Raw genomic sequence first — 52,958 nt, 5'->3', positions numbered from 1 at the left:
GTCGGTGTGCAGGATGCCGGCGATCGGCAGATCGAAATCCCGGTGATTGTTCGGCAATCCGGTGAGGCTCGCCGAGGCGATCGTGACGCCGTGGTATGCCCGCTTCCGCGAGATGATCTTCTTCTTGTCGGGCCGGCCCAGCGCATTGTTGTAGTACCACGCGAGCTTGATCGCGGTGTCGTTGGCTTCCGAGCCGGAGTTGGCGAAGAAGACTTTCGACATCGGTGCCGGGGCCATCCCGATCAGCCGCTCGGCGAGGCGGATGGACGGCTCGGACGCCTTGTGCCCGAATGCGTGGTAGAAGGGCAGCTTGCGCATCTGCCTGTCCGCCGCATCCGCCAGGCGGTCATTGCTGAAACCGAGCGACGCGCAGAACAGGCCGGCAAGCCCCTCCAGATAGCGGTTTCCCTTGTCGTCGTACACATACACGCCTTCGCCGCGCGTGATGATCATGGGGCCAGTCGTTTCGTGCACCCCCAGGTTCGTGTAGGGATGCAGTTGATTGGCGATATCCGCCGATGAGAGATTCGTTGCCTGTTTCATTGTTCTACTCGCGTTTGGATTGCATGGCTACCGGCGGGGTCAGATGGGCTCCACCCCCGCCTCCTTCATGACATCGCGCAGCTTCGGGATGTCCGACTTGATCTGTTCGGCGAATGCCGCGGGGCCGATCTTTTCCGGCGGGAGTTCCTGGCCCACTTCGGACAGGCGTTCCCTGTATTCCTTCGACTTCAGGACCTTGGTCAGCGCCGCCTGCAGCTTGCCGACGATGTCCTTCGGGGTATTTTTCGGCGCGACGATGGAAGCCCACGACGACATGTCGAATCCGGGGAATCCCTGCTCTGCGATGGTGGGAACGTCCGGCAGCGCCGCCGTGCGCGCGGCGCTCGTGACGGCGAGGGGTTTCAGGTTGCCGTTCCGGATGTACGAGATGCTGCTCGAGATCGTGTCCGCATAGATCTGGACCTGGTTTCCGATCAATGCCGGAAGCGCCTCGGCGGCGCCCTTGTAGGGGACATGGGTCATCTTGATGCCGGCACGGGTGTCGAGCAGCTCCACGGCGAGATGGGAAAACGTCCCGGTTCCGAATGAGCCATAGCTGAGCGCGTCGGGGTGTTGCTTCGCCTGGCCGATCAGTCCCTTGACGTTCTTGAGCGGGAGCGTCTGGTTCGCCAGCAGGACCAGCGGCTGATACGAGACCAGCGACACCAGCTCGAACGCATCCGGGTCGTAGCGCAGCTTCTTGTACTGAAAGCGATTCGATACGAGCGACGACGTGGTGGCCACCAGCAGCGTATAGCCGTCGGGCGTGGCATTCGACACGGCCTCGGACGCGATCAGCGTCGCCGCGCCGGGGCGGTTCTCGACGACAAACGACTGGTTGAGCTCGGCCGACAGCTTCTCGCCCAGGTAGCGGCTCACGATGTCGACGCCGCCTCCGGCCGGGAACGGAACCACGAGGCGTACCGGCCTGGCCGGCCAGGAGCTGGTTTGCGCAAGGGCGGTGGTCCCGAGAGCCAGCAGGGTGAATCCACAGCAGATTCGTCGAAAGAGACTCATCATCACTCCGTAGAAAGGTCGTCTTGGCAGCGGAGGGGTTGCCTCCGTCCTGGAGCCGTCTGCCCGGGGCGCGAGAAGCCAATGATACGCAGGCGCCCCGGATTTTGAATCCGCGTATACACGAATACGTGTATCCAATTCCAGATAGCGAAATATAATGGAGCAAGAGTTGTGCCTGGGAGGGTGGGGCCCGCGCGCACCCTTGCAGTGCCGTTTGCGTGTCGCGGGCAACGATTCCGGCGTCTGCGCTGCACCGGAAGCGCACATCGGGATGGCGCGGATGTGCCGTGCCCGCGCATGTTCGTGTCACGAACATGCGCGGGGGAGCGCGCTCTCTATAATTGCTCCCCAAACATCAGGACACAGAATGCGTCAGTCACCGTTCGAGCCTCGCCCCGCAAGCGCGCAGGAAGAGGCGTACCAACACATCCTCCACGGGATCCGGATGGGGGAGATGCGGCCCGGCGATCGCCTCGTTCCCGAGGAAATCGCGGCTGCCATCGGCATGAGCCGCATGCCGGTCCGCGAGGCGTTCAGCCGGCTGGCGGGCGAGGGCCTGCTTGTCATCCGGCCGAACCGCGGTGTCGTGGTCCGGGGCCTGACCGAGAAGGAGGTCAGCGAGGTCTTCGAGATGCGCGCGGTGCTGGAGGGGCTGGCCGCGGCGATGGCGGCCGAGCGGGCCACGGAGGCGGATATCCAGGATCTGGAACAGCTGCTCGTGCGGATGGAAAGCTGTCAGCCCAGCCTCTCGGACTGGATCACCGTGCATCGGCAGTTCCACGAACGGCTGTGTTCCATCAGCGACGCGCCCAGGCTGATGCGCCAGATATCCTCACTGCATTCGGTGGTGGAGCCGCTGATGCGCATCTGGCTGGAGAACTCGCCTTCGCTGGACAGCATCCAGTCCGTCCACGAGGAATTGATGCAGGCGCTGAGGGACGGCGACCCCGCCGTCATGGAGGCATTGATGCGCGCTCACGTGCGGGAGACGACTTCGAGCATCACGGATGCGATGCGGCAGGGCGCTCAGGCCCCGTCGGGCGTGTAGCGCGCGGAAGCGGGCCGCGCCGCTCCCGGCGCAGACCTTCAGCCCGCCTTCTTCTTTTCACCGATCCGGCTTTCCTTGCCGGCCAGCAGGTTGCCGATGTTCGCCCGGTGCCGCACCACCAGCATCACGCTGATGACGAACACCGCGCCGGCGATCACGTCCACCCCCGACATCAGCACGTAGAAGAATGGCGCGAACACCGCCGCCACCAGCGCGGCCAGCGACGAGTAGCGGAAGAAGAAGGCCATGATGAGCCACGTGGCCAGCGTGCCCAGGCCCAGCAGCGGGTCGATGGCGAACAGGATGCCGGCCGCGGTCGCCACGCCCTTGCCGCCGGCGAAACCGAAGAACACCGGGAACAGGTGGCCGAGGAACACCGCCACCGCCGCCAGTGCCACGCCGCTGTCGCCGATGCCGTAGGCCGGGCCGAAATGCCGCGCCAGCCAGACCGCCAGCCAGCCCTTGAGGCCGTCGCCGATCAGCGTCAGCACCGCCGCCTTCTTGTTGCCGCTGCGCAGGACGTTGGTGGCGCCGGGGTTGCCGGAGCCGTAGGTGTGCGGATCGGGCAGGCCCATCGCCTTGCTGACCACGACGGCGAAGGAGAGGGAACCGATCAGGTAGGCGAGGATAGCGAGAATCAGGTTGGCCATGTGGGGAACGGGAATTTGAGGCTGGCCGGATTGTAGCGCGGGCCAGCCCGGCGCAGTGCCGCGGCTGCGCCGTGATTTCCCCGTGACTTCCCCAATACCGCGCCGCCGTTCTTGCGGGACGGCGCGCGCGGGCGCCGCTCAGTCGGGCAGCGCGCACTCCACCGCCACCGCGCCGACCAGCCCGGGCAGCACGCCCGGCGCGATGCTCACCAGGTAGCCGCGCCGGCCGCCGTTGATGTAGATCGTGTCCAGCGCCAGCACGCTCGCCTCCACGTAGACCGGCATGCGCTTGCGCGTGCCGAACGGCGAGGTGCCGCCGACCATGTAGCCGCTGTGGCGCTGCGCGACCTCGGGCTTGCACGGCTGCACGCTCTTGCGGCCGGTCTGGCGCGCGAGGTTCTTGGTGGAAACCGAGCAGTCGCCGTGCATCAGCACGATCAGCGGCTGCGCCTTCTCGTCTTCCATCACCAGCGTCTTGACCACGGCATGCTCGGGCACGCCGAGCTGGCGGGCCGATTCGCCGGTGCCGCCATGCTCGACGTACTCGTAGGCATGCTCGCCGTAGGCCACGCCGTGCTGCTTGAGGAACTGGGTGGCCGGGGTTTCGGAAACGTGTCTGGGCTTGCTCATGATGAATGCTGCTGTGACGGGTGCGCGCGGCGGGGCGCTCAGCCGCGCGGATGGTGGTGCTGGTGCAGTTCGCGCAGGCGCTCGCGCGCCACGTGGGTGTAGATCTGCGTGGTGGAGATGTCGGCGTGCCCGAGCAGCAGCTGCACCACGCGCAGGTCGGCGCCGTGGTTGAGCAGGTGCGTGGCGAAGGCATGCCGCAGCGTGTGCGGCGACAGCGGGGCGTGGATGCCGCCCTCGCGCGCGTGGCGCTTGATCAGGTGCCAGAAGGCCTGGCGCGTCATGCCCTCGCCGCGCTGCGTGACGAACAGCGCGTCGCAGGCGCGCTCGCCGAGCAGCGCGGGGCGGCCCTGCGCGAGGTAGCGGCGTAGCCAGTCGCCGGCTTCCGCGCCGAACGGCACCAGCCGCTCCTTGTTGCCCTTGCCGCCGACCACGCGCGCCACGCCCTCGTTGAGGCCGATCTCGATGGTCTTCATCTGCGTGAGCTCGGACACGCGCAGGCCGCTGGCGTACATCAGCTCCAGCATGGTGCGGTCGCGCAGGCCCAGCGCGGTGGCGGTGTCGGGCGCGGCGAGCAGGGCCTCGACCTGCGCCTCGCTCAGCGTCTTGGGAAAGCGCGGCGGCTGCTTGGCCGGGCGCAGCAGCAGGCAGGGGTCGGCGGTGATCATGCGCTCGCGCAGCGCCCACTGGAAGAAGCGCTTGAACACCGTGAGCCGCCGGTTGGCCGACGACGCGCGCGTCTCGGGGTGGCGCGCGGCGAAGTAGCCGTTGAGGGCGGCGTCGTCGACCTCGAGCAGCGCGCGCGGGGCATCGGCGTGCAGCCAGCGCGCGAGCAGCGTGAGGTCGCGCCGGTAGGCGTCGATGGTGTTCTGCGAGAGGCCGTCCTCGAGCCACAGCGCGTCGCAGAAGCGGCCGACCAGGTCCAGGTCGGCCAGCAGCGCGGCGCTGTCGGGCGCCGCGTCGGGGTCGGGGAGGGCGGCTGTGGCTGCGGCGCGGCTCATATCAGCATCACGCCTTCGTGGCGCAGCAGCCAGCGCTTGGTGTCGAGCAGGAAACCGTCCTCGCTGTGATGGGCGAAGCCGCCCAGGCCGCCCGCGCTCACCACGCGGTGGCACGGGATCACCAGCGGAAACGCGTTGGAGCCGCAGGCCTGCCCGACCGCGCGCGGCACGCTGGCGATCTCGCGCGCCATCGCGCCGTAGGTGGTGACCTTGCCGCGCGGCACGGCGGCGATGGCGCGCCACACGCGGCGCTGGAAGTCGGTGCCGGCCGGCGCCAGCGGCGCGTCCAGCGGCGCGTCGGGATCGGCGTAATAGGCCTCGAGCTGCCGCGCCAGCCGCCGCGCCACCGCGCTGGCGGGCGCGACGGGCGGCACGCTGCCGGGCAGGTAGACGATCTCGCGGATCATGTCGCCCCCGGTGCGCACGCCGACCTTGCCGAAGGGCGCGGGGAGGATGGCGTCGAAGCGGGAATGCATGGCGGGCGGAGTGCGGGAAACGGGCAGCGGTTGGCGCGAAAGGCCGGCGCAACGGCCGGGCCGGTAAATCCGGATTCTAGTGCATGGCGGCGCGGCGATCGAAAAAGGCCTCCCGCGGGAGGCCTTCCAGGGTACTGACGGAATCGGCTTGCCGCCGGTGTTTTCCCCTTTCCCATTTCATGGGAGAGGGGAGCAAACCTTCGGCGGCGCAGTTCCGCTCCGCGCTTACTGCTCGAGCTTGATGTTCTGCACCTTGACCAGGTTCTTCATCTTGTCGAACTCCTTCTTGATCTCCGCCGCGTGCTGCGCCGGCGAGTTGCCCGACGGCTCGGCGCCGGCGGTGCGCAGGCGCTGCTGGAAGTCCTTGTCCTGCAGGGCCTTGACGGCGGCCTCGTTGAGCTTCTTGATGACGTCGTCGGGCGTGCCGGCCGGCGCCACCAGGCCGTACCACGCCGGGTCGTTCGGCTCCTTCAGGCCCATCTCGCCGAAGGTCGGCACGTCGGGCAGCGAGTCCAGGCGCTTGTTCCACGCCACCACGATCGCGCGCAGCTTGCCGGCCTTGATGTAGGGCATCGACGACGGCAGGTTGTCCACCATGATCGGCACCTGGCCGGCCAGCACGTCGTTCAGCGCGGGGCCCGCGCCGCGGTACGGGATATGGACCATGAAGGTCTTGGTCGAGACCTTGAACTGCTCGCCCAGCATGTGGCCGAACGCGCAGGTGCCGGACGTGGCGAACGAGTACTTGCCCGGGTTGGCCTTGAGCACCGCGAGGAATTCCTGGTAGTTCTTGGCCGGGAAGTTCGGGTTGACCGCGATCACGTTGGCCACGTTGGCCAGGTTGGTGATGGGCTTGAAGTCCTTGATCGGGTCGTAGGACAGCTTGGGGTTGCAGGCGGGGTTGACCGCCATCGTCGACACCGTGGAGATGCCGATGGTGTAGCCGTCGGGCGCGGCCTTGGCGATGGCGTCGGCGCCGATCGAGCCGCCCCCGCCGGCGCGGTTTTCCACCACCACGGGCTGGCCCAGGATGCGGCTCATCTGGTCGGCCGCGCCGCGCCCGACGATGTCGGTGGTGCCGCCCGGGGCGAACGGGATGATCAGCCGGATCGGCTTGGTCGGAAAGCTTTGCGCCTGCGCGACCGACGCGGCGGCGGCCAGGCCGAGGGCCAGTGCAATCTTGCTCTTGTGCATGAGATCGTGTCTCCCATCAAAGACCGGGCGGGGATGTCCGCCCAAGGTGAAGAACGCCGGCCAGGCGCCCGCGGTGGCGGGCGCGGCGAGGCCGGCGGCGTGAGTTCTGGCGGGCGGGCCGTGCGCTGCGGCCCGCGTCTCGCCGGTCAGCCGCCCAGGAGGCCGCGCTTGAGGTCCCGGTCGACCGGATGGTCGCCCAGGAAGATGCGCAGCACCGCCTGGTAGAAATCCTCGCCCGGGATCGGCTTGCCGCGCGGGGTGCCGTTGATGGCCACCACGGTGCCGCCGTCGGGCGAGAAGTCGAAATCGATCACGTCGCCCTTGCGGGCGGTGCCCATCTGTTCCATCGTCCGGTGCAGCAGCAGCAGGCGTTCGGACAGCCGCCGCACCTGCATCTCGCTGTGATTCTCGCGGATGCCCTCGTCCAGCGCCTTGATGAAGCTGTCCGCGCCGACCTCGCGCAGCGGCCGGATCTGCAGGCGCTTGGGGCCCGGCGCGCCCAGCACCACGGTGGCGTTGCGGGCCTTCTCGGGCAGGTAGAGCGCGGCCACGTAGCCCTTGATGACGAACACCGAGCGCAGGCCCATGCCGTTGAGCTGCAGCTCCTTGCCGCCGACCCGGGTCGCGTCGTCGATGCGCATGCCCTCGATCTCGCCGGCGCGGGCGTGCCCGCCAGGCAGGGACAGGGCCGCGGCCGCGCTCGCGATGAGCGCCAGCTGGCAGGCGCGGCGCGGCAACGGCGCGCGCGCGGACGGGGTACGACGGGGCAGCATGAAGGACAGGCGGAACGACGGAACGTGTCATATTGAGGGATTTCTGCAACAATACCTATCGGTATCGGCCCTAGTCCGCACTTTGTTGCACTTTGCCGAAATTGCGCTACGCGAGGCAGTTTCCGCAGATAAGACAAATAAAACAAAGAAAGCAGTTAAAACAAACGAGACAATGTCTTTTGCCTTGCTGTTGGTGCCGGATTTCAGCCTGATCCTGATCGGCTGGCTGCTGGTGCGCTATACGCCGTTCGACCGCGCGTTCTGGGCCGGCGTCGAGCGCCTGGTGTATTTCGTCCTGTTCCCGGCGCTGCTGCTGCAGTCCACCAACAGCGCGAAGTTCGATTTTTCCTCCACCTCGGCCATGCTCGGCCTGGCCCTGGCGACCACCGCGTTCGGCATGGCCGGCGGCTACGCCGTCAAGTGGGTGCTGCGGCCCGCGCCGGTCGATTTCGCCTCCGGCCTGCAGACCGCCTTCCGCTTCAATTCCTACATCGCGCTGGCGCTGGCCGCGCGCCTGGGCGGCGGCGAGGGCCTCGCCATGATGGCGGTGATCGTCGGCTGCTCGGTGCCGCTGTGCAACGTGGTGGCGGTGTGGGCGCTGGCGCGCCACGGCGACGCGCGCGTGTGGCGCGAGCTGGCGCGCAACCCGCTGATCCTGGCCACCGCGGGCGGCCTGCTGACCAACCTGCTCGGCCTGCATCCGCCCGAGGTGCTGGCGATGACGCTGAACCGGCTCGGCTCGGCCTCGACCGCGCTGGGGCTGATGACCGTGGGCGCCGGCCTGCAGATGAGCGGCGCCACCGGCGCGGCCGGGCCGATGGCGTGGTGGAGCGCAGTCAAGCTGGTGGCGATGCCGTGCTTCGCGTGGCTGCTGGCGCGGCTGCTGCCGCTGACCGAGCTGCAGGCGCAGATCGTGGTGCTGTACGCCTCGCTGCCGACCGCCTCGAGCACCTACATCCTGGCCGTGCGCATGGGCGGCAACGGGCCGATGGTGGCGGCCACCATCTCGGTCATGACCGTGGTGGCCATCGTCACCACGCCGTTCTGGCTGGCCGTGGTCAGCTAGCGCGCGCGGCTAGCGTGGACGGCGCCGGCGCGGCCCGCCGGCGGCTTCGGTCCGATCCGGCATGCTCAAGCGGGTTTCAGTCCGCGGCGCAGGCCGGCGCCGCGGCGCCCACTTCCTGCGCCAGCGCCCAGTCGATGTGCTCGCGCACCAGCGGGCTGGCCGTGGCCTGGCGCGCGCCGAGCGCGGCGCGGATGCGCGCGGCCAGCGCCGCGTCGCCGCGCTCGCAGGCCGCGCGCAGGCCGTTGCCGAGCCCCACCGCGAGATTGCGCAGCCAGCGCTCGTGGCCGATGCGGCGGATCGGGCTGCCTTCCAGGCGCTGGCTGAATTCCGCCTCGGTCCAGCCGAACAGCGCCGCCATGTCGGGCGCGTCGAAGCCGTTGCGCACGTCGAAGTCCGGCAGCGTGGCGCGGTGGGCGAACTTGTTCCACGGGCACGCGAGCTGGCAGTCGTCGCAGCCGTACACGCGATTGCCCAGCGGCGCGCGCAGCGGCTCGGGGATGGCGCCCTTGTGCTCGATGGTCAGGTAGGAAATGCAGCGGCGCGCGTCGAGCCGGTAGGGCGCGAGGATGGCCTGCGTGGGGCAGATGTCGATGCAGCGTCGGCAGTTGCCGCAATGGGCTTCCGCGGGCGGGTCGGCCGGGAACGGCACGTCGACCAGGATCTCGCCGAGGAAGAACATCGAGCCGCCCTCGCGGTCGAGCAGCAGCGTGTGCTTGCCGCGCCAGCCCAGGCCGCCCTGCGTGGCCAGCGCGACCTCCATCACCGGCGCCGAATCGGTAAACACGCGGTAGCCGAACGGGCCGATGGCGGCCTCGATGCGGCTGGCCAGCTGCTGCAGGCGGCTGCGCAGCACCTTGTGATAGTCGCGTCCGCGCGCATAGAGCGAGACCACTGCGGTGGCGGGGTCGTCGAGCCGGGCCAGCTCGCGCGCGCGCCAGTCGTCGGCGCCGGCGGCCGGCAGGTAGGGCATGCGGGCCACGATTGCGCGCACGGTGCCGGGCACCAGTTCCGCGGGGCGGGCGCGCCGCGGGCCGTGGTTCGCCATATAATCCATGTCGCCGTGGTAGCCCTGCGCCAGCCACGCCATCAACCCCGCTTCCGCCCGGCTCAGGTCCACGTCGGCGATGCTGACCGCGTCGAAGCCCAGCTCCGCGCCCCACGCCCGGATCGAGCGCACCAGCGTAGCCAGGCCGGCGCCGCCGCTGGCAGGAAGGGGTGAGGTGGCGGGCGCGCCGGTGGCTCGGTCGATCATTCCCGAATTGTACGCAATGCCCCTGCTCGAAGAACGCACCCTGACCCTGCCCGACGAAGCCGCCACCGCGCGGCTCGGCGCGGCGCTGGCCGGCGCCGTGCGCGTGCTGCCGCCGCAAACCGTGCACGTGCAGCTCTCGGGCGATCTCGGCGCGGGCAAGACCACGCTGTCGCGCGCGATCCTGCGCGCGCTCGGCCACCCGGGCAAGGTCCGCAGCCCGACCTACACGCTGTGCGAGCCGTACCAGGTCGCGCGCGCCGACGGCTCGCCGCTGACCGTCTACCACTTCGACCTGTACCGCTTCGCCGACCCGGAGGAATGGGCCGATGCCGGTTTTCGCGACTGCTTTGCCGAACCCGCCCTCAACCTGGTCGAATGGCCGGAGAAGGCCGGCCGCCTGCTCGGGGAACCGGACCTTCATCTGTTGCTCCAATCGGACACGGGCGACGCCGACGATGCCGCGGAGCGCCGGACGGTCACGCTTCGTGCCTATACTCAGACTGGACTTACCCTGCTTTGCGCATGCTGATCAAGCGACTCGCCACCGACCGCCCCGATGAACTGCTGCTGGCCCGCCGCAAATGGCTGGCGCAGTGCCTCAAGGCCGGCGCCGGCACCGTGGTGCTGACGCTGGCGGGACCGCAGATCGCCTTCGGCGCCGGCATCGTCGCCGTGCGGGTCTGGCCCGCCGAGGAATACACCCGCGTCACCATCGAGTCCGACGCGCCGCTGGCCGCGGTGCACCAGATGGTGCACGGCCCCGACCGCCTCGTGGTGGACATCGACGGCCTCGACCTGTCGCCCACGCTGCGCGAGCTGGTGGCCAAGATCACCTCCAACGACCCGTACATCCAGACCGTGCGTGTGGGCCAGAACCGGCCGCGCGTGGTGCGGCTGGTGTTCGACCTGAAGGAAGACGTCTCGCCGCAGGTGTTCACGCTGGCGCCGATCGGCAACTACCGCAACCGCCTGGTGTTCGACCTCTACCCGGTCAACCCGCCCGACCCGCTGTGGAAGCTGGTGCGCGACACCGAGGACAAGCAGCGCCGCTTCGCCGCGGCGCAGCCGCCGGCCGGCGCGGACCGCGCCGACACCGTCTCCGGCGCGCCCGCCACCGGCGAGGAAGACGCCATCGGCGCGCTGGTGCGCCGGTTCGAGGACAAGGGCGCCAACCCGGTGCCGGCCATGCCGCCGATGGCCGCGATCCGGCCCCGGCCGCCCGCGCCCCAGGCCGCGCCGTCCGCCCAGTCCGCGCCGCCGCTGGCGCAGAACAGCGCGCCGCCGGCGCTGCCCGCCAACAATCCGCCCGTCGACCGCCCGTTCAAGATGCGCCGCCTGCTGACGGTGGCCATCGACCCGGGCCACGGTGGCGAGGACCCGGGCGCCACCGGCGCGGCCGGCTCGCGCGAGAAGGACGTGGTGCTGCAGATCGCCCACCGCCTGCGCGCCAAGATCGACGCCCAGCCCAACATGCGCGCCATGATGACGCGCGACGCGGACTTCTTCGTGCCGCTCAACGTGCGCGTGCAGAAGGCGCGCCGCGTGCAGGCCGACCTGTTCGTGTCGATCCACGCCGATGCCTTCCTGTCGCCGGAGGCCAAGGGCGCCTCGGTGTTCGCGCTGTCCGAGCGCGGCGCCTCGAGCAGCGCCGCGCGCTGGATGGCCAACAAGGAAAACGCCTCCGACCTGATCGGCGGCGCCAACATGGGCAACAAGGACGCCCAGGTCGCGCGCGTGCTGCTGGACCTGTCGACCACCGCGCAGATCAACGACAGCCTGCAGGTCGGCAAGGCCGTGCTGTCGGAGATCGGCGGCATCAACCGCCTGCACAAGGGCAGCGTGGAGCAGGCCGGCTTCGCCGTGCTGAAGGCGCCGGACATCCCCTCGATCCTGGTCGAGACCGCCTTCATCAGCAACCCGGAGGAAGAGCGCAAGCTCAACGACGAAGCCCACCAGGAGCAACTGGCCAACGCCATCCTGCGCGGCATCCGCAACTACTTCGCGCGCAATCCGCCGCTGTCGAAGAACCCGTCGGTGTAAGGCGGCGTCCCGCCGGAAAGCAGAACGGCCGGCAAATGCCGGCCGTTCTGCATCGAGCGCGGTGCTTACGCGCGCGCGGTGGCCGTGCCGGGCAGCGTGTCGCGGTTGGCGTAGCGCGAGGCGATCACCGAGCAGACGATCAGCTGCAACTGGTGGTAGACCATCAGCGGCAGCACCAGCAGGCCCAGCGCCGGGTGGCCGGCGAACAGGATCTTGGCCATCGGGATGCCGTTGGCCAGGCTCTTCTTGGAGCCGCAGAACACCGCCGTGATCTCGTCTTCCACCGAGAAGCCGAGGCGGCGCGCGGTGAAGGTGGTGGTGGCCAGGATCACCAGCAGCAGCACGGCGGCCAGCGCCATCACCGCGCCGATGGTCTCCCAGCTGTACTTGTGCCAGAGGCCGGCGGCGGTGGCGTCGCAGAACGAGGAATACACGATCAGCACGATCACGCCGCGGTCGATCTTGTTGGTGATCTGCTTGTTCTTGACCAGCCAGTTGCCGATCAGCGGGCGGGCCGCCTGGCCCAGCGCGAACGGCAGCAGCAGTTGCAGCGCCACGCCCATGAGCGCCTTGCCCAGCGGCATGGAGGCGCCGCTGGCGCTGATCACCAGCCCCATCAGCAGCGGCGTGGCGGCCATGCCGATCAGCCCGGAGATGGTGGCGTTGAAGATCGCGCCGGGCACGTTGCCGCGCGCCATCGAGGTCATGGCCACCGACGACGACACCGTGGACGGCAGCGCGCACAGGTAGAACACGCCCAGCAGCAGCTCGGCGGGCAGCATATGGCGCAGGCCGAACATCAGCGCCAGGCCGACCACCGGGAACACGATATAGGTGAAGCTCTGCACGAAGGCGTGCAGGCGCCAGTGGCGCGCGCCGGCCACCAGCCGGTCGCGCGACAGCGCCGCGCCGTGCAGGAAGAACACCAGCGCCACGCCCAGGTTGGTGACGATGCCGAGGTGCAGCGGACCGTCGCCGGCGCCGATCTGGGGCGCGAGCAGCGAGATGCCGATGGCGGAGAGCATGATGAGGACGAAGCCGTCGATCAAGTCGTAGAGTTTCTTGAACGGTGAGAGGATGGCGGACATGACAGCAGGTTGGATTAGGGTTTCGCCTAGTATTGGACGCTACGCCAGCCTAGAATGCAAATTCATTTATCGCATCCATTGATCTCATAGACGCATGAATTACACCTTGCGCCAGTTGCGCGTCTTTCTCGCCGTGGTCGGGCATGGCAGTTTCAGCCGCGCCGCCGATGCCGTGGGGCTGACCCAGCCCGCCGTGAGCCGCGGCGTGGCGGAGCTGGAAGAGGCACTTGGCGTGCGCCTGCTCGACCGCACCACGCGCGAGGTGCTCGTCACCGAGGCGGGGCAGGCGCTGGCGCCGGCCATCGAGCGGCTGCTCGGCCAGCTCGACGACACGCTGGAAGAGACGCGCCAGCTGGGCGAGCGCTATCGCGGCCGCGTTGTGATTGCCAGCGCACCCACGATCTCGGCGCGGCTGATGCCGCTCTACGTCTCCACCTGCGCGCGCCAGTATCCGGACATCCGCCTGAGCGTGCGCGACAACGTGCAGGCCGACGGGCTGGAGCAGATCCGCGCCGGCGCGGTGGATTTCGGCGTGCTGATCGACCCGCTCGCGCGCGAGGGGCTGACCATCGCGCCGCTGGCCACCGACCCGTTCTGCTTCGTGTGCCGGCGCGACCATCCGCTGGCCGGCGCCGAGTCGGTGCCGTGGCGCGCGCTGGACGGCATGCCGCTGGTGCTGCTGGATTTCGCCTCGGGCAGCCGGCCGCTGATCGACCGCATCTTCGCCAGCCACGGCGTGACGCCGAGCGTGGTGCAGGAGCTCGGCCACTCGGCCAGCGTGTTCGGCATGGTCGAGGCCGGCATCGGCGCCTCGGTGCTGCCGTCGTTCTCGCTGCCGCTGCCGGCCGCCTCGCCGCTGGTGTGGCGCCCGCTCACGCCGCGCGAGGAGCGGCGCATCGTCATGGTGTGCCGCGAGGACCGCTCGCTGTCGCCGTCGGCGGCGGCGGTCTGGCAGATGGTGCGCAGCCTGCCGCTGCCGGCCGAGCCGGCCATGCCGTAGGCGCCGCGGACGCTCAGGCGCGCGCCGCCGTCACCATCACCGCCTCCAGCGCGAAGCTGCCGTCGGCCTGCACCAGATAGTGGTCGCGGACTTCCGCCGGCGCCAGCTGCCACAGGTGGCGGATGGCGGCCACCGCCACCTCGGGCGTGCGCATGCGCTGCACCCAGGTGGCGAACTCCAGTTCGATGCGCCACACCGGCGACACACTGGCCGTGAAGCCGGCCGCCGCCAGCATCGCCAGCCACGCGCGGCCGGTGTAGTCGCGGATATGGGACGGATCGCGCAGCAACTCCACCGATTGCAGCCAGGTGTCGAGCAGCGGGTCCTCGGAGCCCGCGATGTCGATCAGCACCACCTTGCCGCCCGGCTTGAGCACGCGGCGCATTTCCGCCAGCGCGGCCGGCACGTTGCGCCAGTGGTGGGCGCTCATGCGCGAGATCACGGCGTCGAAGCCGGCATCGGCGAACGGCAGCACTTCCGCGGCGCCCTGGCGCGTGACGATGTTGCCGAGGCCCTTGTCGCGCGCGGCCGTCTCCACCACCGCCAGCATCTCGGCCGACAGATCGTAAGCCGTCACTTCGGCCGCGACCTTCGCCGCCGCGAAGCTGGCGTGGCCGGCGCCGCAGCCCAGGTCGAGCACGCGGGCGTCCGGGATGCCGGACAGCGCCTGCGCGAGCTGCTGGAGGTCGGCGCCCTGGGCGTGGACCGCGCTGGTGAGGTAGGCGCTGGCCGTCGCGCCGAACTGGGCGGCGACGAGTTCTTGTTGCTGCATATGGCTCTCCTGGCGGCACGCGCCGCCGGTGGGTTCTGGTGAGGGGACGGGGCGGCGGGGGACTTGCCCGCCCGCCGGCTTCGACGTACTGTAGCAGCCTGTTTTCCCGGTACAAGTCACCGTTTTATCCTGGTATAAAACGCACCAGTTTTCGCCGCTGGGCAGGCCGGGAGCCACCGCCCGCCCATTGCACATGACCGACGCCGCGCCCCTTGCCGCCACCGCTGCCCCGAACGACACCCCCAGTGAGCACGAACTGACCCGCGAAGCCGTGCTCGGCCGTTTTCTGCGCGCGCACCGCGAGCGGCTGGCGCCGGCCGAGGTCGGCCTCGCGCCGGGCCGCCGGCGGCGCACGCCGGGCCTGCGGCGCGAGGAACTGGCGCAACTGGCGGGGTTGAGCGCGACCTGGGTGACGTGGCTGGAGCAGGGCCGCCCGGTGGCGCTGTCCGCGCGCGCGCTGGCCGGGCTGGCCGGCGCGCTGCGGCTGTCGCGCGCCGAGCGCGCCTACCTGTTCGAGCTGGCGGGCCGGCGCGACCCGATGCAGGCGCAGGACGGCCACGTGCCGGCCACCGTGATGGCGAGCGTGGAAGCGATCGCCGGGCCGGCCTACCTGCTCGACCGGCAATGGAACGCGCTGGCGTGGAACGCGGCGGCGGCGGACCTGTTCGTGGGCTGGCTCGACGGCGCCAGCAGCGAGCGCAATCTGCTGCGCAGCATGTTCCTGTCGCCGGGCCTGCAGGCGCTGGTGGAAGACTGGCCGCACCGGGCGGCGCGGCTGGTGGCGGAATTCCGCGCGCACAGCATCCGCCATGCCGAGGACCCGCCCACGCGCGCGCTGGTCGAGGGTTTGCTGGCCGAGAGCCCGGCCTTCCGCGCCGACTGGCTGTCGCAGGACGTGGAGGAGCGCCAGGGCGGCCGGCGCGGCTTTCGCCATCCGCGGCGCGGGCTGCTGCATTTCGAGCAGCTCACGCTGGTGCCGGCGGCCGCGCCGGGGCTGACGCTGGTGATGCTGATGCCGGCGCAGCGCGCCGGCGGCTGAGCTTACTTGGGCTGCATGCGGATGGCGCCGTCCAGGCGGATCACCTCGCCGTTGAGCATGGTGTTGCCGATGATGGCGGCGACCATCTTGGCGTATTCGGCCGGGCGGCCCAGGCGCGGCGGGAACGGCACCATCCGGCCGAGCGCGTCCTGCACTTCCTGCGGCATGCCCAGCAGCATCGGCGTCTCGAAGATGCCCGGCGCGATGGTCATGCAGCGCACGCCGTCGCGCGACAGGTCGCGCGCGATGGCCAGGGTCATGGCCACCACGCCGCCCTTGGAGGCGGCGTAGGCGGCCTGGCCGATCTGCCCGTCGAAGGCCGCCACCGAGGCGGTGTTGACGATCACGCCGCGCTCGCCCTCGGCGTCGGGCGTGTTCTGCACCATCGCCGCGGCGGCCAGCCGGATCATGTTGAAGGTGCCGATCAGGTTGACGCGGATGGTCTTGTCGAACGCATCGAGCGGGTGCGGGCCGTTCTTGCCGACGGTCTTGCTGGCGGTGGCGATGCCGGCGCAGTTGACCAGCCCGGCCAGGCGGCCCAGCGCCGTGGCGGCGGCCACCACCGCCTGGCCGTCGGCCTCGCTGGTGACGTCGCAGCGCACGAAGCGCCCGCCCAGCTCGGCCGCCAGCGCCGCGCCGGCGGCCTCGTTGAGGTCGGCGATCACCACCTTGCCGCCCGCCGCGGCCAGCATGCGGGCGCTGCCTTCGCCCAGGCCCGACGCGCCGCCGGTGACGATGAATACGTTGTCGCGGATTTCCATCTTTGTCTCTCTCCTTTGATTTCGGGATGCTCGTTTCGGGATGCTTGCCCCGGGATGCGGGCATGCCGGACCGGCGCTGCCGTTGGATCGGCATGTTGGCATAACGTTTACGTAAACGTCAATCAGTGGCCGATCAGCGCGGGCGGCTTCCGCCCCGGTCCCAAAACGAAAAAAGCGGCCCGAAGGCCGCCTTTCGCGTGCGCCGCGCGGCGTTGCCGCCGCGGTCGCTGATTCAAATGCCGCTTACTTCAACGCGCCGAACACGCGCGCCGTGATGTCTTCCACGCTGCCCACGCCCGCGATCTTGCGGTACTGCGGCGGCGCGACCTTGGCGCTGGCGTCGCCCTCGATGGCCCACCTGGAGTAGTAGTCCACCAGCGGACGGGTCTGCTGGGAATAGACGTCCAGGCGCTTCTTGACGGTTTCTTCCTTGTCGTCCTCGCGCTGGATCAGCGCCTCGCCGGTGACGTCGTCCAGGCCTTCGGCCTTGGGCGGGTTGTACTTGACGTGGTAGGTGCGGCCCGACGCCACGTGCACGCGGCGTCCGCTCATGCGCTCGATGATGGCATCGAACGGCACGTCGATTTCCAGCACGAAATCGATCGCCACGCCCGCTTCCTTCATGGCCTCGGCCTGCGGGATGGTGCGCGGGAAGCCGTCGAACAGGTAGCCGCCCTTGCAGTCGGCCGCCTGCAGGCGGTCCTTGACCAGGCCGATGATGATGTCGTCCGACACCAGGCCGCCTGCGTCCATCACCTTCTTGGCCGCCACGCCGAGCGGCGTGCCCGCCTTCACCGCGGCGCGCAGCATGTCGCCGGTGGAGATTTGCGGAATGCCGAACTTCTCGCAGATGAACTGGGCTTGCGTGCCTTTGCCGGCGCCGGGCGCGCCCAACAGGATCAAACGCATTTACGGGTCCTCAGAGTTTTGAATCTGGTAAGGCGGGGGATGGAAGGAGGGTAACGCCGAAACTTGACGCGAGGCTTACCGCGCCGCGGGGGCGGCGCGCCTCGGATCGGAGTCTGGTCTGTCGACGGCCGGCATGCCGCGGCTCGCTGCCGATGGCGGCGACCCGGATACCGGACGGGCTCACTCTTTTCATCTCCCCACCGAGCCTTGGCCGGGCGTCTGAACGCCCGACGGCTCTGTATCGTCAAGCATTATGCCATGAGGCGGCGTAAAACCGGCTTGCCGGCACGGTGACAACTGTCATGACAGCCGTGCCGGTGATGCGCGCGCGCACCGCGGCACCGCGCGCCGGGGTGGCGTCAGGGGCCTTCCTGCGCCATGCCTTGTGCCCACAGCGCGCGCACGCGCTCCAGGTCGGCCGGCGTGTCGACGCCCGGCGCGGGCGCGGCGGTGGTCTGCAGCACGCCGATGCGCTCGCCGTGCCACATCGCGCGCAACTGCTCGAGCGCCTCGGTCTGTTCCAGCGGCGCCGCCGCCAGCGTGGGAAAGCGCCGCAGGAACGCCGCGCGGTAGGCGTACAGGCCGATGTGGCGCAGCACCGGCATGTCCGGCAGCGCCGCCTGCGCGTCGGCCGCGGGCCGGGCCGGCACGCCGGCCCAGGCGTCGCGCGCCCACGGGATCGGCGCGCGCGAGAAATACAGCGCGCGGCCGGCCGCGTCGCACACCACCTTCACCACGTTGGGGTTGAAGACCTCGGCGATCGCGCCGATCGGGTGGGCGGCGGTGGCGATGGCGCAGTCGGCGTGGCGCGCCAGGTGCAGCGCCACTTCGTCGATCAGGCCCGGCTCGATCAGCGGCTCGTCGCCCTGCACGTTGACCACGATGGCGTCGTCGGCCAGGCCCAGCAGCGTGGCCACCTCGGCCAGGCGGTCGGTGCCGGACGGGTGGTCGGCGCGCGTGAGCACCGCCTCGATGCCGTGCGCGGCGCAGGCCGCGGCGACCTCGGCGGCGTCGGTGGCGACCACCGTGCGCCGCGCCGAGCTGGCGTGGGCGCGCTCGGCCACGCGCACGATCATGGGCTTGCCGCCGATGTCGGCCAGCGGCTTGTCGGGCAGGCGGGTCGAGGCCAGGCGTGCCGGGATGACCACGGTAAAGGCGGGCAGGGACATGATGCGGGCTCGGTATGCGTGGGTCAGTCCGGCGAGACCAGGCGGCCCGGCACGGTCTGGCGGGCCTCGTCGGCCAGCATCACGGGGATGCCGTCGCGGATCGGGTAGGCCAGCTTGTCGACCTGGCAGATCAGTTCCTGGGCGGCGCGGTCGTATTCCAGCTTGCTCTTGCACAGCGGGCAGACCAGGATTTCAAGCAGCCGGTTGTCCATCTCGGGTTTCCTTGGTGTGGCCGGCCGCGGCCGCGGCGCCCGCCGCGCCGGGCGCGGACTGGGCGTGCGCGGCGACGGCGCGGCGAATCTTGTCGATCAGGCCCGCGTCGATCACGGGCAGGGTGGGGACGACCCAGATCCGCGGATCGAGCGGGTCGCTCAGGCGCTCGCATTTTACGGCATCCTTCTCGGTGATCAGGATGGCGTCGGCGGCGCGCGCGACGGGATCGTCGGCGAACGGGTCTTCGGCGAAGTCGTAGTGGTCCGGCAGCGGCATGGTGTCGGGCTGCAGGCCGGCGCCGCGCAGGCTGGCGAAGAAGCGCTCGGGGTTGCCGATGCCAGCCGCGGCCAGCACGCGCTGCCCGGCGAACGCCGACAGCGGCCTGGCCAGGGCAGGGTCGGCCAGTTGCCAGGCGTCCTGCAACTCCAGGCGCATGCCGTAGACGTCCGGCCGCGCGGGGCTGGCGCGGAAGTCCGGGTCGTTGATGAGGGTGGCGTCGCGCTGGCGCGAGAGCGGCTCGCGCAGCGGGCCGGCCGGCAGCAGGAAGCCGTTGCCGCCCATGCGCGTGTCGAACATCACGATCTCGAAGTCGCGCTGGAGCTTGTAGTGCTGCAGGCCGTCGTCGAGCAGCAGCACGTTGACGCCGGGGTGCGACACCAGCATGGTCTGCGCGCACAGCGCGCGGTCGGGGAAGACCCACACCGGCACGTCGGCCGCGCGCGCGATCAGCAGCGGCTCGTCGCCGACGTCGCGCGCCTCCGAGGTCGGCTTGACCCGGCGCGGGTGCTTCAGCGTGACGCCATAGCCGCGCGAGACCACGCCCGGGCGCAGGCCGGCCTCGGCCAGCGCGTGCGCGAGCGCGATCACGGCCGGCGTCTTGCCGGTGCCGCCCACGGTCACGTTGCCCACCACCACCACCGGCATCGGCAGGCGCGTGGACTTGTACCAGCCGCGCCGGTAGGCCAGCCGGCGCCAGCCGCTGACCAGGCCGAAGAGCCACGAAAGCGGCAGCATCAGCCAGGCGAACCAGCCGCGGCGCTGCCACTGGGCGGTCACGAAGTCGGCGAGGGCGTGGCGGGGAGCGGGCATGGGCGTCGGGGGGAGGGGTCTGGGGAAGCGTCGGGGGGCGTCAGGAAAGCGTCAGGAAAGCGGCGGACGGTGGCGAAGGATACGGGAACGCGCCGGGAACGGCGCGCAACGAGCGGGGCAACTGCGGCAGCCGGCCGGTGTGGGGCCGGGCGCGGCAAGGCCGCCTTATCTGACCATTATGGGCACCTTCCGGCGCCCGCGGCAAGCCGGGGCTTGCCGTGCGCCGCGGCGAGCTCCGGCGTCGCCTCAGCGCGCCTGCGAGCTCTGCGTGGCGAAGGTCAGGCGCGGCAGGCCGGCCAGGCGCGCCGCTTCCATCACGTTGATGACCGACTGGTGGCTGGCCTGCGCGTCGGCGTTGACGATCAGCACGGGCGGCTGGCCCTCGCCGCCGCCGGCCACCTCGCGCAGGCGCGCGGCCAGGCTGGTCACGTCCTGCTGCTCCATGACCTGCTTGTTGACGGCGTAGACGCCCTTGGCCGAGACCGACACCACGATCTCGCCCGGGCGCTGCTGGGCCTTCTCGGCGTCGGCGGTCGGCAACTGGATCTGCAGCTCGGTGTAGCGCGAATACGTGGTCGTGATCATCAGGAAGATGAGGATCACGAGCAGCACGTCGATCAGCGGGATCAGGTTGATCTCCGGCTCTTCGCGCCGCTGGCGGGAACGGAAGTGCATGGCGGGCGTCAGGCGCGGCGCTGCGGCAGGATGGCGTCGAGGAACGCCGTGGCGCGGAATTCCAGCTCGGCCACGTAGTCGTCCACGCGGCGGCGGAAATAGCGCCAGAAGATCAGCGCCGGAATCGCGATGATCAGGCCGAAGGCGGTGTTGTACAGCGCCACCGAGATGCCGTGCGCGAGCTGCTCGGGGCTGGCGCCGGCGCCGCCCTGGCTGCCGAAGATCTCGATCATGCCGATCACCGTGCCCAGCAGGCCCATCAGCGGCGCCACCGAGGCGATGGTGCCGAGCGCGTTGAGATAGCGCTCCAGCTCGTGCGCCACCGCGCGGCCGGCTTCTTCGACCACTTCCTTGGCGGCGTCGCGCGAGGTGTGGGGCTGCAGCACGACGTGGCGCAGGCCGGCCGCCAGCACGCGGCCCAGCGGCGAGTTCTGCTCCAGGGTGCTCACCACCTCGGGCGTGGCGCGGCGCTGGTGCGCCACCGTCAGCGCTTCCTCGTACAGCTTGGGCGGCAGCACCTTGCTGCGCTTGAGGCTCAGGAAGCGCTCGACGATCAGCGCCAGGGCGATGACCGAGGCGATCAGCAAGGGCCAGATCGGCCAGCCGGCCGCTTGAATGATGGAAAACACGTGGAACCCCGAAATTCGACGGCTTGTCTGCACGCCAGCCGCCGCAGCCGCACGCGCGCTGGCTCTGTATTGAAAAATCAGGCGCCACTCTAACCCGCGGCATGGCGGCGCGGCAAGACGCCATGCCGCGGTGTCTCGGCGGCGCATCGCCGCGCCGCGCGGGATGTCCACACAGGACAGGGACAGCGTTGTGGATGGATTGTGGACAGCTATCTGACAAGCCGCTCAACGTCTTGATTCGAAAGGGAAAACAATCGCCAGCCTAAAAAACGGGCAGCGCGCCTGTGACGCCGGCGGCGCGCCGGCACGCGCGGCCAGGTTTCCGGCTGTCCACATAAAGGCAGGACAGTGTTGTGGAGCGGTTGTGGACAGTTGCCTGAAAACACAGCTAAGTCATTGATTCGGCAGCGGCTTCCCGTGGCTGCTCAAAAAACGGGCAGAGAGAGCCCGGCAGCACTTGGGCGCGCCGTCAGGGGGAGGAATCCGAAAAACTTCCGCCATGTCGACCGCTTTCCACATTCGTCCGGGACAGTCTTGTGGACGGGTTGTGGACAACCGCCGGAGAAGCGGGCTAAGCCATTGATAACAAAGGCCGGAATCCGGCGTGCCCAAAAAACGGGCAGCAGCCGGGCAGGCCGGTTTCCAGGGTGCCCGGCGCGATTCCGAGTGAATATGGTTTATGCACCACTTTTGATGGTCTTTACATCGTGTTTACGGTTTACCCACAGCCGGCGGACGGGCGGCCGCCAATCTATCCACAGGCACGGGCCGTCCGGCAAGGTTGTCCAGAGTTCCTGTGGATAACTTTGTGAACAAGCCGGGGGCGCAGCCGGTAAGTCGTTGACGCATAAGGGGTTTGCTTACATTGCTCAAAAAATAAGACAGCAGAAACCACATAAGAATCAAAGGCTTGTGTCAAGTCATGCGGCTTTGCGGGTCGACGGGCCGCCCCCCGCCAAGAGACTTGACAGAGCGGTTATGCTGTGGACATGTCAATTCCACGCCGCATGCCCGGCTGCGCCCATGTCTGAATCGCTGAACTTTTCGCGTGAATCCCAGCCTGCGGCGCCCGCGGGCGGCCGCGAAGCCATCCCCGTCGGCGAGCTCAACCACGCCATTTCCCAGGTGCTCGAACGCAATTTCCCGCTGCTCTGGGTAAGGGGAGAAATCTCCAATTTCACCCGCGCCGCCAGCGGGCACTGGTACTTTTCGCTCAAGGACGCGCGCGCGCAGATCCGCTGCGTGATGTTCCGCGGGCGCAACCAGCATGTCGGGTTCGTGCCGCGCGAGGGCGAGGCGGTGGAAGTCCGGGCGCTGGTGTCGATGTACGAGGCGCGCGGCGAGTTGCAGCTCGGCGTGGAAGCCATGCGCCGCGCGGGCCTCGGCAATCTCTACGAAGCCTTTCTGCGCCTGAAGGAGAAACTCGCGCAGGCCGGCCTGTTCGCGCCCGAGCGCAAGCGCCCGGTGCCGGCCCATCCGCGTGCCATCGGCGTGGTGACGTCGCTGCAGGCAGCCGCGCTGCGCGACGTGCTCAGCACCCTGCGCCGGCGCGCGCCGCACGTGCCGGTGGTGGTCTATCCGGTGCCGGTGCAGGGCGCGGGCGCCGCCGAGAAGATCGCCGCGATGATCGATACCGCCAGCGCGCGCAACGAATGCGACGTGCTGATCCTGTGCCGCGGCGGCGGCAGCATCGAAGACCTGTGGTCGTTCAACGAGGAATGCGTGGCGCAGGCCATCGCGCGCTGCGCCGTGCCGCTGGTGTCGGGCGTGGGCCACGAGACCGATTTCACCATCGCCGATTTTGTCGCCGACGTGCGCGCGCCCACCCCCACCGGCGCCGCCGAGCTGGTCAGCCCCGACCGCGCCCACATGCTGATGCAGGCCCTGCGCGCGCGCAACGCGCTGGCGCAGTGCATGCGGCGCCAGCTCGACCGCCGCGCCCAGGGCCTGGACTGGCTGGCGCGCCGCCTGCGCAGCCCGCAGGCGCAGTTGCAGGAGCGCCGCCTGCAGGTCGACAACCTAATGCGGCACCTGCGCAGCGCGCTGCGCGACACCGTGGCCGCGCGCCGCCACCAGCAGCAGGTGCTGGCCATGCGCTGGGCCGCCGGCCGCCCCGACCTGGCGGCGGCCCAGGCTGAGCTGCGCCGCGTCGCGCTGCGCATGGGCGACGCCGCGCGCCGCCAGCACGAGCGCGCCGGGCAGCGCTGGCAGCGCGCCGCCGGCGCGCTGGAACTGCTGGCGCCGCAGCGCACGCTCGAGCGCGGCTACGCCGTGCTGCTCGACCAGCGCGGTCACGCGCTGCGCTCGCCGGCCGAGCTGCGCGCCGGCACCACCATCGAGATCCACCTGGCCGAAGGCGTGGCCGACGCCGGCATCGCCAGCGTCCAGCCGCGCCTGGGCGAGGTGTAGCGCGGGCGGGCCGCGGCGGCCTTCGCGGGCGTCGGCGGCCCACCGACAGCGAACGCATATCGATGAACCTAATATGTTCGAGGGGGCTTTGTTTCCCGCGTTTGCGCGGGTCTGGCAAGTCCCCTACAATCGACATCTCCCGTCCTTCAACCCCACAGAGACAAAACAATGGAACATACTCTCCCCCCGCTGCCCTACGCGCATGATGCGCTCGCTCCGCACATCTCCAAGGAGACCCTGGAGTTCCATCACGACAAGCACCACCAGACCTACGTCACCAACCTGAACAACCTGATCAAGGGCACCGAGTTCGAGAACTCGACCCTCGAGGAAATCGTCAAGAAGTCCTCCGGCGGCATCTTCAACAACGCCGCCCAGGTGTGGAACCACACCTTCTACTGGGACTCGCTCAAGCCCAACGGCGGCGGCCAGCCGACCGGCGCGCTGGCGGCTGCCATCAACGCCAAGTGGGGCTCGTTCGACAAGTTCAAGGAAGAATTCACCAAGACCGCGGTCGGCACCTTCGGCTCGGGCTGGGCCTGGCTGGTCAAGAAGGCCGACGGCTCGCTGGACCTGGTCTCGACCTCCAACGCCGCCACCCCGCTGACCACCGACGCCAAGCCGCTGCTGACCTGCGACGTGTGGGAACACGCCTACTACATCGACTACCGCAATGCCCGCCCAAAGTACGTCGAGGCATTCTGGAACGTGGTGAACTGGGACTTCGCCGGCAAGAACTTCGCGGGCTGAGCGCCTGCCGTGGCGTGAATCCGGACAGCGGCGCCGCGCCGGGAAAGCCCGGCCGCGCCGCCCGAAGCCCGGGCGCCGCCATGCTTCGAAAGAAAGCCCTCCAGTCGTGAGGGCTTTCTTTTTGCCTGCGCGCCGGGGACAAAAAAGGCCCTCGATTCCGAGGGCCTTGCATCCGCGCGCATCGCCGCCCTACTGCGCCGTCCAGCCCCCGTCGGCCACCCAGGCCGCGCCGCGGATCTCGCTGCCGAACGGCGAGCACAGCATCAGCGCGAGGTTGCCGAGCTGCGCGGGCGTGACGAACTGGCCCGACGGCTGCTTTTCATCGAGCAGGCGCGCCTGCGCCGCGGCCGGCGTCAGGCCCTCGCGCGCGGCGAGGTCGTCGATCTGCTTCTGCACCAGCGGCGTCAGCACGAAGCCCGGGCAGATCGCGTTGCAGGTCACGCCGGTGCGCGCGGTCTCGAGCGCGGTGACCTTGGTCAGGCCGACCAGGCCGTGCTTGGCCGCCACGTAGGCGGACTTGCCGGCCGAGCCGACCAGGCCGTGCACCGAGGCGATGTTGATGATGCGGCCCCAGTCGCGCGCGCGCATGCCGGGCAGCGCGCAGCGCGTGGTGTGGAAGCCCGAGGTCAGGTTGATGGCGATGATGTCGTCCCACTTCTGCGGCGGGAAGGCCTCGACCGGCGCGACGTGCTGGATGCCGGCGTTGTTGACGAGAATGTCCACGGCGCCGAAGCGCGCGCCGGCCGCGGCGAACATCGCCTCGATCTCGTCGGCCTTGCGCATGTCGGCCGGGTGGTGCTCGGCCTGCGCGCCGGTGGCGCGGATGGCGGCCAGGGCCGCGTCGATGTCGCCGAAGCCGTTGAGCATGATGTTGGCGCCGGCCTGCGCCAGCACCTCGGCAATGCCCAGGCCGATGCCGCTCGTCGAGCCGGTGATCAGCGCCGTCTTTCCTTTCAGGTCTGTCATGGGATTTGCGTGTATGCGTGGGGATTTCGCCCGCGCGTCATGTCCGCGCGGGCGGCTTTCGTGCCGGACTCAGACCAGGCCCGTGAGATAAAAGACCGCGATGACGAAGAATACCGCGAGCGTCTTGATGACGGTGACGGCGAAGATGTCGCGGTACGACTCGCGGTGGGTCAGTCCGGTCACGGCCAGCAGGGTGATGACGGCGCCGTTGTGCGGCAGCGTGTCCATGCCGCCGCTGGCCATCGCCACCACGCGGTGCAGCACGTCGAGCGGAATTCCGGCGGCCTGCGCGCCCTGGATGAAGGTGTCCGACATGGCGGCCAGCGCGATGCTCATGCCGCCCGAGGCCGAGCCGGTGATGCCGGCCAGCGTGCTGACCGAGACCGCGGCGTTGACCAGCGGGTTGGGGATGCTCTTGAGCGCGTCGCTGACCACCAGGAAGCCCGGCAGCGCGGCGATCACGCCGCCGAAGCCGTATTCCGAGGCGGTGTTGAGCGAGGCCAGCAGCGCGCCGGCGACGGCGGCCTTGCTGCCTTCGGCGAAGCGCTGGCGCACGGTGCCGAACGCGGTCAGCACCACGACCACGATGCCCAGCAGCAGGGCGCCTTCGACGGCCCAGATGGCCGTGACCGAGGCGGTCGGGATCGAGACCGGCTTGGCCAGCCCCGGCAGCGAGAGCGAGCTGGTGGCGCCGTACCATTGCGGGATCAGGCGGGTCAGCGCGAAGTTCGCCACGCCCACCAGCACCAGCGGCGCGATGGCCAGCACGGGGTTGGGCAGGTGCGTGGTGGCCACCGGCTCCGGCTCGTTCACCAGCGAGGTGCCGTAGCCTTCGCCGCGCGCCACCGCCGCGCGGCGGCGCCATTCGAGGTACGCCAGGCCCACCGCGATGATGAACAGCGCGCCGAGCACGCCGAGCGCGGGCGCGGCCCACGCGGTGGTCTTGAAGAACGTGGTCGGGATGATGTTCTGGATCTGCGGCGTGCCCGGCAGCGAATCCATCGTGAACGAGAACGCGCCGAGCGCGATCGCGCCGGGCATCAGCCGCTTGGGAATGTTGCTCTGGCGATAGAGTTCGGCGGCGAACGGATAGACCGCGAACACCACCACGAACAGCGACACCCCGCCGTAGGTCAGCAGCGCGCACACCGCCACGATCACGGCGTTGGCGCGCGCGCTGCCGATGTAGCGGATCGCGGCGGCGACGATCGAGCGCGAGTATCCGGACAGCTCGATGACCTTGCCGAACACCGCGCCGAGCAGGAACACGGGGAAGTACAGCTTGACGAAGCCCACCATCTTTTCCATGAAGATGCCGGTGAAGGCGGGCGCGACCGCGGACGGATCGGTGAGCAGCACGGCGCCGAGGGCGGCCAGCGGCGCGAACAGGATGACGCTGTAGCCCCGGTAAGCGGCGAACATCAGGAATGCAAGGGCTGCAATGACTACGACAAACGACATGAGGTCTCCGCGAGGATCTTATTGATTTGAGCGCACGCCCACGGCCGGGAAACCGGGCGCGCGCACGGCGACGGTCCCGCCCGCGGCAAGGGCCGCGCGGCGGGCGCCGCATGCCTTTGCACGGACCATGCCAGTGCTGGAAGTGGCTGATGAGCCATAAATCCGCGAAGAAGGTGGACGGAAAGGCATAACGAAGTCTCGAATCGTGGAATCCGGGGGGCGGATGTCCGCGCCACGCCGCGCCACAGTCTCGAATATGAGAAACTTTGTCTCAATGTGGAGACAAAAAGCAAAGACGATGGCAACGACGGAGACGATGGAAACACTGAGCGAGATCGGCGACAGCGCGCTGGGCAACTACGATTCCGTGGCCCGCCGCGCGATGGAGTCGCTGTTCCGCACCTTCGAGAATTTCAGCGAAGGCACGATCGTGGTGGACGCGCAGGGCCGCGTGGTGTGGATCAACAAGCGCTACGCCGCGCGTTTCGGTTTCGCCGACCCGCGCGACGCCATCGGCCTGGATTGCGAGCGCGTCATCCCCAACAGCCTGATGCGCGAGGTGGTGGCGACCGGCAAGCCGATCCTGCTCGACATCCTCGAGACCGGGCGCGAGCCGATGATCGTGATGCGCCTGCCGATCAAGGACGGCGACGGCAACACCGTGGGCGCGGTCGGCTTCGCGCTGTTCGACGAGCTCAAGTCGCTCACGCCGCTGTTCCTGCACTACTCGCGCGTGCGCGAGGAGCTGGTCGCCACGCGCCGCACGCTGGAACAGGCGCGCCGCGCCAAGTACACCTTCGCCAGCTTCGTCGGCACCTGCGCGGCCACGCTGGAGGTCAAGCGGCAGGCGCGCCGCGCCGCGCTGGCCGACGCGCCGGTGCTGCTGCTGGGCGAGACCGGCACCGGCAAGGAACTGCTGGCGCATGCCATCCACGCCGCCTCGGCGCGCGCCGAGCGGCCGCTGGTCACGGTCAACGTGGCGGCCATCCCGGAAGCGCTGCTGGAAGTGGAGTTCTTCGGCGCCGCGCCGGGCGCCTATACCGGCGTCGACCGCAAGGGCCGCATGGGCAAGTTCGAGCTGGCCGACGGCGGCACGCTGCTGCTCGACGAGGTCGGGGACATGCCGCTGATGCTGCAGAGCAAGCTGCTGCGCGCGCTGCAGGACAAGGAGTTCGAGCCGCTCGGCTCCAACCGCATCATCCGCTCCGACGTGCGCATCATCGCCGCCACCTCGGCCGACCTGTCGGCGCTGGTGGCCGCGGGCAAGTTCCGCGCGGACCTGTATTACCGGCTCAACGTGCTGCCGGTCTACCTGCCGCCGCTGCGCCGGCGCCAGCCGGACCTGGTGCCGCTGACCTACGCGCTGCTCGAGGAAATCTGCGCGCGCGCCGGGCGCGACGCGCCCGTGCTGTCCGACGCGGCGCTGGCGCTGCTGGCCGGGCATGACTGGCCGGGCAACGTGCGCGAGCTGCGCAACGCGCTGGAGCGGCTGGTGATGATGCACGACGCCGACGATGCCGACGCGCAGGTGCTCGCCTCGCTGCTCGGCCGCGAGCCGGCGCCGCCCGCCGCGCCGGTCCCGGCGGAACCGGCGCCGGCAGCATCGTCCACATCGTCCACATCGCTCGCATTGCCGGCTTCCCCGGCCGCGCGGGACTTGCCGGCCGCGCCGCCGGCAGCCGCGCCGGCCGGTTACGCCGCCGCGATGGCGCGCTTCGAGGCGGACTACCTGATGCAGGCGCTGGCCGCGCATGGCGGCCACGTGGCCAGCGCCGCCGGCAGCATCGGCCTGAGCCGCGCCGCTTTCTACAAGAAGCTGACCGCGCACCGGCAGGCAGGGCTGCTGCCGCCCGAGGCCGCCGCCGCGCCCGCGGCCGGCGACCGGGAAGGCTAGCGCGATCGGGGCTGGTGCCGGCCGCCCGCCGCCGCCTTGCGGAATCGTTCGCGCTGGCGCTTAAACCGTATATACTGTTTATATCGTTTTCGTTTCGTGAAAGAATCTGGATGCATTCCCCCATCATCAAGGCGCCGACCGACACAACCTTCTACTTCCCCATGAGCATGGATACTCCCGGCAAGCAGGCAGCAACGTCCCCCCGCAAGGCCCGCAAGACCTCCGCCAAGGCGGCTCCGGCCGAGGCCGCGCAGGCCGCGGCAAAAGCGCCGAAGGCAGCGAAGGCCGCCAAGGTGGAGAAAGCGGAAAAAGCCGTGAAGCCGGCCAAGGCGCCGAAGGCGGCCAAGCCCGCCAAGGCACCCAGGGTCGACAGCCCGGCCAAGCCTGCCGAAGCCGCCAAGGCCCCGGCCCCGGTGGCGGCCAGGCCGGAAGAAAAGGCCCGCCGCGCGAAGAAGGAAAAAGTGGTGCGCGACAGCTTCACCATGCCGAAGTCGGAATACGGCCAGCTCGACGCGCTCAAGGAGCGCTGCCTCGGCGCCGGCGTCGCCGCCAAGAAGAGCGAGCTGCTGCGCGCGGGCCTGATCCTGCTCGCCGGCCTCGACGACCAGCAACTGCTGGCCGCGGTCGCGGGCCTGGAAGCGGTCAAGACCGGGCGTCCCGCCAAGGCCTGATTCTCGACGCCGGCCGCCCGACGCCGGCCGCCCGACGCCTGACCCGGCGCCGGGCGGCCGCGCCTACCTGACCAGCGCCAGCACGTCGCGAAAGCGCGCGTGCCGGCTGCTGCGCATCCACTCGAAGGCCGCCATCTCCACCGTCACCACGGCCGCGCCGGCCTGCCGCAGGCGCTCGGCCGCGGCGGCGTGGCTGGCCGGCTGGCGCGAGCCGGCCGCGTCGGTGACGAGGCTCACGCCGTAGCCGCGCCGCAGCAGGCCCATCGCGGTCTGCAGCACGCACACATGGGCTTCGCAGCCGGCGATCGCCACGGTCTTGCGCCCGGCGGGCAGGGCCTCGGCGAGGCCGTCCTCGCAGCCGTCGAAATGATCCTTGGCCACGGTCAGCCCGCACAGTTGCCGGATCTCCGCGAGATTCTCGCCCAGGCTGGCCGGGCTCTGCTCGGTGCCGATCACCGGCACGCCGAGCATGCCGGCGATGCGGGCGAGCCGCGCGCATTCCCGCAGCACGCGCTCGCCGTCATGGATGGCCGGCATCAGCCGCGCCTGCAGGTCCACCAGCACCAGCACGGAATCTTCGGCGTTCAGCAGCACGTTGGTCTCCTCGGTTTGCAGCGTTGGCTTCGGCGCGGTCCGGCCGTCATGGCCGCCCGCGGGCCCGCGCCTGCCAATTTAAACGCCGCGGCCGCTGTCCACAAGCGCGTTTCCCGCGGCGGTGGCGCCCGGCGCCGGAAACCTGCCGCCAAGCCGCCCGGTGAGCGCGCGCGCCGCGCTCCTGACCGCCAGCGCCCAGGCCGGGCGCAGCCGCTCGCGCGGCATGGTCAGCGTGATGGTGCCGGCAAGCTGCCCGGCGGGGCCGAAGACGGGCGCGGCGATGCCGGCGAGTTCCGGCTCGCGGTCGCCGCAGAGCACGACGACCCGCCGCTGGCGGATGCGCCGGCCGAGCGCAGCGTCGTTCTCGCTGCCCTCGCCGCCGTAGGCCTGCAGCACGCGCCCGCCCGCGCCGCGGTCCAGCGGCAGCAGGTCTCCCACGCGGATGTGGTCCCGCACCGGCTGCGGCGAGTCGACGCGGTGCAGGCACAGCCGGTACATCCCCTGGCGCACGTGGAAGGCCGCGCTTTCCCGCGTTGCCGCGCCCAGCTGGCGCAGCACCGGCATCACCAGCGGCTCGTAGGAGAACGATTGCGTGTAGACCGTGTGCAGCCTGGCCACGCCGGGCCCCAGCGCGTAGCGGCCGTCGGCCAGCCGCGTGACGAGCTGCGCGTGCTCCAGCGAGGCCAGCAGCCGCAGGGCGGTGCTCTTGTACAGGCGCGTGCGCTGCGCGAGCGCGCTCAGCGTCAGCGCCGGCGTGTCGGCGCCGAAGGCCGACAGCAGGCACAGCGCGCGGTCGACCGCCGCCACCCCGCCGGCCGCGGCGTGCTCGTCGGCCAGCGACGCGACGGCGGCGCGCCGGGGCATGGTGCGCGCGCCTTCAGCCGAACTTGAACAGGATGCCGTGGCCGCCGCGCGGGTAGTCCCACTCGATGTTCTGGTGGTCGGTGCAGAGGATGCGGCAGCTGCCGCATTCGAGGCAGCCGTCGGTGATCAGCGTCACCGCGCCGTTGCCCTCGGCCTTGTAGCAGGACGCGGGGCAGACGAAGGTGCAGCTCTTGCTGCCGCACTCGTTCAGGCACACGTCCGCGTCCTTGATGCGGATGTGCGGCCGCCCCGCATCCACGCGGTAGCGGTTCTGGAACAGTTTTTCCTCGACGTTGACGGGGATTGCGCTCATCGGAAGGCCCTCCAGAGTTTGTAGGCGTCGCCCACCAGGCCGGTGAGGGAACGGGTGCGGCGAAAGCTCGACAGGATCTCGCGCTCCTTGGTTTTCTTGTCCACGCCGTCGACCGTGATCATGGTGCGCGCGGCGCGCCCCAGCAGCTCGGGGTAGGTGGTGAAGAACTGCGGGTTCTGGTGCAGCACGCGCGGCATGTCGCGGTACTTGCGCAGGTCCTTCATGACGAAGCTGTCGTCCAGCGCCGCCTTGTAGGCCCGCAGCGCGCCGGCGCGGTAGCCGCTGCCCGCGGCCTTGGCCCGGATCACCGTCTGCGCGGCCAGGCGGCCGGTGGTCATGGCGAGGTTCGAGCCTTCGCGGTGCGCGGCGTTGACGAAGCCGCCCGAGTCGCCCACGATCATCCAGCCGTGGCCGTAGACCTGCGGGATGGCATGGAAGCCGCCCTCCGGGATCAGGTGCGCGCAGTATTCCTTCATCTCGCCGCCGGCGATCAGCGGCGCGATCGACGGGTGGCGCTTCATCTGCTCGAGCAGCACGTAGGGGCTGGTGCGGTTCGGGTTGGCCTTGAAGTCGCCGAGCATGCAGCCCACGCCGATGGTGAGCGACTCCTTGTTGGTGTAGAGAAAGCCCGTGCCCATCATGCCGTCGGTGATCTTGCCCACCATCTCGATGACCACGCCTTCCTCCTCGCCGACGTTGAAGCGCTGGCGGATGGTCTCCTCCGGCATGAACAGGATTTCCTTGACCGCCAGCGCCACGTTGCCGGCCTCGATCTCGCCGTGGAAGCCGGCCTTGCGCGCGAGCGTGGAGTTCACGCCGTCGGCCAGGATCACCACGTCGGCGTAGACGTCGCCCTGCTCGCGGTCGCACTGCACGCCGACCACCTGGTCGCCGTCCAGGATCAGGTGCCTGACCGTGGTCTCGCAGATCAGCAGCGCGCCGGCTTCGCGCACCTTGCCGCTGAACCACTTGTCGAACTGCGCGCGGATGATGGTGTAGCGGTTGTAGGGCGGCTTGTTGTAGTCCTCGCTGCGCACGTGGGTGCCGACGAACGAGCTGTCGTCGAGCATCCACAGCCGCTGCTCGATGATGTGGCGCTCCAGCGGCGCGTCCTCGCGGAAGTCGGGAATGATCTCTTCCAGCGCCTGGGCGTAGAGAATCGCGCCCTGCACGTTCTTGCTGCCCGGATATTCGCCGCGCTCGATCTGCAGCACCTTCAGGCCGGCCTTGGCCATCAGGTAGGCGGCGGCGTTGCCGGAAGGCCCGGCGCCGACCACGATGGCGTCGAACTGGGACGGTTTCTTCATGATGTCTCTCCTCAGGCGGCGTGCCGGCCGCCGCGCGACAGGTGCTCGGCGAAGGCCTGCGTCAGCGCCGGCAGCACCTGCAGCGCGTTGCCGACGATGCCGTAGTGGGCGAAGTCGAAGATCGGCGCGTTGGGGTCGGTGTTGATCGCCACGATCACGTCCGCGCTCTCCATGCCCACGCGGTGCTGGATGGCGCCGGAGATGCCGGCGGCGATGTAGAGCTTGGGCCGCACCGTCTTGCCGGTCTGCCCGACCTGGCGCTCGGCCTCGACCCAGCCGGCCTGCACGCAGGGCCGCGTCGCGCCCACCTCGCCGCCCAGCACGCGCGCCAGCTCGAACACCAGCTTGAAGTTCTCCGGGTTTTTCAGGCCCTTGCCGCCGCTGACGATGACGTCGGCGTAGGGCAGGTTGATCTTGTTGCTGCTGGCGTCGGCGATGAAGTCGAGCAGCTTGGTGACGATGGCGCTCTCCACCATGCCCAGCGTTTCCTGCACGATCTCGCCGCCGCGCCCGGCCTGGGCCTGCGGCATCGCCATCACGCGCGGGCGCACGGTCGCCATCTGCGGGCGGTAGGCCAGCGTCATGATCGTGCACAGCAGCGAGCCGCCGAAGGTCGGCCGCGTCGCCGCCAGCGCGCGCGAGACCGGGTCGATGTTGAGCTCGGTGCAGTCCGCGGTCAGCCCGGTGAGCAGCGTGGTGGCCACCGAGCCCGCGAGGTCGCGGCCCATCGAGGTCGCGCCCAGCAGCAGGATCTCGGGCTGGTACTTGTTGACGAGGTCGGTCAGGCCCTTGGTGAAGGGCTCGTTGCGGTAGCCCTGCAGCACCGCGTCGTGCACCACGTAGGCCTTGTCGGCGCCGTAGGTGAAGGCCTGCGCGGCGAACTGCTCGAGCGGCTCGGCGGGGCCGCCGAGCACCACCACGCTGACCGCGCTGCCGAGCGTGTCGGCCAGCTTGCGCGCCTCGCCCAGCAGTTCCCACGAGACCGTGTGCACCTGTCCGCGCTCGTGCTCGAGGAAGACCCACACGCCCTTGTAGGCCTTCAGGTGCTCGGGCAGCTCCAGGTTGCGGCCGGCGCGGCCGGCCGGCTTCTTCGCGGCGGGAGTCGGGGCGTTCATGGTGCCTCCTTCATCAGCAGGTCCGCCTCCAGGGTCGGATGGCGGGTGAAGATCTTCTGCAGCAGGTTGAGCGACACGTCGCGCAGGCTGGAGGTTTCCAGCGCCAGCATCTCGGCCTTCTCGCTGCGCGGGGTCGGGCCGAACACCTTGCTGACCACCGTGGGCGAGCCCTTCAGGCCGATCTTGCCCAGGTCCTCGATGCCGGCCTGCTCCTTGTTCCACTTGCGCACCGGATAGCCGGCCGCGTGGATCATCGCCGGCAGCGTGGCGAAGCGCAGCTCGTTGGTGTTCTCCAGCATGGTGATCAGGCACGGCAGCGCGGTCTTGAGCACCTGCACGCCGCCCTCGGCGCGCCGCTCGACGGTGATGGTGCGCTGCTCCAGGTCGGTCTCGACGATGCGCGACACGTAGGTCAGCAACTGCAGCCCCATGCGCTTGGCGATGCCGGGGCCGACCTGCGCGGTGTCGCCGTCGATGGTCTGCTTGCCGGTGAAGACGATGTCCACCGCCTGCTCGCGCGCGATCTGCCGCACGCCGGCGGCCAGCGCGTAGGAGGTGGCCAGCGTGTCGGCGCCGGCGAAGGCGCGGTCGGTGACCAGCACGGCATCGTCCGCGCCGTAGCCGATGCACTTGCGCAGCGCGTCCTCGGCCTGCGGCGGGCCCATGCACAGCATGGTCACCTTGCCGCCGAAGCGGTCCTTGAGCCGCAGCGCCTCTTCCAGCGAGAACAGGTCGTACGGGTTGACGATGGCCGGCACGCCCTGGCGCATGATGGTGTTGGTGACGGGGTGGACGCGGATCTGCGCGGAGTCCGGCACCTGCTTGATACAGACGACGATATGCATGGCGATGCTCCTTCGCGTCAGGCCACGGCGCGCGCGGGCAGCGCGGCGCGCACGCTGTCGAGCGAGACGTGCTGCTGCCCGTCGACGTCCTGGAACACCTTGAACACCTTTTCGCGCGCGGGCGTGGAGACCACGAAGTCGCCGTAGGCCTTTTCCAGCAGCGCGCGGTACGAGGTGAACAGCGCCAGCTCGTCGTCGGCGGGCAGCTCGGCCTGCTGGCGGATGTACTGGAAGAACCGCTTCAGGATGTGAAGCCGGCTGACGTTGACGATCTTCTGGTCGAACGACACCCCGAAGAACTGCAGGAAGTCTTCGGCCGAGGACAGGGCCTTGAGCTGCTGGGTCAGGTTTTCCATGATGCGCCTCCTCAGTTGAGGGTTTCGGAACGGGGCTGGTCGAACGCCGGTTCGGCACAGCGGTCTTCGCAGGCCTCGCAGCCCTTGCCGGGGTCCGCCCGCGGCGCCGCGCCGGCCTGCTGCTCCAGCACCGCGACGCGCTCCAGCAGGCAGGCGATGGCCTTGCCCACCGGATCGGGAATCAGGTGGTGGTCGAGGTCGAAGCCGTGGGCGGCGCGCTGGCGCCGCCGCGCCACCACGCGCCCGGGAATGCCGACCACCGTGGCGTGCTCCGGCACCGCGTCGATCACCACCGAGTTGGCCGCGATGCGCGCATGGCTGCCGACCGTGATCGGCCCCAGCACCGAGGCGCCGGCGCCGACCACCACGTGGTCGCCCAGGGTCGGGTGGCGCTTGCCCGGGTGCCAGCTCGTGCCGCCCAGCGTGACGCCGTGATAGAGCGTGACGTCGTTGCCGATCTCCGCGGTCTCGCCGATCACCACGCCCACGCCGTGGTCGATGAAGAAGCGCTCGCCGATGCGCGCCGCCGGGTGGATGTCGATATGCGTGAACAGGCGCGCCACGAACGACAGCCAGCGCGGCAGGTAGCGCCAGCCGCGCCGCCACAGCGCGTGCGCCACGCGGTGCAGCGCGAGCGCCTGCACGCCGGGGTAGATGGTCCAGACCTCCACCAGGCTGCGCGCGGCCGGGTCGCGCTCCAGCACGCAGCGCGCGTCGGCGCGCAGCAGCCGGTGCCACGGCGGCGGGGGCACGGCGGCGTCCGGCGCGATGGCCACGGCGCAGTCCCCGCCGCTCACGGCAGCTCCCCCGCGGTCTCGACCGCCTCGAACAGGAAGCGGCGCAGGTCGGCGGCGCTGGGGGTCTGCTTGTACTGCATCGCGTGGTTGCGGATGCGGGTCAGCAGCGGGCCCACCAGCGCGTCGTCGAGCACCACGCCGAGCGCCTCGTAGGCCTGGCGCACGCCCTGCGAGCCCGAATGCTTGCCCAGCACCACGCTGCGCTGGCGGCCGAGCTCGGCGGGGTCGAAGCTCTCGTAGGTGGAGGCGTTCTTGGCCAGCCCGTCGGTGTGGATGCCGGACTCGTGCGTAAACACCCCGCCGCCGACGATGCTCTTGTTGAGCGCCACCGGCCGGCCCGAGGCCAGCGCCACCAGCCGGGAGATGCCCAGCAGCGCGGTGGTGTCCACGCCGGTGTCGCGGCCGTGCAGGTGGCGCACCGCCATCACCACTTCCTCCAGCGCGGCATTGCCGGCGCGCTCGCCCAGGCCGTTGACGGTGGTGTTCGCGTGGGTCGCGCCGGCGCGCAGCGCGGACAGCGTGTTGGCGGTGGCCATGCCGAGGTCGTTGTGCGCGTGGATCTCGATTTCCATGTCGACCGCGTCGCGCAGCCGCGCGATGGCCTCGTAGGTGGAGAAGGGATCGAGCACGCCCAGCGTGTCGGCGAAGCGGATGCGCTGCGCGCCGCACTGCTGCGCGTGGCGCGCCACGTCGGCGAGGAAGGCCGGATCGGCGCGCGACGCGTCCTCCGCGCCCAGCGACACCTTGCGCCCGCTTTTCACCGCCGCGCCGAGCACGCGCGTGATCTGCGCCAGCACCCACGCGCGCGGCTGGCGCAGCTTGTACTGCAGGTGGATGTCGGAGACCGGGATCGACAGGTGGACGATGTCGGGCCGGCAGCGCAGCGCCGCCGCGAGGTCGGTGTCGGTCAGGCGCCCCCAGACCATCAGTTCGGCATCGAGCTGCAGGTCGGTGATGGCCTGGATGCAGGCGATCTCCTCCTCGCCCATCGCCGGGATGCCGATCTCCATCTCGGGCACGCCGGCTCGCGACAGCGCCGCGGCGATCGCGCATTTCTCGTCAACCGTGAAGGCCACGCCGGCGGTCTGCTCGCCGTCGCGCAGCGTGGTGTCGTTGATGATGGGGTTCGACATGGCAGGGGTCCTTGGTCCGTTCCCGCTCTTCTTTGCAAGGGGTGTGCCATGCGCAAACGCGACAAAAAAACGGTGCTGGCGAACGTTGCCGGCCAGCCGGCGGCGCGGCACGCGCGGCGCGTGTCGCGAATGTTCCGTTTCTGACAGCGGGGTGGTTGGGGAGGCTGGCGCGGGAGCTCGGTTTGCCGTGGCATCTCAATGGCCGGCGGTTTGCTCCCCTCTCCCATTGCATGGGAGAGGGGAGCAAACCACTGATCGTTCGGATCCGTCAGCGCTCCCGCGCGTGATTGCGCGTATGCAGCGGCAGTTCCACGGTCAGGTCCGCGTCGCGCAGTTTCACGCAGCAGGCCAGGCGCGACTGCGCGTCCAGGCCCCAGGCGTGGTCGAGCTGGTCGCTCTCCTCGTCGTCGGGCGGTGGCAGGCCGGCGCCGCCGGCGCGCACGTGGACGTGGCAGGTGGCGCACGCGCCCACCATCTCGCAGGCATGCTCGAGCGCGATGCCCGAGGCCAGCAGGCTTTCGCACAGCGAGGCGCCGCGCCGGGCCTGGATGTCCAGCCCGTCGGGGCAGAGTTCGGGATGAGGCAGTACGTGCACGCGGGGCATGGGCGCCACCTGTTCAGTCCAGACTGTCCACGGTGCGCCCGGCGAGCGCCTTGCGGATCGAGGCGTTCATGCGGCGCGCGGCGAACGCTTCGGTGGCGGTGCTAAGCGCGGCGGCAAGGCGCTTGAGGTCCGCGGCCGGCGCCTGCGTTTCGAGCGCCTCCGCGACCGCGAACAGCGCGCGCCTGACCTCGCCGTGCTCGGCCGGCGACAGCAGCGCGCCATCGGCCTTGAGCGCCGACTCGGTGGCGTCCAGCACGCGCCGCGCGTCGACCTGCGCCTCGCGCAGCATGCGCAGCTGCATGTCCGCCTGCGCGCTGCCGATGGCTTCGCGCAGCATGTCGGCGACTTGCAGGTCGGTGAGCCCGTACGACGGCTTGATCTCGACGTGCGCCTGCACGCCGCTGGCCTGCTCGCGCGCCGTCACCGCCAGCAGGCCGTCGGCGTCGATCTGGAAGCCGACGCGGATGCGCGCGGCGCCGGCCACCGCCGGCGGGATGCCGCGCAGCTCGAAGCGCGCCAGCGAGCGGCAGTCGGCGATGGTCTCGCGCTCGCCCTGCACCACGTGGATCGACATCGCGGTCTGGCCGTCCTTGAAGGTGGTGAACTCCTGCGCGCGCGCGGTGGGCAGCGTGGAGTTGCGCGGGATGATCTTCTCGACCAGCCCGCCCACGGTCTCGATGCCGAGCGACAGCGGGCAGACGTCGAGCAGCAGCCACTCGTCGGCGCCGCCGTTGCCGGCCAGCACGTCGGCCTGCATCGCCGCGCCGAGCGCCACCACCTGGTCGGGGTCGAGGTCGGTGAGCGGCTCGCGGCCGAAGAACGCGGTCACGGCCGCGCGGATCTGCGGCATGCGCGTCGAGCCGCCGACCAGCACGACGCCGTCGACGTCCTGCGCCGCCAGCCCGGCGTCGCGCAGCGCGCGCCGCGCCGCGGCGACGGTGCGCGCGGTCAGCGCGGCGGTGGCCGCCTCGAAGTCGCCGCGGTCGACGTCGAGATGCAGCTCCGCGCCGCCCAGGCTGACCCGGAACGGCGCGGCGGCGCGCGCCGACAGCGCCTCCTTGCAGGCGCGCGCGGCGCGCCGCAGCGCGGCCTTGTCCGCCGCGGACTGCGCCGCGCGGCCGGTCTTGCGCAGGAACCAGCCGGTCAGCGCGGCGTCGTAGTCGTCGCCGCCGAGCGCGGCGTCGCCGCCGGTGGCCAGCACCTCGAACACGCCCCGGGACAGGCGCAGCACGGAAATGTCGAAGGTGCCGCCGCCGAGGTCGTAGACCGCGAAGGTGCCCTCGGCCGCGCGGTCCAGCCCGTAGGCGATGGCCGCCGCGGTCGGCTCGTTGAGCAGCCGCAGCACCGGCAGGCCGGCGATGCGCGCGGCGTCCTTGGTGGCCTGGCGCTGCGCGTCGTCGAAGTAGGCCGGCACGGTGATCACCACGCCGGCGAGCTCGCCGCCCAGCGACTGCTCGGCGCGCCCGCGCAGCACGCGCAGGATGTCGGCGCTGACCTGCACCGGCGAGCGCTCGCCGGCCGCGGTGGCCAGTCCCACCATGCCGGGCTGGTCGACCAGCCGGAACGGCAGCGCGGCGGCATCCCCGAGGTCCGCCAGGCAGCGGCCCATGAAGCGCTTGACCGAGACGATGGTGTTGAGCGGGTCGTCGGCCGCGCGCGCCTGCGCCTGCCGGCCGACCTCCACGCCGCCGTCCGGCAGGTAGCGCGCCACCGACGGCAGCAGGCATTCGCCGTGCTCGTCCGGCAGCACCTGCGCCTGCGCGCTGCGCACCGTGGCCACCAGCGAGTTGGTGGTGCCCAGGTCGATGCCCGCGGCAAGCCGGCGCTGGTGGGGCGCCGTGCTCTGGCCGGGTTCGGCGATCTGCAGTAGAGCCATGAGCCGGTATTCCTTGTCCAGTGAGCCTTGGCGCCGCTTCGCGTCAGACCGCGAAGCTCTCGCCGCAGCCGCAGTTCGCGGTGGCGTTCGGGTTGTGGAACTTGAAGCCCTCGTTGAGGCCCTCGCGCACGAAGTCGAGCTCGGTGCCGTCCAGCATGACCAGGCTGCGCGGGTCGACCACCACCGTCACGCCGAGGCTCTCGAAGCACTGGTCCTCGGCATTGGCGGCATCGACGAACTCCAGCGCGTAGGCGAAGCCCGAGCAGCCGCTGGTCTTGACCGCGAGGCGCAGCCCGATGCCGCTGCCGCGCTTGCGCAGCGACTTCTCGACGTGGCGGGCGGCGGCGGGAGTGAGCGAGATCGTCATGGCCGCCTCACACCGAGAACGAGCTGCCGCAGCCGCAGGTGCTCTGGGCGTTGGGGTTGTGGATGACGAAGCGCGAGCCTTCCAGCCCGTCCTCGTAGTCGACGCGCGCGCCGAGCAGGTATTGCTGGCTCATCGCGTCGACCAGCAGCGCCACGCCCGCGGTGACGATCTGCGTGTCGTCGTCGCCGACCTGGTCGTCGAAGGCGAAGCCGTACTGGAAGCCCGAGCAGCCGCCGCCGGTGACGTACAGCCGCAGCTTGAGGCCGGGATTGCCTTCCTCCTCGATCAGCGCGGCCACCTTGGCGGCCGCCTGCGGGGTGAAGTCCAGCAGGCCGGGCATCGCGTCGGGTGCTTCGGGCGCAGCTGGGAGTGCGTGGGTCGAGGTTTGCGTTTCCATGTCGGTTTCCATTTCCAGTTCCTTTGCCGGAGTCGGTTGCGTGCCGGCCGGGGCGAAGCGCGGGTTCAGGGGGTGGGGAGTCCAGGGATTCGGGAATTCAGGCGGGGTCGGCCGCGGCGTGGCGCGCGCGGAAGTCCGCCACCGCCGCCTTGATGGCGTCCTCGGCCAGGATCGAGCAGTGGATCTTGACCGGCGGCAGCGCCAGTTCCTCGGCGATCTGCGTGTTCTTGATGGCCAGCGCCTCGTCCAGCGTGCGCCCGCGCACCCATTCGGTCACGAGCGAGCTCGAGGCGATCGCCGAGCCGCAGCCGTAGGTCTTGAACTTCGCGTCCTCGATGACGCCCGCGCTGTTGACGCGGATCTGCAGCCGCATCACGTCGCCGCAGGCCGGCGCGCCGACCATGCCGGTGCCGACGCCTTCGGCATCGGCGTCGAAGGCGCCGACGTTGCGGGGATTCTCGTAGTGGTCCATGACCTTGTCGCCGTATGCCATGAGGTGCTCCGCGTGGTTGGTGAAGGATGGGGAAAGCCGGGAAAGCCGGGAAATCAGTGCGCGGCCCACTGGATCGTGCTCAGGTCCACGCCGGCGCGCGCCATGTCCCACAGCGGGCTCATGTCGCGCAGCCGGGCCACCACCTGCGCGATGCGCGCGATGGTGAAGTCGATCTCCTCGGCGGTGGTGAAGCGCCCGAGCGAGAAGCGCACCGAGCTGTGCGCCAGCTCGTCGCTGCGGCCCATCGCGCGCAGCACGTAGCTGGGCTCCAGGCTGGCCGAGGTGCAGGCCGATCCCGACGAGACCGCCACGTCCTTGATGCCCATCAGCAGCGATTCGCCCTCGACGTAGCTGAAGCTGGCGTTGAGATAGTGCGGCGCGCGCCGTTCGGCGTCGCCGTTGAGCGCCACCGCCTCCATGCGCGACAGGCCGGCCCACAGCCGCTCGCGCAGCGCGCGGATGCGCGCGTTGTCGGACGCCATGCTCTCGCGCGCCAGCCAGAACGCCTCGCCCATGCCCACGATCTGGTGCGTGGGCAGCGTGCCGGAGCGCAGGCCGCGCTCGTGGCCGCCGCCGTGCATCTGGCATTCGATGCGCACGCGCGGGCGGCGCCGCACGTACAGCGCGCCGATGCCCTTCGGCCCGTACAGCTTGTGCGCCGACAGCGACATCAGGTCGACCGGCAGCTCGGCCAGGTCGATCGGCACCTTGCCCGCCGCCTGCGCGGCGTCGACGTGGAGCAGCACGCCGCGCGCGCGGCACAGCGCGCCCAGCGCGGCGATGTCCTGGATGACGCCGGTCTCGTTGTTGACCAGCATCACGGACGCCAGCACGGTGCCGGGCGTGAGCGCGGCCGCGAACACGTCCGGGTCCACCAGGCCGCTCGCCAGCACCGGCAGCACCGTGACCGCGAAGCCCTCGCGCTCGAGTTCGCGCATGGTGTCGAGCACCGCTTTGTGCTCGGTGGCCAGCGTCACCAGGTGGTTGCCGCGGGCGCGGTGGAAGCGCGCCGCGCCCTTGATGGCGAGGTTGTTGGATTCGGTGGCGCCGGAGGTCCAGGCGATCTCGCGCGGATCGGCATTGATCAGCGCGCACACCTGCTCGCGCGCCAGCTCCACCGCTTCCTCGGCCGCCCACCCGTAGGCGTGCGAGCGGCTGGCGGCGTTGCCGTACAGCTCGGTCAGGTACGGGATCATGCGCCGCGCCACGCGCGGGTCCACCGGCGTGGTGGCCGCGTAGTCGAGATAGACGGGCCGGCCATGACGGGGGAAGGCGCGGTCGCGGTGGAGGTCCGGCATGGCTGGCTCCTGGAATGTGTGGGGGTGGCAGTGGCTGCCAGGCAGCGGCATTTCCGCAACTTCCATGCCACTGGCTTTTTGCGCCGCATGGGCCGGCCGGGCGGCGGCGGCTGTTGTTTTTGTCGGAGCGCGGCCGCTGCCGCGCGGCGGCGGTTGTCCCGTTTGTCGGATTTGTGCGGGTGGCGCGCGGGGCGCGCGTGCTCCGTGTTGGGGACGGAATCGCGGCATGAATCTTGCATGATTTTTCGCATTCCAATAGTCCGTCCTCACGCTGTGCCGCTGGCTCGAACGAGCGTGGCATCGCCCGCAACGGGGGGAACCATGCTGAAAACACAGGCAACAGAAGCTCGCCGCGAGCTGGATGCCGTCTACGAGGTCAGCAAGACGCTGGTTTCGTCGCTGGACGTCACCAAGACCTTCCGCGAGGCGCTGAATTATCTTTTGCACGCGGTGGACTGGCGGCGCGCCTTCGTGGTGCTTGGCGAGCCCGAAGGGCAGCTGCGCGGCCTGTGCGCCGCCGGCATGTCCTACGACGAGCAGCAGCGCCTGCGCTTCAAGGTGGGCGAGGGCATCGTCGGGCGGGTCTACGGCAGCGGCGTGCCGGCCATCGTGCGCGATGTGCGCGACGAGCCGCTGTTCCTCAACCGCACCGGCGGCGCCGACCTGATGCCGGGCGCCTGCATCGCCATGCTGGCGATGCCGATCCAGGCCGACCGGCGCATGCTCGGCGTGCTCGCCGTCGACTGCCTCAATCCCGGCGGCCTGCGCGCCTTCACCGACGACCTCCACCTGATGAAGATCGTCGCCACGCTGATGGGACAGGCGCTGCTGCTCCACCGCAGCGTGAGCGCGGCGCACGACAACATGCAGGCCGAGGTGCGGCGCATGCAGAAGGTCATCAAGCCGCGCCACCAGCTCGACCAGGTGGTGGGCGTGTCGGCGCCGATGCAGGAGGTGTTCGGCCAGGTGCGGCAGGTGGCGCCGGCGCGCACCACGGTGCTGCTGCGCGGCGAGAGCGGCACCGGTAAGGAAGTCATCGCGCGCGCCATCCACAACCTGTCGCCGCGCAGCGGCGAGGCCTTCGTCTGCGTGAACTGCGCCGCGCTGACCGAGTCGCTGCTGGAGAGCGAGCTGTTCGGCCACGAGAAGGGGGCGTTCACCGGCGCGCAGGGACAGCGCAAGGGACGGTTCGAGCTGGCGCACGGCGGCACGCTGTTCCTCGACGAGATCGGCGACATCTCGGCCTCGTTCCAGGCCAAGCTGCTGCGCGTGCTGCAGGAGCGCGAGTTCGAGCGCGTCGGCGGCGGCACCGCGGTGAAGGTCGACGTGCGCCTGATCCTCGCCACCAACCGCAACCTCGAGCGCATGGTCAAGTCCGGCGAGTTCCGCGCCGATCTCTATTACCGCATCAACGTGGTCAGCATCCAGTTGCCGCCGCTGCGCGAGCGCCGCGAGGACATCCCGGCGATGGCGCAGCACTTCCTCGACCGCTTCAACCGCGACAACGGGCGCGCGATCCGCTTCAGCGCCGAGGCCATGCGCGTGCTGACCAGCTGCTACTGGCCCGGCAACGTGCGCGAGCTGGAGAACTGCGTCGAGCGCACCGCCACCATGACGCACGACGGCGTGATCAACCGCCTGGCGTTCCTGTGCCAGGAGGACCGCTGCCTGACCAAGGTGCTGCATCACCTCGAGCGCGAGGACGCGGTGCGCCCCGGCAGCCTGGCCGGCATCCCCATCACCGAGGTGCCGATGGCGGAGCCGCAGCACGCGGGCGCCGACGGCGCCGCCATGCCGCCGGGCTGGTCCGCCGGCGTGCCCGGCGAGAGCCCGCCCGACCCGCAGGCGGCGGCGCCCTGCGACGGCAAGCCGGAAGGCGAGCGCGAGCGGCTGATGTGGGCGATGGAACGCTGCGGCTGGGTGCAGGCCAAGGCCGCGCGGCTGCTCAAGATCACGCCACGGCAGATGGGTTACGCGCTGCAGAAATACGGCATCGAGGTGCGCAGGTTCTGACCAGGGCGGCGCGCGCGCGGCGCGCCGCTCTCCCGTTTTTTTCCGCTTCCCCGCGTTCCGTCCTTTCCCCTCTGTTCTTCCCCGCTTGCGCCACCATCGACGCCACCACAATGGCTGGCGTCGCCGTGTGCGCTTTGTCGCAAGACCGACAGAATCGGGCCGGACTGTCGGTGCGCGGCGCCCGCGGGGTTGCGACAAAATCCCCGCGGATGCCGCTAAGTCCTTGATCGGCAAGCATCTTGCCGGGTGGCATGGATTTGGCTTTAACGCTTGCACGCGACCGTGGTCGGTGGCGAGGAGAGATTTCCATGCAAGCGAGCTCGAATGCCGGCGCCATGCCCGCCACCACCTACATCGGCATCGGCCAGATCCGCCCCCTCGGCGCCAAGGCCGACGTGCCCGCCGCCGGCGGCGGCTGCGGCACGCAGGGCGGCGAGGGCAAGGCCAGTTGCGGTTCCTCGGGCGGCCCCGACGACATGCCGGCGGAGATCTGGGAAAAGGTGAAGAACCACCCGTGCTACTCCGAGGAAGCGCATCACCACTACGCGCGCATGCACGTCGCGGTGGCGCCCGCCTGCAACATCCAGTGCAACTACTGCAACCGCAAGTACGACTGCTCCAACGAATCGCGCCCGGGCGTGGTCTCGCAGAAGCTCACGCCCGAGCAGGCCGTCAAGAAGGTGGTCGCGGTGGCGAGCGAGATCCCGCAGATGACGGTGCTCGGCATCGCCGGCCCCGGCGACTCGCTGGCCAACCCGAAGAAGACCTTCGACACCTTCCGCATGCTGCAGGAGCAGGCGCCCGACATCAAGCTGTGCATCTCCACCAACGGCCTGGCACTGCCCGAGCTGGTGGACGAGATCTGCACGTACAACATCGACCACGTCACCATCACCATCAACATGGTCGATCCCGCCGTGGGCGAGAAGATCTACCCGTGGATCTTCTGGGAGCACAAGCGCGTCACCGGCTACGAGGCGGCCCGCATCCTGCACGAGCAGCAGATGAAGGGCCTCGAGATGCTGACCGCGCGCGGCGTGCTGACCAAGATCAACTCGGTGCTGATCCCCGGCATCAACGACGAGCACCTGATCGAGGTGAACCGCGAGGTCAAGAAGCGCGGCGCGTTCCTGCACAACATCATGCCGCTGATCTCCGAGCCCGAGCACGGCACCTACTTCGGCCTCAACGGCCAGCGCGGGCCGAGCGCGCAGGAGCTCAAGGCGGTGCAGGACGCCTGCATGGGCGGCGCCAACCTGATGCGCCACTGCCGCCAGTGCCGCGCCGACGCGGTCGGCCTGCTGGGCGAGGACCGCAGCGAGGAATTCACGCTCGACAAGATCGAGCAGATGGAAGTGGTCTACGACCTCGACCGCCGGCGCGAGTACCAGAGCCGGGTCGAGGCCGAGCGCCAGGCCCAGCACGCCGCCAAGGAAGAGGCGCTGGCCGCGGCGCGGGCGCTAGATGCCACCGATCCGCTCAAGGTGCTGGTGGCGGTGGCCACCAAGGGCGGCGGCCGCGTCAACGAGCATTTCGGCCACGTCACGGAATTCCAGATCTTCGAGGTGTCGGCCAGCGAGGCGCTGTTCGTTGGCCACCGGCGCGTGGACCTGTACTGCCAGGGCGGCTACGGCGACGACGAGCAGCTGCCCTCGGTGGTGCGCGCCATCAACGACTGCCACGCGGTGCTGGTGGCCAAGATCGGCGCCTGCCCGAAGGACGAGCTGGCCCAGGCCGGCATCGAGCCGGTGGACCAGTATGTCGGCGAGTTCATCGAGAAGGCGGCGCTGGCCTGGTTCGACGACTACCGCGGCCGCGTGGCCAGCGGCGCGGTCGCGCACCGGGACCGCGGCGACGCCGCGATCCGGCAGGGCGCCTACACCGCGGGCGCCGCCGAGGTGGCCTGACGCCGCCAGCCATTCCCCACACAAGAGAAAACACAGAAGAGAGTCATCATGTCCCTCAAGATCATCGCTTCGACCTGCACCGGCTGCTCGGCCTGCGAGCCCGAATGCCCCAACGTCGCCATCCGCGAGAAGGGCGGCATCTTTGTCATCGACCCCAAGAAATGCACCGAATGCGAGGGGCACTACGACGATCCGCAATGCGTCGCGGTGTGCCCGGTGGACGGCTGCATCGTCCCGGCCTGAAGCCGGGCCGCCCACTACCCAGGAGAGAAGCCGAACCATGCTGCCCAACCTCACCATCACTCCCGCCGCGGACAAGTTCATGCGCCGCATCGTGCGTTTCTCGGGGCTGCCGGCCGGCGCCGGCTTCCGCCTGCTCGTGAGCGCGGGCGGCTGCTCGGGCTACAACGCGGAATTCAGCGCGGAGCCGGCGCCGCAGCCCGGCGAGCAGGTGCTGGAGGCCGACGGCCTGCGCCTGTTCCTGCCGGCGGCCAGCCGGCTGATGCTCGACGGCGTGACCATCGACTTCGCCGACACGCCCACGCAGTCGGGGCTGACCTTCTTCAATCCCGCGCAGGGCGCGTGCGGCTGCGGCAGCTCGGCGGCGGCGGAGCCCGGCGTGGCGCGCATCGAGGTCGGCGCGATCGGCCGCGGCCGGCCGCCGGCACCGCCGCGGGCGTCCTGAACGCGGAGCGCGGACATGGATGCCATCGATGCGGTGCGCCCGCCCGCCGGGGACATTCCCGCGCGGCACTGGCGGGGCGGCCCGGTGGACTGCGCCGGCTGCGAATACGCCGCGCTGCGCGGCCTGCCGGACCAGCGCGGCTGCGAGCCGGGCCACGCCTGCATGCAGGACGCCTACGCGCGCCGCATCGACCGCTTCTTCCGCTGGCATCCCGAGCAGGGCAACGCGCAGCTCGCGCACCCGTACTTCGAGGTGCGCGCCATCGCCGCGCGCCATGCCGACGTCTTCCGCCTGCCGGCGCTGGCCGCCGATCCCGACGAGACCGTGCGCCTGCAGGCGGCGCTGCGGCTGCCGCTGGCGCAGCTGCGCCGGCTTGCCGCGGACCCGCACCGCGAGGTGCGCATGCGCGTGGCGCTGCGCCTGGCGCCGCCCGACCTCGCGGCGCTGCGCTACGACCCCGACTACGGCGTGCGCGAGCTGGTGGCGCGGCGCCTGCCGCCGGCCCTGCTGCCGACGATGGCCGCCGACGCCGAGCGCAGCGTGCGCATGCGCGTGGCCCAGCGCCTGGAAATGCCGGCGCTGTGGCGCCTGGCGCGCGACCCGGAAGCCGAGGTCAGGCGCATCGTGGCGCAGCGCCTGCCGCCGGCGCTGCTGGCCGGCATGGCGGGCGACGCCGACTGGCGCGTGCGCTGGGAAGTGGCGCAGCGCGCCGAACGCGCCGCGCTCGCGGCGCTGGCCGACGATCCCGATCCCGAGGTGCGCCGCGCGGTGCGGGAGCGCCGCATGGCGGCGCCCGCGTCCGTCCCCGCGTCCGTTCCCACCGCCGGCAGCCGGCAAGGAGCACTCCATGTCTGACATCAACCGCGACGACGACCTGATCGAGGTCGCCTTCCCGCCGCGCTTCCACTATGGCGAGCGCGTGATCGCGCGCTCGGTGATCCGCAACGACGGCACCTACAACGGCAAGGACATCGGCGAGGTGCTGGTGGCGCGCGGCGAGATCGGCTACGTCACCGCCATCAACACTTTCCTGCAGCAGTTCTACATCTACGCGGTGGACTTCGTCGAGAGCGGCCACCGCGTCGGCATGCGCGCCAAGGAGCTGTGCACGCTCGACAACCTGCCCGAGGACGTGCTGGCGCGCCTGGGCGAGCGCGCCGGGGCGCTGCGCGCGATGGGCGCGGATACCGGCGCCGGCGCGGCGCGGGAGCGGACAGCATGAACATGCTGGCGGCCCCCGCGGCCTACTCATGGGGCATGCGCGTGATCGCGCTCGACGACCTCCGCAACGACGGCAGCTACCCGGGCCGCGCCGACGGCGAATGCCTGGCCGAGGCCGGCAGCGTGGGCGAGATCGTCAACGTCGGGCAGGTGGTGGAAAGCGGCGAGCCGGTCTACCTGGTGGAGTTCGGCGGCTGCGTGGTCGGCTGCACCGAGGACGAGATCGCGCCCGCGCCCGCCGGGCTGCTGCCCCAGGGCGGAGCGGCGGCATGACGTCCGCCGGGCGCGCGCCGCGGGACGCCGACGCGGGAGGCCGCGGCGTCGGCAGTGACAGCGGCGAGGGCGGCGAGGGCGGCGTGCTGGACCTGACCCGCTACCGCGTCGAGCGCGCCCTGCGCCAGCGCGCGCGCTACCGCTACGTGCGGCCGCGCGTGCTGCGCGAGGCGCAGGGCCTGCGCATCGAAAGCCCGTGCTGCTCGCGCAACGTGGATGCCGCGGGCGGGCTGATCGACATCGCCTGGCTGGCGCGCGATGGCGAGGGGCAGTGGTGCCTGCACGCGCGCGACCACGCGGCGCGGTGCTGGGTGCTGCGCCAGCGCAGCGCCGAGCTGGCCCCGCTGCTGGACGCGCTGTGCGTCGATGCCGAGCGCGTGTACTGGCCATGAAACGGCGCAGCGGCCACCGCCGGCGGCACGGAACCGGCGCACGGAACGGAACGAGCGCGGGAAGCGCAAGCAGCGCAAGACGCGCAAGCAGCGAAAAACGCGAAACAGGCGGAGCCCGATGATCTACCTCGACCACAACGCGACCACGCCGCCGGCGCCTGCCGTGGCGCAGGCCATGCTGTCCGCGCTGAGCGGCGCCTGGGCCAACCCGTCGTCGCAGCACGCGCCCGGCGAGGAAGCCCGGCGCGCGCTGGCGGCGGCGCGCGCCACCGCCGCGCGCGCGCTCGGCTGCAAGCCGGCCGAGCTGATCTTCACCAGCGGCGCCACCGAGGCCGGCCACCTCGCCGTGCTGGGGCTGCACGCGGCCGCCGGCGGGCGCGGGCGGCTGGTGTTCGGCGCGGTGGAGCACGCCGGCCAGCTGCGCCTGGCGCACGCGCTGGCCGCGCGCGGCATCGCGGTGGACTTCATCGCCGTGCACGCCGACGGCACGCTCGACCTCGACAGCGCGGCCCGGCTGATCGGCCCCGGCGTGGCGCTGGTCTCGCTGATGGCCGCCAACAACGAAACCGGCGTGCTGATGCCGGTGGCCGCGGTGCGCGAGCTGGCCCGCGCCGCCGGCGCGCGCATGCACGTCGACGCCACGCAACTGGCCGGCAAGCTGCCTTTCGATTTCACCGCGCTCGGCGTCGACGCGGTCTCGCTTTCCGCGCACAAGCTGCGCGGGCCCAAGGGCGCCGGCGCGCTGCTGCTGCGCCAGGGCTGCGCGATCGTGCCGCAGTTGTTCGGCAGCCAGGAGCGGCACCGCCGCGGCGGCACCGAGAACCTGCCCGCCATCGCCGGCTTCGCCGCGGCGCTGGCGCGCCTGGGCGATGCGCAGCACGACCTGGCGCGCGAGGCGGCGCGGCAGGCCGCGCTGCGCGACATGCTGGAGCAGGGCCTGCGGCGCGCGCTGCCGGCCGTGCACGTGTTCTCGGCGCAGGCGCCGCGCCTGCCCGGCACCAGCTACCTGCGCTTCGGCCGGCTGCCGGCCGAGGTGGTGCTGCAGCGGCTCGGGCAGCTGGGCGTGGCCGCTTCCTCGGGCGCCGCCTGCTCGTCCGGCGGCAGCGAGCCGTCGCACGTGCTGGCGGCGATGGGCGTGCCGCGCGACGAGGCGCTGGCGGCCGTGCGCCTGTCGCTCGGCGAGACCACCACGGCGCAGAACATCGGGCACGTGGTGGCCGGGCTGCCGCCGCTGCTGGCGCCGCTGCTCGAAGACGACATGCCCGCCCACCGAACCCATGACGCAACGCTGGAGCCCTGACCATGAAAGTGATGATCCGCAAGGACAGCAAAGGCGCGCTCAGCGCCTACGTGCCGAAGAAGGACCTGGAGGAGCCCATCGTGGCGATGGCGCAGCCCGGCATGTGGGGCGGCCTGGTCACGCTGGCCAACGGCTGGCAGCTCGAGCTGCCGGTCATGGCGGCCGACACGCCGCTGCCGATCACCGTCGAGGCCAGGCGCATCGCCGGCAAGGAGGAATGAGATGGGCCTGAGCACCGAACAACTGCGCGCCGCCGCCGAGCTGGTGGGCGCGGCGCCCACGCTGCGCGACGCCGCCGCCCAGTGGCGCGCGCGCCATCCCGGCGTGCGCGCGCTGCTGGTCGACGCGCTCGACATGCGCGACGAGACCGCCGCGCTGCGCCTGGGCGCGCGCAGCGTCTACCTGGCGGCGTCGAACGGGCACTGCTGGTCCGTCACGCAGCGGCCCGACGAGGCCGACGCGCTGATCCTGACGCAGGACTAGGCCGCACATGGAAATCGACGCCATTTCCCTCAGCGAGCCCGACTGCGGCGCGCGCGAAGCCGAGCTGGTCGGCGCGGTGCTGCAATCCGCGCGCTGGAGCGACGGGCCCATGCGCGAATCGTTCGAGCGCGCCTTCGCCGGCTGGACCGGCCGCGCCCACGCGGTGGCGGTGGCGAGCGGCACCGCCGGCACCTGGATCGCGCTGCGCGCGCTGGGCATCGGCCCCGGCGACGAAGTGGTGTGCGCCGCGCACACCTGGCATCAGGTCGCGCACGCCGTCACGCTGGCCGGCGCCGCGCCGGTGTTCGCCGACATCGACTACTGGAGCGGCTGCCTCAGCGCCGAGAAGGCCGCGCGCAGGATCGGCCCGCGCACGCGCGCCATCCTGGCCGGCAACACCAACGGCCATCCGGCCGCCTGGGGCCCGCTGCGCGAACTGGCCGACGCGCACGGCGTGGCGCTGATCGAGGACAGCACCGAGGCGCTCGGCTCGCGCTACAGGGGGCGCGGCGTGGGCGCCTTCGGCGACGTGGCGGTGTTCGATTTCTCGGCGCCGTCGGCGCTGTGCACCGGCGAGGGCGGCATGCTGGTCACGGACGACGAGCGGCTCGCGCACGAGCTGCGCTACCTGCGCCAGCGCCGCGTGGCCGACCGCGCCTCGGTCTCGGTCGGCGCGCGGGTGCCGCTGCAGGGCGCCATGAGCGAGCTGACCGCGGCGCTCGGGCTGGCGCAGCTCGCCGGGCTCGACGAGCGGCTGGCGCGGCGCAAGCAGGTCGAGGCCTGGTATCAGGAGCAGATGCAGAGCTTCGAGGGCATCAAGCCGCCGTACCTCGCCGAGGACGTGGAGGAAGTCCACTGGATGCTCTACGTGGTGCACCTGGGCAAGCGCTTCACGCAGAGCGCGCGCGCGCAGATGATCGACGACATGCGGTCCTGCGGCATCGAGACCGCGCCCTACAGCCATCCGCTGCACCAGCAGTTCCACTACATGAACACCGGCGACGCGGCCGCGCACAAGCGCGGCCTGCTGCCCGACACCGAGCGCATCGGCGACCGCGCGCTGGCGCTGCCGCTGCACGCGCAGCTCGACGCCAGCCAGGTCAAGTATATCGTCAAGACGCTCAAGGACACCGCGACCAACGTCGGTGCCGGCGCCGCCATCTATCTCTGAGGTCCGGACATGCCCGCCGACATTGACCCAACCGACATTGACCCAACCGACATCGATCAGATCGCCCGCCACCTGAATGCCGGCGCCATCATTCCCTACCTCGGCCCGGGGCTGCTGGCGCTGTGCGCCGACGCCGCCGTGCCGGCCACGCCGGTGGCGCTGGCGGAGCTTCTGACCGCGCGCATCAGCGTGCCGCACAAGATCCGCAAGCGGCTCACCCAGGCCGCGCAGTTCATCGAGAACTTCAAGCACCGCAAGTCGGTGGTCAACCTGCTGAACGAGGCTTTCGCCGCCACGCCGTCGCCGTCGCCGCTGCATCTGGCGCTGGCCGCCAGCGGCGCGGGGCTGTGGGTCGACACCTGGTACGACGACACCTTCGCCGCCGCGCTGGCCCAGGCGCGCCCGCGCGGCGGCTGGGCGCAGGTGCAGGGCCTGTCGCAGGCCGAGCATTTCGGCACGTGGTTCGGCGCCTACGGCCCGCACGGCGAGCCGCTGCCGGACGTGCCCGCCGCCGGCGCGCTGCTGTACAAGCCGATCGGCGGCCACGCGCCGGCCGCCAACTACCTGGTGTCCGACAGCGACTACGTCGAGGTGCTGACCGAGATCGACATCCAGACCCCGATCCCGCCGGCCGTGCAGGCCTGGCGCGGCGGGCGCGGCTTCCTGTTCCTGGGCTGCCGCTTCGACGACCAGCTCACGCGCAGCTTCGCGCGCCAGATCATGAAGCGCTCGTCTGGCGCGCACTGGGCGGTGCTGCCCGACGCGCCCACGCGCATGGAGGCGCGCTTCCTGGAAGAGCAGGGCATCGCGCGCATCGCCATGCCGCTGCCGGCGTTCGCCGACGCGCTGGTGGCCGCGCTGCGGCCCGCCCTGGCCGCGTAGCGGCGCCCGGCGCTTTTTCATGCATCGCAAACCAACCGGAGAAACCGAAATCATGACCGCACTGACCGTACTGCCCGCCGGCAAGACCTATGACGTGGCCGCCGGCGCCACGCTGCTGCAGGCGTTGCTCGCCAGCGGCGAGCCCATCGCGCACAAGTGCGACGGCAAGGCCGAATGCGGCGCCTGCCACGTCTTCGTGCAGGAGGGGCGCAAGAGCCTGTCGAAGATCCAGCGCGGCGAGAACGAGAAGCTGGACACCATCGTCGGCGTCGGCGCCAAGTCGCGCCTGGCCTGCCAGGCGGTGCTGGGCGAAGAGCCGGTGACGGTCGAGCTGCTGAGCTTCGTCTGAGCCGCGCCGTGGCCGGGGTCGAAGCGCTGCTGGCCGACGTGGCCATCGTCGGCGCCGGGGTGTGCGGCCTCGCGCTGGCGCGCGCGCTGCACGCGCAGGGGCGCTCGCTGGTGCTGGTCGAGGCGCGCGCGCGGCTCGGCGGCCGCGCGCTGTCGCGGCGCTGTGAAGCCACCGGACAGATGCTGGACCTCGGCCCGGCGTGGTTCTGGCCCGAGACCGAGCCGCGCGTCGCCGCGCTGCTCGACGAGCTCGGGCTGGCCAGCCGGCCCCAGCACGACCCCGGCGACGCGCTCTGGCTCACCGACCCGAACCGCGCGCCCGAGCGGCGCATGGCGCCCGGCGGCGTGCATGCCGGCGCGCGCCGCATCGCCGGCGGCGCGCAGCGCCTGGTGGCGGCGCTGGCCGACGCGCTGCCGGCGGGCAGCCTGCGCACCGGCAGCGCGCTGCGCCGGCTGCGCGACCGCGGCACCCACGTCGAACTGGAACTCGAGCTCGAAGCTGGCGGCGGCACGCGCCTGCTGCGCGCGCGCCACGTGGTGCTGGCCCTGCCGCCGCGCCTGGCGCACGAGCGCATCGCCTTCGAGCCGCCGCTGCCCGCGGCGCTGGCCGGCATGCTCGCCGCCACGCCGACCTGGATGGCGGCGCAGGCCAAGGTGGTGACCACCTACGCCCGCCCGTTCTGGCGCCAGGCGGGGCATTCGGGCAATGCCTTCGTGCGCCATGCCCAGGCCATGCTGGGCG

The 52,958-nt window shown here is 70.8% G+C and carries 60 protein-coding genes (2 of these 60 running past the window's edge); 25 read left to right on the top strand and 35 right to left on the bottom strand.

The window, feature by feature from the left end; translation table 11 throughout:
* Together AC3WXD_RS16325 and AC3WXD_RS16320 are read right to left on the bottom strand one after the other, a co-directional pair.
* Positions 1–543, bottom strand: partial view of an aspartate aminotransferase family protein gene (locus tag AC3WXD_RS16325; RefSeq protein ID WP_029043410.1) — the 5' end (the start) only. It extends 843 nt beyond the left edge of the window; 543 of the gene's 1,386 nt are visible here — the first part of the coding sequence; the start codon lies at positions 541–543; its stop codon lies off the left edge, out of view.
* A 39-nt stretch (positions 544–582) separates the two neighbouring features.
* The gene (locus AC3WXD_RS16320; protein ID WP_063826822.1) at positions 583–1,563 is read right to left on the bottom strand and encodes a Bug family tripartite tricarboxylate transporter substrate binding protein; all 981 of its coding nucleotides are present in this window, start codon (positions 1,561–1,563) and stop codon (positions 583–585) included.
* A 364-nt stretch (positions 1,564–1,927) separates the two neighbouring features.
* Between AC3WXD_RS16320 and AC3WXD_RS16315 the strand changes: the two genes are divergently transcribed.
* Complete coding sequence (locus AC3WXD_RS16315) at positions 1,928–2,608, top strand: GntR family transcriptional regulator (RefSeq protein WP_020202162.1); 681 nt, start codon at positions 1,928–1,930, stop codon at positions 2,606–2,608.
* Positions 2,609–2,646: 38 nt separating this feature from the next.
* Here the strand turns inward: AC3WXD_RS16315 and plsY are convergent, their stop codons facing one another.
* The 6 genes from plsY to AC3WXD_RS16285 all read right to left on the bottom strand — a co-directional run bounded on the left by plsY (position 2,647) and on the right by AC3WXD_RS16285 (position 7,329).
* The gene (gene plsY / locus AC3WXD_RS16310; protein WP_020202161.1) at positions 2,647–3,258 is read right to left on the bottom strand and encodes a glycerol-3-phosphate 1-O-acyltransferase PlsY; all 612 of its coding nucleotides are present in this window, start codon (positions 3,256–3,258) and stop codon (positions 2,647–2,649) included.
* Positions 3,259–3,396: 138 nt separating this feature from the next.
* A complete protein-coding gene (ybaK, locus tag AC3WXD_RS16305; protein WP_020202160.1) occupies positions 3,397–3,888 on the bottom strand; it encodes a Cys-tRNA(Pro) deacylase in 492 nt (163 codons plus the stop codon).
* 38 nt (positions 3,889–3,926) lie between these two features.
* Complete coding sequence (gene xerD / locus AC3WXD_RS16300) at positions 3,927–4,886, bottom strand: site-specific tyrosine recombinase XerD (protein ID WP_059410621.1); 960 nt, start codon at positions 4,884–4,886, stop codon at positions 3,927–3,929.
* Complete coding sequence (locus tag AC3WXD_RS16295) at positions 4,883–5,362, bottom strand: methylated-DNA--[protein]-cysteine S-methyltransferase (protein ID WP_492324174.1); 480 nt, start codon at positions 5,360–5,362, stop codon at positions 4,883–4,885. The genes xerD and AC3WXD_RS16295 overlap by 4 nt, the downstream gene beginning before the upstream one ends.
* Positions 5,363–5,587: 225 nt before the next feature.
* A complete protein-coding gene (locus AC3WXD_RS16290; RefSeq protein ID WP_020202157.1) occupies positions 5,588–6,556 on the bottom strand; it encodes a tripartite tricarboxylate transporter substrate binding protein BugE in 969 nt (322 codons plus the stop codon).
* A gap of 146 nt (positions 6,557–6,702) precedes the next feature.
* Complete coding sequence (locus tag AC3WXD_RS16285) at positions 6,703–7,329, bottom strand: chalcone isomerase family protein (protein ID WP_081651364.1); 627 nt, start codon at positions 7,327–7,329, stop codon at positions 6,703–6,705.
* Positions 7,330–7,501: 172 nt separating this feature from the next.
* On the opposite strand from AC3WXD_RS16285, the gene AC3WXD_RS16280 reads away from it, so the two are divergent.
* Positions 7,502–8,395 carry an AEC family transporter gene (locus AC3WXD_RS16280; RefSeq protein ID WP_492324173.1) on the top strand — a complete coding sequence of 298 codons (894 nt, stop codon included), beginning with the start codon at positions 7,502–7,504 and terminating at the stop codon, positions 8,393–8,395.
* A gap of 76 nt (positions 8,396–8,471) precedes the next feature.
* Here the strand turns inward: AC3WXD_RS16280 and queG are convergent, their stop codons facing one another.
* Complete coding sequence (gene queG / locus AC3WXD_RS16275) at positions 8,472–9,647, bottom strand: tRNA epoxyqueuosine(34) reductase QueG (protein WP_020202154.1); 1,176 nt, start codon at positions 9,645–9,647, stop codon at positions 8,472–8,474.
* 16 nt (positions 9,648–9,663) lie between these two features.
* On the opposite strand from queG, the gene tsaE reads away from it, so the two are divergent.
* Together tsaE and AC3WXD_RS16265 are read left to right on the top strand one after the other, a co-directional pair.
* Complete coding sequence (gene tsaE / locus AC3WXD_RS16270; protein WP_059410624.1) at positions 9,664–10,176, top strand: tRNA (adenosine(37)-N6)-threonylcarbamoyltransferase complex ATPase subunit type 1 TsaE; 513 nt, start codon at positions 9,664–9,666, stop codon at positions 10,174–10,176.
* The gene (locus AC3WXD_RS16265; protein ID WP_020202152.1) at positions 10,170–11,687 is read left to right on the top strand and encodes an N-acetylmuramoyl-L-alanine amidase; all 1,518 of its coding nucleotides are present in this window, start codon (positions 10,170–10,172) and stop codon (positions 11,685–11,687) included. The genes tsaE and AC3WXD_RS16265 overlap by 7 nt, the downstream gene beginning before the upstream one ends.
* A 65-nt stretch (positions 11,688–11,752) precedes the next feature.
* Here AC3WXD_RS16265 and AC3WXD_RS16260 read toward each other — a convergent pair whose 3' ends face one another.
* Positions 11,753–12,775: a bile acid:sodium symporter family protein gene (locus tag AC3WXD_RS16260; RefSeq protein ID WP_059410632.1), complete on the bottom strand. Its 1,023-nt coding sequence runs from the start codon at positions 12,773–12,775 to the stop codon at positions 11,753–11,755.
* Positions 12,776–12,869: 94 nt separating this feature from the next.
* Here AC3WXD_RS16260 and AC3WXD_RS16255 point away from each other — a divergent pair, with 94 nt between their 5' ends.
* Positions 12,870–13,775, top strand: coding sequence for a LysR family transcriptional regulator (locus AC3WXD_RS16255; RefSeq protein ID WP_020423721.1), 906 nt, complete (start codon positions 12,870–12,872; stop codon positions 13,773–13,775).
* Positions 13,776–13,788: 13 nt separating this feature from the next.
* Here AC3WXD_RS16255 and AC3WXD_RS16250 read toward each other — a convergent pair whose 3' ends face one another.
* The gene (locus AC3WXD_RS16250) at positions 13,789–14,547 is read right to left on the bottom strand and encodes a class I SAM-dependent methyltransferase (RefSeq protein ID WP_492324172.1); all 759 of its coding nucleotides are present in this window, start codon (positions 14,545–14,547) and stop codon (positions 13,789–13,791) included.
* Between the two features lie 193 nt (positions 14,548–14,740).
* Here AC3WXD_RS16250 and AC3WXD_RS16245 point away from each other — a divergent pair, with 193 nt between their 5' ends.
* Positions 14,741–15,586 carry an MmyB family transcriptional regulator gene (locus AC3WXD_RS16245; protein WP_231586363.1) on the top strand — a complete coding sequence of 282 codons (846 nt, stop codon included), beginning with the start codon at positions 14,741–14,743 and terminating at the stop codon, positions 15,584–15,586.
* A gap of 2 nt (positions 15,587–15,588) precedes the next feature.
* Here the strand turns inward: AC3WXD_RS16245 and AC3WXD_RS16240 are convergent, their stop codons facing one another.
* The 7 genes from AC3WXD_RS16240 to AC3WXD_RS16210 form a co-directional block, all read right to left on the bottom strand.
* Entirely contained in the window at positions 15,589–16,347 is a 759-nt protein-coding gene (locus AC3WXD_RS16240; RefSeq protein ID WP_492324171.1) for a 3-hydroxyacyl-CoA dehydrogenase, read from the bottom strand.
* A gap of 243 nt (positions 16,348–16,590) precedes the next feature.
* A complete protein-coding gene (adk, locus tag AC3WXD_RS16235) occupies positions 16,591–17,256 on the bottom strand; it encodes an adenylate kinase (protein WP_492324170.1) in 666 nt (221 codons plus the stop codon).
* A 359-nt stretch (positions 17,257–17,615) separates the two neighbouring features.
* The gene (gene kdsB / locus AC3WXD_RS16230) at positions 17,616–18,425 is read right to left on the bottom strand and encodes a 3-deoxy-manno-octulosonate cytidylyltransferase (RefSeq protein ID WP_492324169.1); all 810 of its coding nucleotides are present in this window, start codon (positions 18,423–18,425) and stop codon (positions 17,616–17,618) included.
* Positions 18,426–18,448: 23 nt separating this feature from the next.
* Positions 18,449–18,637 (bottom strand): Trm112 family protein, encoded by a 189-nt coding sequence (locus tag AC3WXD_RS16225; RefSeq protein ID WP_020202136.1) that lies wholly within the window; start codon positions 18,635–18,637, stop codon positions 18,449–18,451.
* Positions 18,618–19,727 carry a tetraacyldisaccharide 4'-kinase gene (gene lpxK / locus AC3WXD_RS16220; RefSeq protein WP_454730995.1) on the bottom strand — a complete coding sequence of 370 codons (1,110 nt, stop codon included), beginning with the start codon at positions 19,725–19,727 and terminating at the stop codon, positions 18,618–18,620. Before lpxK ends, AC3WXD_RS16225 begins: the two co-directional genes overlap by 20 nt.
* Positions 19,728–19,973: 246 nt before the next feature.
* Complete coding sequence (locus tag AC3WXD_RS16215) at positions 19,974–20,402, bottom strand: ExbD/TolR family protein (RefSeq protein WP_020202134.1); 429 nt, start codon at positions 20,400–20,402, stop codon at positions 19,974–19,976.
* A gap of 8 nt (positions 20,403–20,410) precedes the next feature.
* On the bottom strand, positions 20,411–21,031 hold the full coding sequence (locus AC3WXD_RS16210; RefSeq protein ID WP_020202133.1) for a MotA/TolQ/ExbB proton channel family protein: 621 nt from the start codon (positions 21,029–21,031) through the stop codon (positions 20,411–20,413).
* 1,023 nt (positions 21,032–22,054) lie between these two features.
* Between AC3WXD_RS16210 and xseA the strand changes: the two genes are divergently transcribed.
* Together xseA and sodB are read left to right on the top strand one after the other, a co-directional pair.
* Positions 22,055–23,440: an exodeoxyribonuclease VII large subunit gene (gene xseA, locus AC3WXD_RS16205; RefSeq protein WP_492324168.1), complete on the top strand. Its 1,386-nt coding sequence runs from the start codon at positions 22,055–22,057 to the stop codon at positions 23,438–23,440.
* A 168-nt stretch (positions 23,441–23,608) separates the two neighbouring features.
* Positions 23,609–24,190 carry a superoxide dismutase [Fe] gene (sodB, locus tag AC3WXD_RS16200; RefSeq protein WP_020202131.1) on the top strand — a complete coding sequence of 194 codons (582 nt, stop codon included), beginning with the start codon at positions 23,609–23,611 and terminating at the stop codon, positions 24,188–24,190.
* A gap of 189 nt (positions 24,191–24,379) precedes the next feature.
* Here the strand turns inward: sodB and AC3WXD_RS16195 are convergent, their stop codons facing one another.
* Together AC3WXD_RS16195 and AC3WXD_RS16190 are read right to left on the bottom strand one after the other, a co-directional pair.
* Positions 24,380–25,156 carry a 3-hydroxybutyrate dehydrogenase gene (locus tag AC3WXD_RS16195; RefSeq protein WP_020202130.1) on the bottom strand — a complete coding sequence of 259 codons (777 nt, stop codon included), beginning with the start codon at positions 25,154–25,156 and terminating at the stop codon, positions 24,380–24,382.
* A gap of 69 nt (positions 25,157–25,225) precedes the next feature.
* Complete coding sequence (locus AC3WXD_RS16190; RefSeq protein WP_029043404.1) at positions 25,226–26,617, bottom strand: GntP family permease; 1,392 nt, start codon at positions 26,615–26,617, stop codon at positions 25,226–25,228.
* Between the two features lie 298 nt (positions 26,618–26,915).
* Here AC3WXD_RS16190 and AC3WXD_RS16185 point away from each other — a divergent pair, with 298 nt between their 5' ends.
* On the top strand, positions 26,916–28,511 hold the full coding sequence (locus tag AC3WXD_RS16185) for a sigma-54 interaction domain-containing protein (protein WP_492324167.1): 1,596 nt from the start codon (positions 26,916–26,918) through the stop codon (positions 28,509–28,511).
* A gap of 14 nt (positions 28,512–28,525) precedes the next feature.
* The gene (locus AC3WXD_RS16180; protein WP_492324166.1) at positions 28,526–29,182 is read left to right on the top strand and encodes a hypothetical protein; all 657 of its coding nucleotides are present in this window, start codon (positions 28,526–28,528) and stop codon (positions 29,180–29,182) included.
* Positions 29,183–29,245: 63 nt separating this feature from the next.
* On the opposite strand, the gene AC3WXD_RS16175 is transcribed toward AC3WXD_RS16180, so the two are convergent.
* The 15 genes from AC3WXD_RS16175 to AC3WXD_RS16105 form a co-directional block, all read right to left on the bottom strand.
* Positions 29,246–29,776: an isochorismatase family protein gene (locus AC3WXD_RS16175; protein ID WP_059410640.1), complete on the bottom strand. Its 531-nt coding sequence runs from the start codon at positions 29,774–29,776 to the stop codon at positions 29,246–29,248.
* 78 nt (positions 29,777–29,854) lie between these two features.
* A complete protein-coding gene (locus tag AC3WXD_RS16170; RefSeq protein ID WP_492324165.1) occupies positions 29,855–30,640 on the bottom strand; it encodes an IclR family transcriptional regulator in 786 nt (261 codons plus the stop codon).
* A gap of 13 nt (positions 30,641–30,653) precedes the next feature.
* Complete coding sequence (locus tag AC3WXD_RS16165; RefSeq protein ID WP_020202124.1) at positions 30,654–30,953, bottom strand: ferredoxin family protein; 300 nt, start codon at positions 30,951–30,953, stop codon at positions 30,654–30,656.
* Positions 30,950–32,260 carry an FAD-dependent monooxygenase gene (locus tag AC3WXD_RS16160; protein WP_020202123.1) on the bottom strand — a complete coding sequence of 437 codons (1,311 nt, stop codon included), beginning with the start codon at positions 32,258–32,260 and terminating at the stop codon, positions 30,950–30,952. The genes AC3WXD_RS16165 and AC3WXD_RS16160 overlap by 4 nt, the downstream gene beginning before the upstream one ends.
* A gap of 11 nt (positions 32,261–32,271) precedes the next feature.
* A complete protein-coding gene (locus AC3WXD_RS16155) occupies positions 32,272–33,375 on the bottom strand; it encodes an electron transfer flavoprotein subunit alpha/FixB family protein (protein WP_492324164.1) in 1,104 nt (367 codons plus the stop codon).
* A complete protein-coding gene (locus AC3WXD_RS16150) occupies positions 33,372–34,220 on the bottom strand; it encodes an electron transfer flavoprotein subunit beta/FixA family protein (RefSeq protein WP_020202121.1) in 849 nt (282 codons plus the stop codon). The genes AC3WXD_RS16155 and AC3WXD_RS16150 overlap by 4 nt, the downstream gene beginning before the upstream one ends.
* 17 nt (positions 34,221–34,237) lie before the next feature.
* Complete coding sequence (nifW, locus tag AC3WXD_RS16145) at positions 34,238–34,576, bottom strand: nitrogenase stabilizing/protective protein NifW (protein WP_059410740.1); 339 nt, start codon at positions 34,574–34,576, stop codon at positions 34,238–34,240.
* An 11-nt stretch (positions 34,577–34,587) separates the two neighbouring features.
* The gene (gene cysE, locus AC3WXD_RS16140; RefSeq protein ID WP_020202119.1) at positions 34,588–35,373 is read right to left on the bottom strand and encodes a serine O-acetyltransferase; all 786 of its coding nucleotides are present in this window, start codon (positions 35,371–35,373) and stop codon (positions 34,588–34,590) included.
* The gene (gene nifV, locus AC3WXD_RS16135; RefSeq protein WP_020202118.1) at positions 35,370–36,506 is read right to left on the bottom strand and encodes a homocitrate synthase; all 1,137 of its coding nucleotides are present in this window, start codon (positions 36,504–36,506) and stop codon (positions 35,370–35,372) included. The genes cysE and nifV overlap by 4 nt, the downstream gene beginning before the upstream one ends.
* A 268-nt stretch (positions 36,507–36,774) precedes the next feature.
* A complete protein-coding gene (locus tag AC3WXD_RS16130) occupies positions 36,775–37,110 on the bottom strand; it encodes a 2Fe-2S iron-sulfur cluster-binding protein (protein WP_020202117.1) in 336 nt (111 codons plus the stop codon).
* A 13-nt stretch (positions 37,111–37,123) separates the two neighbouring features.
* Positions 37,124–38,986 (bottom strand): Fe-S protein assembly chaperone HscA, encoded by a 1,863-nt coding sequence (gene hscA, locus AC3WXD_RS16125; RefSeq protein ID WP_492324163.1) that lies wholly within the window; start codon positions 38,984–38,986, stop codon positions 37,124–37,126.
* A 43-nt stretch (positions 38,987–39,029) separates the two neighbouring features.
* On the bottom strand, positions 39,030–39,353 hold the full coding sequence (iscA, locus tag AC3WXD_RS16120; RefSeq protein ID WP_020202115.1) for an iron-sulfur cluster assembly protein IscA: 324 nt from the start codon (positions 39,351–39,353) through the stop codon (positions 39,030–39,032).
* Between the two features lie 7 nt (positions 39,354–39,360).
* Complete coding sequence (gene erpA, locus AC3WXD_RS16115; protein WP_059410741.1) at positions 39,361–39,750, bottom strand: iron-sulfur cluster insertion protein ErpA; 390 nt, start codon at positions 39,748–39,750, stop codon at positions 39,361–39,363.
* 97 nt (positions 39,751–39,847) lie between these two features.
* On the bottom strand, positions 39,848–40,243 hold the full coding sequence (iscU, locus tag AC3WXD_RS16110) for a Fe-S cluster assembly scaffold IscU (RefSeq protein ID WP_020202113.1): 396 nt from the start codon (positions 40,241–40,243) through the stop codon (positions 39,848–39,850).
* A gap of 53 nt (positions 40,244–40,296) precedes the next feature.
* Positions 40,297–41,541, bottom strand: coding sequence for an IscS subfamily cysteine desulfurase (locus tag AC3WXD_RS16105; protein ID WP_059410644.1), 1,245 nt, complete (start codon positions 41,539–41,541; stop codon positions 40,297–40,299).
* 321 nt (positions 41,542–41,862) lie between these two features.
* Between AC3WXD_RS16105 and nifA the strand changes: the two genes are divergently transcribed.
* The 15 genes from nifA to AC3WXD_RS16030 form a co-directional block, all read left to right on the top strand.
* On the top strand, positions 41,863–43,554 hold the full coding sequence (nifA, locus tag AC3WXD_RS16100) for a nif-specific transcriptional activator NifA (protein ID WP_492324162.1): 1,692 nt from the start codon (positions 41,863–41,865) through the stop codon (positions 43,552–43,554).
* A 308-nt stretch (positions 43,555–43,862) separates the two neighbouring features.
* Positions 43,863–45,461: a nitrogenase cofactor biosynthesis protein NifB gene (nifB, locus tag AC3WXD_RS16095; RefSeq protein ID WP_059410646.1), complete on the top strand. Its 1,599-nt coding sequence runs from the start codon at positions 43,863–43,865 to the stop codon at positions 45,459–45,461.
* A 48-nt stretch (positions 45,462–45,509) separates the two neighbouring features.
* A complete protein-coding gene (locus AC3WXD_RS16090; RefSeq protein WP_020202109.1) occupies positions 45,510–45,704 on the top strand; it encodes a 4Fe-4S binding protein in 195 nt (64 codons plus the stop codon).
* A 37-nt stretch (positions 45,705–45,741) separates the two neighbouring features.
* Positions 45,742–46,146, top strand: a complete 405-nt coding sequence (locus AC3WXD_RS16085; protein WP_020202108.1) for a HesB/IscA family protein — start codon at positions 45,742–45,744, stop codon at positions 46,144–46,146.
* A gap of 15 nt (positions 46,147–46,161) precedes the next feature.
* Positions 46,162–47,001, top strand: a complete 840-nt coding sequence (locus AC3WXD_RS16080; protein ID WP_492324161.1) for a 4Fe4S-binding leucine-rich repeat protein — start codon at positions 46,162–46,164, stop codon at positions 46,999–47,001.
* Positions 46,994–47,368 (top strand): nitrogen fixation protein NifZ, encoded by a 375-nt coding sequence (locus tag AC3WXD_RS16075; protein ID WP_492324160.1) that lies wholly within the window; start codon positions 46,994–46,996, stop codon positions 47,366–47,368. The genes AC3WXD_RS16080 and AC3WXD_RS16075 overlap by 8 nt, the downstream gene beginning before the upstream one ends.
* The gene (locus tag AC3WXD_RS16070; RefSeq protein WP_020423720.1) at positions 47,365–47,640 is read left to right on the top strand and encodes a nitrogen fixation protein NifZ; all 276 of its coding nucleotides are present in this window, start codon (positions 47,365–47,367) and stop codon (positions 47,638–47,640) included. Before AC3WXD_RS16075 ends, AC3WXD_RS16070 begins: the two co-directional genes overlap by 4 nt.
* Positions 47,637–48,032 (top strand): DUF3024 domain-containing protein, encoded by a 396-nt coding sequence (locus tag AC3WXD_RS16065; protein WP_454731009.1) that lies wholly within the window; start codon positions 47,637–47,639, stop codon positions 48,030–48,032. The genes AC3WXD_RS16070 and AC3WXD_RS16065 overlap by 4 nt, the downstream gene beginning before the upstream one ends.
* 118 nt (positions 48,033–48,150) lie before the next feature.
* On the top strand, positions 48,151–49,332 hold the full coding sequence (locus tag AC3WXD_RS16060; protein WP_020202103.1) for a cysteine desulfurase family protein: 1,182 nt from the start codon (positions 48,151–48,153) through the stop codon (positions 49,330–49,332).
* A 2-nt stretch (positions 49,333–49,334) separates the two neighbouring features.
* Positions 49,335–49,553, top strand: a complete 219-nt coding sequence (gene nifT, locus AC3WXD_RS16055) for a putative nitrogen fixation protein NifT (RefSeq protein WP_020202102.1) — start codon at positions 49,335–49,337, stop codon at positions 49,551–49,553.
* A gap of 1 nt (position 49,554) precedes the next feature.
* A complete protein-coding gene (locus AC3WXD_RS16050) occupies positions 49,555–49,815 on the top strand; it encodes a hypothetical protein (RefSeq protein WP_020202101.1) in 261 nt (86 codons plus the stop codon).
* Positions 49,816–49,822: 7 nt separating this feature from the next.
* A complete protein-coding gene (locus AC3WXD_RS16045) occupies positions 49,823–50,986 on the top strand; it encodes a DegT/DnrJ/EryC1/StrS family aminotransferase (protein ID WP_492324159.1) in 1,164 nt (387 codons plus the stop codon).
* A gap of 9 nt (positions 50,987–50,995) precedes the next feature.
* Complete coding sequence (locus AC3WXD_RS16040; protein ID WP_492324158.1) at positions 50,996–51,868, top strand: SIR2 family NAD-dependent protein deacylase; 873 nt, start codon at positions 50,996–50,998, stop codon at positions 51,866–51,868.
* 52 nt (positions 51,869–51,920) lie between these two features.
* Positions 51,921–52,217 (top strand): 2Fe-2S iron-sulfur cluster-binding protein, encoded by a 297-nt coding sequence (locus AC3WXD_RS16035; RefSeq protein WP_020202098.1) that lies wholly within the window; start codon positions 51,921–51,923, stop codon positions 52,215–52,217.
* Positions 52,218–52,225: 8 nt separating this feature from the next.
* Positions 52,226–52,958 carry the start of a flavin monoamine oxidase family protein gene (locus AC3WXD_RS16030; protein ID WP_492324157.1) on the top strand. It continues 935 nt past the right edge of the window, so only the first 733 of its 1,668 coding nucleotides appear in the window; it begins with the start codon at positions 52,226–52,228; its stop codon lies off the right edge, out of view.

The organism is Cupriavidus sp. FW216-B1 (assembly GCF_058789195.1).
Note: the sequence above shows the minus strand (reverse complement) of the source record. Positions and strands in the feature narration are given on the sequence as shown.

What these genes read in the sequence shown, in the direction of transcription:
- xerD (WP_059410621.1), bottom strand. Translation starts at nt 4,886, where the DNA reads ATGAGCCGCGCCGCAGCCACAGCCGCCCTCCCCGACCCCGACGCGGCG.
- AC3WXD_RS16155 (WP_492324164.1), bottom strand. Translation starts at nt 33,375, where the DNA reads ATGAACGCCCCGACTCCCGCCGCGAAGAAGCCGGCCGGCCGCGCCGGC.
- erpA (WP_059410741.1), bottom strand. Translation starts at nt 39,750, where the DNA reads ATGGAAACGCAAACCTCGACCCACGCACTCCCAGCTGCGCCCGAAGCA.
- nifT (WP_020202102.1), top strand. Translation starts at nt 49,335, where the DNA reads ATGAAAGTGATGATCCGCAAGGACAGCAAAGGCGCGCTCAGCGCCTAC.
- nifB (WP_059410646.1), top strand. Translation starts at nt 43,863, where the DNA reads ATGCAAGCGAGCTCGAATGCCGGCGCCATGCCCGCCACCACCTACATC.
- iscA (WP_020202115.1), bottom strand. Translation starts at nt 39,353, where the DNA reads ATGACGATCTCGCTCACTCCCGCCGCCGCCCGCCACGTCGAGAAGTCG.
- AC3WXD_RS16065 (WP_454731009.1), top strand. Translation starts at nt 47,637, where the DNA reads ATGACGTCCGCCGGGCGCGCGCCGCGGGACGCCGACGCGGGAGGCCGC.
- AC3WXD_RS16255 (WP_020423721.1), top strand. Translation starts at nt 12,870, where the DNA reads ATGAATTACACCTTGCGCCAGTTGCGCGTCTTTCTCGCCGTGGTCGGG.
- AC3WXD_RS16215 (WP_020202134.1), bottom strand. Translation starts at nt 20,402, where the DNA reads ATGCACTTCCGTTCCCGCCAGCGGCGCGAAGAGCCGGAGATCAACCTG.
- hscA (WP_492324163.1), bottom strand. Translation starts at nt 38,986, where the DNA reads ATGGCTCTACTGCAGATCGCCGAACCCGGCCAGAGCACGGCGCCCCAC.
- AC3WXD_RS16250 (WP_492324172.1), bottom strand. Translation starts at nt 14,547, where the DNA reads ATGCAGCAACAAGAACTCGTCGCCGCCCAGTTCGGCGCGACGGCCAGC.
- AC3WXD_RS16160 (WP_020202123.1), bottom strand. Translation starts at nt 32,260, where the DNA reads ATGAAGAAACCGTCCCAGTTCGACGCCATCGTGGTCGGCGCCGGGCCT.
- nifW (WP_059410740.1), bottom strand. Translation starts at nt 34,576, where the DNA reads ATGGAAAACCTGACCCAGCAGCTCAAGGCCCTGTCCTCGGCCGAAGAC.
- AC3WXD_RS16280 (WP_492324173.1), top strand. Translation starts at nt 7,502, where the DNA reads ATGTCTTTTGCCTTGCTGTTGGTGCCGGATTTCAGCCTGATCCTGATC.
- AC3WXD_RS16315 (WP_020202162.1), top strand. Translation starts at nt 1,928, where the DNA reads ATGCGTCAGTCACCGTTCGAGCCTCGCCCCGCAAGCGCGCAGGAAGAG.
- AC3WXD_RS16035 (WP_020202098.1), top strand. Translation starts at nt 51,921, where the DNA reads ATGACCGCACTGACCGTACTGCCCGCCGGCAAGACCTATGACGTGGCC.
- AC3WXD_RS16245 (WP_231586363.1), top strand. Translation starts at nt 14,741, where the DNA reads ATGACCGACGCCGCGCCCCTTGCCGCCACCGCTGCCCCGAACGACACC.
- AC3WXD_RS16285 (WP_081651364.1), bottom strand. Translation starts at nt 7,329, where the DNA reads ATGCTGCCCCGTCGTACCCCGTCCGCGCGCGCGCCGTTGCCGCGCCGC.
- tsaE (WP_059410624.1), top strand. Translation starts at nt 9,664, where the DNA reads ATGCCCCTGCTCGAAGAACGCACCCTGACCCTGCCCGACGAAGCCGCC.
- AC3WXD_RS16225 (WP_020202136.1), bottom strand. Translation starts at nt 18,637, where the DNA reads ATGGACAACCGGCTGCTTGAAATCCTGGTCTGCCCGCTGTGCAAGAGC.
- queG (WP_020202154.1), bottom strand. Translation starts at nt 9,647, where the DNA reads ATGATCGACCGAGCCACCGGCGCGCCCGCCACCTCACCCCTTCCTGCC.
- kdsB (WP_492324169.1), bottom strand. Translation starts at nt 18,425, where the DNA reads ATGTCCCTGCCCGCCTTTACCGTGGTCATCCCGGCACGCCTGGCCTCG.
- AC3WXD_RS16050 (WP_020202101.1), top strand. Translation starts at nt 49,555, where the DNA reads ATGGGCCTGAGCACCGAACAACTGCGCGCCGCCGCCGAGCTGGTGGGC.
- AC3WXD_RS16295 (WP_492324174.1), bottom strand. Translation starts at nt 5,362, where the DNA reads ATGCATTCCCGCTTCGACGCCATCCTCCCCGCGCCCTTCGGCAAGGTC.
- xseA (WP_492324168.1), top strand. Translation starts at nt 22,055, where the DNA reads ATGTCTGAATCGCTGAACTTTTCGCGTGAATCCCAGCCTGCGGCGCCC.
- AC3WXD_RS16240 (WP_492324171.1), bottom strand. Translation starts at nt 16,347, where the DNA reads ATGGAAATCCGCGACAACGTATTCATCGTCACCGGCGGCGCGTCGGGC.
- AC3WXD_RS16090 (WP_020202109.1), top strand. Translation starts at nt 45,510, where the DNA reads ATGTCCCTCAAGATCATCGCTTCGACCTGCACCGGCTGCTCGGCCTGC.
- AC3WXD_RS16070 (WP_020423720.1), top strand. Translation starts at nt 47,365, where the DNA reads ATGAACATGCTGGCGGCCCCCGCGGCCTACTCATGGGGCATGCGCGTG.
- AC3WXD_RS16045 (WP_492324159.1), top strand. Translation starts at nt 49,823, where the DNA reads ATGGAAATCGACGCCATTTCCCTCAGCGAGCCCGACTGCGGCGCGCGC.
- AC3WXD_RS16170 (WP_492324165.1), bottom strand. Translation starts at nt 30,640, where the DNA reads ATGCCCCGGCGCGCCGCCGTCGCGTCGCTGGCCGACGAGCACGCCGCG.
- AC3WXD_RS16150 (WP_020202121.1), bottom strand. Translation starts at nt 34,220, where the DNA reads ATGCATATCGTCGTCTGTATCAAGCAGGTGCCGGACTCCGCGCAGATC.
- adk (WP_492324170.1), bottom strand. Translation starts at nt 17,256, where the DNA reads ATGCGTTTGATCCTGTTGGGCGCGCCCGGCGCCGGCAAAGGCACGCAA.
- nifV (WP_020202118.1), bottom strand. Translation starts at nt 36,506, where the DNA reads ATGTCGAACCCCATCATCAACGACACCACGCTGCGCGACGGCGAGCAG.
- AC3WXD_RS16190 (WP_029043404.1), bottom strand. Translation starts at nt 26,617, where the DNA reads ATGTCGTTTGTCGTAGTCATTGCAGCCCTTGCATTCCTGATGTTCGCC.
- AC3WXD_RS16260 (WP_059410632.1), bottom strand. Translation starts at nt 12,775, where the DNA reads ATGTCCGCCATCCTCTCACCGTTCAAGAAACTCTACGACTTGATCGAC.
- AC3WXD_RS16290 (WP_020202157.1), bottom strand. Translation starts at nt 6,556, where the DNA reads ATGCACAAGAGCAAGATTGCACTGGCCCTCGGCCTGGCCGCCGCCGCG.
- nifA (WP_492324162.1), top strand. Translation starts at nt 41,863, where the DNA reads ATGCTGAAAACACAGGCAACAGAAGCTCGCCGCGAGCTGGATGCCGTC.
- AC3WXD_RS16195 (WP_020202130.1), bottom strand. Translation starts at nt 25,156, where the DNA reads ATGACAGACCTGAAAGGAAAGACGGCGCTGATCACCGGCTCGACGAGC.
- plsY (WP_020202161.1), bottom strand. Translation starts at nt 3,258, where the DNA reads ATGGCCAACCTGATTCTCGCTATCCTCGCCTACCTGATCGGTTCCCTC.
- iscU (WP_020202113.1), bottom strand. Translation starts at nt 40,243, where the DNA reads ATGGCATACGGCGACAAGGTCATGGACCACTACGAGAATCCCCGCAAC.
- AC3WXD_RS16080 (WP_492324161.1), top strand. Translation starts at nt 46,162, where the DNA reads ATGGATGCCATCGATGCGGTGCGCCCGCCCGCCGGGGACATTCCCGCG.
- AC3WXD_RS16085 (WP_020202108.1), top strand. Translation starts at nt 45,742, where the DNA reads ATGCTGCCCAACCTCACCATCACTCCCGCCGCGGACAAGTTCATGCGC.
- ybaK (WP_020202160.1), bottom strand. Translation starts at nt 3,888, where the DNA reads ATGAGCAAGCCCAGACACGTTTCCGAAACCCCGGCCACCCAGTTCCTC.
- AC3WXD_RS16130 (WP_020202117.1), bottom strand. Translation starts at nt 37,110, where the DNA reads ATGCCCCGCGTGCACGTACTGCCTCATCCCGAACTCTGCCCCGACGGG.
- sodB (WP_020202131.1), top strand. Translation starts at nt 23,609, where the DNA reads ATGGAACATACTCTCCCCCCGCTGCCCTACGCGCATGATGCGCTCGCT.
- AC3WXD_RS16075 (WP_492324160.1), top strand. Translation starts at nt 46,994, where the DNA reads ATGTCTGACATCAACCGCGACGACGACCTGATCGAGGTCGCCTTCCCG.
- AC3WXD_RS16185 (WP_492324167.1), top strand. Translation starts at nt 26,916, where the DNA reads ATGGCAACGACGGAGACGATGGAAACACTGAGCGAGATCGGCGACAGC.
- AC3WXD_RS16105 (WP_059410644.1), bottom strand. Translation starts at nt 41,541, where the DNA reads ATGCCGGACCTCCACCGCGACCGCGCCTTCCCCCGTCATGGCCGGCCC.
- lpxK (WP_454730995.1), bottom strand. Translation starts at nt 19,727, where the DNA reads ATGCCCGCTCCCCGCCACGCCCTCGCCGACTTCGTGACCGCCCAGTGG.
- AC3WXD_RS16165 (WP_020202124.1), bottom strand. Translation starts at nt 30,953, where the DNA reads ATGAGCGCAATCCCCGTCAACGTCGAGGAAAAACTGTTCCAGAACCGC.
- AC3WXD_RS16320 (WP_063826822.1), bottom strand. Translation starts at nt 1,563, where the DNA reads ATGATGAGTCTCTTTCGACGAATCTGCTGTGGATTCACCCTGCTGGCT.
- AC3WXD_RS16265 (WP_020202152.1), top strand. Translation starts at nt 10,170, where the DNA reads ATGCTGATCAAGCGACTCGCCACCGACCGCCCCGATGAACTGCTGCTG.
- AC3WXD_RS16060 (WP_020202103.1), top strand. Translation starts at nt 48,151, where the DNA reads ATGATCTACCTCGACCACAACGCGACCACGCCGCCGGCGCCTGCCGTG.
- AC3WXD_RS16040 (WP_492324158.1), top strand. Translation starts at nt 50,996, where the DNA reads ATGCCCGCCGACATTGACCCAACCGACATTGACCCAACCGACATCGAT.